Source organism: Solibacillus sp. CAU 1738, assembly GCF_039888725.1.
Taxonomy (GTDB): Bacteria; Bacillota; Bacilli; order Bacillales_A; family Planococcaceae; genus Metasolibacillus.
This window is the reverse complement of record NZ_JBDQQN010000005.1, coordinates 230,687-279,360: the sequence shown is the minus strand read 5'-3', so window position 1 is coordinate 279,360 and position 48,674 is coordinate 230,687. Positions and strand designations below refer to the sequence as shown.

Sequence of the window (48,674 nt, the reverse complement as noted above, 5' to 3'; positions counted from 1 at the left end):
ATCCAAGTGTGTTTGAATCAGGACGCTTTAAAGGTACAAAAAATCATATTACCAAACGTGGCTCAGCTAGGCTTCGCCGTATGCTTTATACAGCTGTTCGCTGCTCTATTCGTGATAGCCGTAAAAAGAAAACAACCGATGAAACCATTGCACGAAATAAAAGATTAAGAGCCTTCAACGATTTGAAACGCGAAGAAGGTAAACCCTACAGAGTAGCTATTATCGCCTGTGCTAATAAGCTCTTACACTGGATTTATGCGATGTTAAAAACAAAAACATCATTCCAAGAAACTCTTCAATAACAATAATTTCAAATAAAACACAAACCTTCCAAATTGAATTCGGAGGGTTATTTGAGTTGTGCATTTTTAGTATAGCATGAGGTGATTTTTAATTTAAAAGATTTTTATTGACAATCTATTAGCTGGTTTTGTTGAATAAAATAACTCACATTTATAAATATCTTAATTATTTTCAAACGACTTTATTGTAAATTAAACAACTTTATTATCCGTATACAAGAGGTGAGATGATTTTAATCAAAAGTTTAAATCTGTGAACAGCCATTCATCGAGAACAAATAAATCGATCTTTTTACATTTGAATCAACTTGCGGAAGCTATCCAATAGAATCTCATTGTTCCCTCATTTATTACATTTACTATATCTTCTATAAGACTAGTCCTATTATCTCTCAACTTACGAATTTCCTTCTAGATTTTTTCTCTCGTTTCACAAACAGCAACGTAAAGATTTGCCTACTCACCACATAATAAACGAGATATAGCGGGATGAATAAATCATCGTGCCATATCCAAAGATCATTCGGATGTGCGTTTTTGGCAAAATCAATATATATGATGATTTCTAGAAAAATTGCAGGTACTAAAAAGAAAATCCAAGGGTTTGTTAGCCATTTGAAATGATATTCCTGTAAAATTGCATCATACAACACTTCTGCAATGCCTAAGAAGAAGGTACTTACCATTAAAAAGAAAATAAAACCGTCTATTGTTACCGAAGAATTATAGTGTGGAAAATACATTTGCGTTAAAAAATGCGAAGTCAAATTTAGCAAAGACGCAACAATAATGACGCTCCAGCCAAAACGTATAAATTTGTAAAAAGGAAACAGTACCTTTTTCATTTCTTTATGAATCTTCGCTTGTTGTCCAAATGAAGTCATTGCTTGTGAAATTGCCTCTTCTTTAGAATAACCTTTAATCATCAATTCATCGATATGGTCGGTTAAATGAGTCATGAACTCCTCTTTTAACTCTTGCTGCTCGTCTTTTGAAATATGCAAACCTGAAACGATATCATCTACGTATTGTTCAACGCGTTTCATATATGACCACCTGCTGTTCTTTCAATAAGCTGAGTAATTTGCTTCCAATCCGCCAGCTTATTTTTTAACTCCGCGTGACCTATTGAAGTAATAGAATAGTACTTACGTCTTTTTCCCGATACTTCATCGCGCCAATAAGACGTCACACATTCTTTCTTCTCTAATCGTTTCAGTGCTGGATACAATGTACCTTCATTCATATGGTAAGCATCGTCACTTAATATACGTAGTTTCTTCGTTATATCATACCCATAGCAATCTTCCTCAACTAATAAAGAAAGTAATAAAATTTCAATGCTCCCCTTCAATAGTTCCTTTTCCATTTCACAATCCCCCCTTATTTACATATTATACCGATGTACATCGTAATACAATGTATAAATGTAAAAAATAGTATATTCACCCCCTTCTTGCAGGATTTTGTCAGCCAAGCTATTACTGGAACTAGAAACGTGTCGCACGAAAAATAGCACGACTTGGACAAGTACTAATCTTATGTTAATATAATAAAATGCTATTATAATGAGTACCTTTAGGCATAATAGTAATTAGAGAATAAAAATGAAAGAGTTGATTGGATATGACATGGACTTTGGCAATTACACTATTGTTTGGAACTATTATTAAATTGTTAATGAGTCCTCCAAATGCAGCTGTAGGATGGTTTTTAAATAAATTTGAACTTCATCAAAAACTTGATTCAAAAAATGTTACTGTAACATTTAACGGAAAGAATTTAGAAGAGGAAGATAAAATTAGATTTACTGACTATTTTAGTGAAGCAATCTTTATTAAAAAAAATTATATATTTCCTGGCAATGAAAAATTATTTCTACATCCAGAGACTAATGTTATTCCATTTGTCATCAACGTAAAAAAAGGCAAAAAAGATGTTAATTTCTTTATATATAGTTCCGATAATTACGTAGATGTAGTCAAGCAGTACAAGGAGAAAGTTATTTCTTATAGTCTTAGCTCTGATTATTTACAAAAATTTATTAAGTCAGCTAATGGATTGAACTAGCAATAGTTGTAATAAAAGAAAAGGTATCATATACAATGGCACTGCCTGTCTTTTTTGAGACAGTGAAAAAAACACCTTATTAAACAGCCAGTTGTCGGTACTGTACCGGCGACTGGCTGTTTATTTTCGTTTGGATGCGTTTATAGTTATTTTAATGAACGTATTCTTCGACGATTTGTATGACTCTTGAATTCGTAGTGCGATAGATTTCATCGAGCTAGAAAGTTTCACACTTTAGCGAGGAGTGAAATGATTCGCTAGGCCCCCCTTTCCTATTTGAATACGTTTTAACCCAAAAATAATAACGCTTGTTATTACTATGGAAACCAAAAAGTATCCCAATACTATTAATCTCCTAACTAAAAATAGCCTTTCCTATATTGAATATATTTCTATGTTATAATTCCTTAAATTACAATATTTTATAAACCCGAACATTTATTAGGAGGTAGTAATTTGGTTATTTTTATGTATATTAACATATTCTTTATGCCTATACCCGCAATCATTTTTTGTTTAAATCTAGTCAGCATTTTAAAGAAAATTAAGAATGACGAAAATACAAGTAAAAATACTTTTTGGCTGACACTATCGTTCGTTCTAATAACTTGGTCCATATCAATAGGAACTTTATTTGGCTTAGCGTGATTGTCAATTACTCTAAAGTAAAGACACGGAAGCTGCTCTTCAGCTACCTGTTTAATCTTGCCTTGCTTCATTCACACCTTAATAAGTTCGTCAAATTTTCCTATAAACTTGCTACTGTAGATGTACGACCATACTTATTTTTAGTAAATTTACCATTTTTCTATTACCGCGCAATCTGCTATGTTATGCTTTGTACAGGGAAATGTTTTATCCATTATTATAGTAAATTGTAAAAATAAGAAGGTATAAAGATGACAAAAACTCAAGATAAAATTTTAATTAGCGTAGGGTCGATATTACTTCTATTTACCCTCACAATGATGTATATGGATTTTATAGTCCCTAAAATTGGACCTATTGGTAGTGGAAAAAGACATTGGACAACATATGCTACCTATACATCTTCTTTATTAGGTGCAATTTGTTTTACTAGCTGCGGGATAATAGGTTGGTTTAAATTGAAAGACAAACAATAATTTTCTTTATTTTTAGTACTAGCTATATATCACAAAGAGCATTTATTAAAAGATATTGGAGGTTAATATAAGTGAAAAAAACAGCTGTTCTATTATATCCTCAATTTAGTGAGTATGAGTTAAGTATTGCCCTATCCATTCTGATGCAAGGTGAGAAGCCAATAATTACTGTAGGTTTAAATAAGCAGCCTATAAAGGGAGAATCTGGTCTAACTTGTATAACTGATACTACTATCGATGAATTAAACATTGATGAAATAGATAGTCTTCTACTAACAGGATGTATGGATATTTTTGCTATAGAAAATGAAAAGAAATTATTAGACTTTTTAAGGAAAGTTGAAAGTAAAGTATCCGTGATTGGAAGTATTTCAAGTTCACCTTATCTACTTGCAAAAGCAGGCATAATAAAAGGGAAAAAATATACTGTTGGAATGACTGAAGAAGTTAGAGATCATTCAGGTGTCTTTGAGAAAAATAACTATTCAGAAGAACTTGTTGTTCAAGATGGGAAGTTAATAACTGCTAGAGGCAGAGGCTTTATAAGATTTGGCGTGTGCTTTGGAAAAGCATTAAACCTGAAATTTGATGAATATTGGTATTTTGAAAAAGGTATTCCAAACGATGTTTTAGTTTAATAGGATAGAACTAACGTTTAAGATTTAATTTCTAATCTGCAAGTCCTTTTACTATGCCCAAATAAATCCCCTATAGCTGCAAATATGGCTATATAGAAATAATTAAACAATATGCTTTCCTACCATCCTAGTTTCACTGTGGGATATAAAAAGAAGGCAAATCAAAAGTATGATTTGCCTCCAAAAAAATTTATATCTCACTAGAACTTTCTACACCATTAATCGAAAAACTTGCTGTAATTGTTGCATTTAACGAATGAGCAACAGAGCAATATTTATCTTTGGATAGTTTAACGGCTCTTGCAACTTTTTCTTCCGGTAAAGAGCCTTCCAAAGAATAGTGAATGTGAATATTTGTAAATCGTTTAGGCTCTTCTTCTGCACGGTCACCTTTCACTTCCATTTGAAAAGAAGTCGGCTCTAAACGCATTTTTTTCAAAATCGAAATAATATCTATTCCAGTACATCCTGCAGTAGCAAATAGAAGAAGTTCCATAGGTCTTGCTCCTGTATTTTGCCCCCCAATTGCTTCTGAAGCATCCATAATAATTTCATGTCCTGATGCTGAAGTTCCTGAAAAAGCCATGTTTCCTGACCATTTTAAAATTGTTTCCATCTTTTTAACGCCCTCTTTCATCTTAGTCATCTAATAAGTTTACTCTTCTGTAATAATAGCACGATTTTTATTAGAAACCCATTTGTCTAATATAGCAGCATTTGCTGTATTTCCTAACACATTCAATAATGTTCTAAAACCATCAGTAAGACGGTCAACACCTGCAACCAATGCAATTCCCTCAAGTGGTAAACCTGCTGCCGCTAATACGGTTGACATCATAATAATACTTGCACCGGGAACTCCTGCTGTACTGAATGAAACAATCATCGTACTTATCATAATTGTGAAAATAAGTGTTGGAGTTAATTGAATGTCAAATAGCTGTGCGACGAATAATGCATTAAATCCTTGTAAAATTGAAGCACCGTCTCGTTTCAATGCAGTCCCTAATGGAATAGCAAATCCAGCAATTTCTTTTTTCATCTTAAATGCTCCAACTGCATTTTCAATCGCTACAGGTAACGCTGCATTCGAACTTGCTGTCCCAAATGCAATACCAAACGTTGGAAGGAAGCTTCTCCAATAACGAGCAGGAGAAATTTTTAATACAGCTAATATCATTGTATAAATAAGAATCATGACAGCAATTGCTAAAATAAGACCGATAATATATAAAATTAACTTTTGTACGATATCAAAGCCTTGTGTAGCAATAACTGAGCTAATTAAAGCAAACACCCCAATTGGAGAAAGTCTTAGGATTAGTAATGTAATCTTTTCGATTATGTGATGGAAGCTTTCGATAAACGATAAGAATGGTGCAGCTTTATCTCCTGCAAGGCGCATACCAATAATGATTAATATTGCTGTAAAAATAATTTGTAATAAGTTACCTGTTGCAAAGGCTTCAAATGGGTTTGTTGGCACAATGGAAATAAGCCAATCAAGAATACTTTGACTGTTAGTAACTTCCTGTGCAGTTAAATCACCGACATTGCCAACAGCTGTTCCAGGTTTTAATAGGGCAGCCGTTGTAATCCCAATCAGAAGAGAAACAAAAGTTGTCACTATGTATAAAACCATAATCCTCCACGTAAGTTGACCAACTTTATCTGCACTTTTAATACTTGAAAATCCGATAATTAATGATGTAAAGACTATCGGAACAACTACAAATTGAATTGCTCTTAAGAAGATCTTTCCAATAGGTGATAGCACATATTTATCAAGTTCAGGTGTAATACTTGGGAAAAATGCATTTAAAACGAAACCAAAAAAGATCCCAAGTATTAAACTGACAGTAATTTTTGTTGATAATTTCATTAAAAAAATCCTCCAATAACACAATTCATATAAGACTACTAGGTTTACTTGAAAACTTATCATAATCAAATACGTTAAAACTGTCAATGTAATTTTCAGTAGTCAGATAATACTGACAAGCAGCTATAAAATACAGCAAAAAATCCTCTATTAAATGAGCAGTTTTATAGCATAAATAGAAAAAACCTCAATATTTTATATTATCCCCTTTTGCTATCAATAAAATAATCGATGTTCCGCGATTTATTTTATTGATAGCATATATTATTTCGAAAGGTAAAAAATTATCCCAATATTACCCGAAATTTGATAAACTATACAAGGTAAAATTTACTAGGAGGAAAAAACTATGTATCAATTGATTTTATTTTTACACATATTAGGCGTATTATTTATGTTCGCAGCAGTTGGTGCTACCTTAATAGGCATGTTCGGTATGCTTCATTCAAAAGACAATAAGACGCTGAAAATTTGGGCTTCTTTAACGGTTAAAATGGATGAATTTCTCCCGTTCAGCGTAATTCTTATCCTACTACCGGGTTTATACCTTGTCTTTTCTACATGGGGATGGAATATCGCTTGGGTGAACGTTTCACTAGTAGCATTAATATTGATGTCACTTGCAGGACCTATTATTAATTTACGCCGTTTTAAAGGCATTCTTAAAGCTGTAATTGATGAATCAGGAGAAACACCTTCAACACATTTGTTAGCGAAAGTGCGGGACCAAGTTCTATGGAATTCTATTTCTATAATGACAATGGAAGTATTAGGAATTATTTATCTTATGACAATTAAACCACCACTTATAGAATCCCTTGTTACAATGGTTGTTTGCTTTGTTTTAGGCATTATTTTCTCTAAGATTGCTTTAAGTATTGGAAGCGAAAAAAATAAGATGTCACACTCTTTATAACAACAAATCACAAGCAAAAGCTTGTGATTTTTATTTTTAATACTTGGAATTATAAGTGAACGCTATTTTACAGGTTTATTTTCATTGTTAGTTTTATGATGTTGCACAAGTTAGAGTAGGATACGCTAGGTTCGATATGCATGATCGAAATGTTGGAGATTTAAATAATATCAAGAAGGTTTATAGGAATTATTCTTTAAACATCCAAGTTATTGCCTCAATAATAATATCTGGTCTATCGAGATGTATAGAATGACTTGCTTCTTGCGCTATTATCAATTTACTATTTTGTGAAAGATTAACTTGGCTCATAATTAGCACTTGCCACTTTTCTTCATATAGCCTTAACTCCGACTCGGGTAACCCCTCCTCAGTTCCTAACCTAATTGCATATTCTTTATCTCTACCAATTACAACTAATGGTACATCAGGAAACTCTCCTAAGTTTTTTATTAAATCAGCGTCTTTCTTCCAGCAGCTAATTTCAGAATGCATTGATTCGTACAAGCAAGGTTTAGTTTGGAAACTTAATAAACGTTGTTGTACATCATATGGGAGTTGTTTTTGCTTTATAGAAAGAGTAGGATTAATAATTTCTCTTAATTGTTCCTCGTTCATTTGAGAATAGGATTTACACTTTTCCATCCAAATTTCATCGGTTGTTCCTTCATTTAAAACTGGTGTATCCAATTCATCTAAAATTTTCAAATCTACAGAGGTTGAATCTACTAATACTAACCCTGCTACCTTTTCAGGATGCATTTTCACAAAATGTTGGGCACATAAACCCCCATATGAATGACCAACTAACAATACAGGTTCAACAATCCCAAGTAGACTAATTAACTCATTTATGTCATTTACGACCGCCTGTGTATTGCGGACTTCATTTCGAATTTCACTCTCGCCTAGCCCAGGTCTATGAAAAGTTATTACACGATTAAATTTACATAATATCTCTATCACATTGTGCCACTCATCAAATGAGCATCCCATCCCTGTAAGGATAATAATTGGTATACCATTCCTCCCCTTTTGTAGAATCTCAAGTTTGTTATGATTTATTGTTAGGAATTCTTTAATATTACCCACCCCTTGAAATACTTTTTCAACAAAACTCTTGCTTTAGTTGTAGTACATTTCTTCACAGTTAAAGCAACATTAACATAAATATCCAACAAAAATTATCCTACTCAAGTTGGTTAATTAATGGTTCATAAAAAAGCACTTAGACAATAAAAAAAGCCCCAAACCCTTATATAATAAAGATTTGGAGTATATTTTTCTGTTACATATTATGAACTAATTTTCTTCCTTGCTAAGGCTCTATCACCTAAAAAAATGCTATAGCCTACAATCATTTAGCTTTAAAATTTATAGAATTCCTAATGACAACTTCTTATTAGTTATTTTATACCATTAGCCAAACATCATAAAATGCTTCTATTTGTATTTTTGGTTACTATACTTTATAAACAAGCCTCTAATGCAATTTGCATCATTTTATCGAATGATGTTTGTCTTGCTTCAGCACTGATTTGTTCATGAGTTATTAAAGAATCTGAAATAGTTAGTATACACGCAGCATTTTTTTCTAATATTTTTGCATTATGAAACAATGCAAAGCTTTCCATTTCTACACATAAACAATTATGCTCATTATAAAAATCAACATGATTTGGAACGTGACTTTCGTGATAAAATACATCACTCGAATGAATTCTTCCCTTAACTATAGGCATATTAATACGATTAGCAGCCTCTTCAATTTTTTCATTTAATAACTCACTTGGATACTGAATATCGGCTTCTACACCTGCTTGAACCTTTGCATAAGTTGATTCACTCCAGGCACTATCGACTAGAACAACATCATGAATGTTCAGTTTATCAGTATACGCTCCTGCACTACCAACACGTATAATATTTTCTACATCATAAAATTTAAATAATTCGTATGAATAAATCCCTATACTTGGCATTCCCATTCCAGAACCCATCACGGATATTTGTTTTCCCTTATAAGTCCCTGTATATCCAAACATGTTACGTACTGTATTAAACTGAGTTATATTTTCTAAATATGTTTCTGCAATATATTTTGCACGCAGAGGATCTCCTGGCATTAAAACTGTTTTCGCAATTTCTCCAACTTTTGCAGTATTGTGCGCTGTTGTCATTTAATATCTCTCCATTTCTAATTCATTGAATCAATTTCACAATTCATTTTATCATTAATAGATAAGAACATAAAAAATGTAATAAATACGATAATTCGCATAGTTACGCTACAGGTGGACGGCAAGCATCGAACCAATTCTCTCTCTACACTCAGTTCAGGTTCTCGGTCTGCTTCAGCCTAGCGCTATACTTAAATGGTCGTCATTCTTTTAAAAAAATATTGATGAAATTGCCGACTCTATTATAAATGTTTTTACTTCTCTAGAACAAAAACTTTTTTTGAGTAATGATCAAAGTTATTAATGAAGTAGATGCTTATTTTATGATGAGTATCGTAAATAATTATGCTTATGTTTACAAAATATACACTCGTAATTCCACTCCAAAAGAAAACTATAAAAAGAGCCTAAACTTCACTAAAATAGTTTAAGCTCTCCAAACATTATTTACTTTACTGTATACTCTCCGTTACTCTTCTCACATTTTCCAAAATAATTTTGCTTTTCGGTATGCTTGGAATATCGTTTAAGTCAAAACTTAAATCTTGTTCAGGTATGTCATATTGCATTTTATTGACTAAGTAATCCAAACTTACCTTCATTATTTCAATCGTCATTTGTTCACCCGCGCAGCGATGTCCTAAGAAATAGTCGCCTCCACCTTGTGGAATAAAGCTAAACGGACTACCTTTCCAGCTCGCAAAGCGTTCAGGATAAAATGCATCAGGTTTTTCCCACAACACTGGATCATGATTCGTCCCATATATATCGAGTAAAGTCATCGTCCCTTCTTTAAATTCATAGGCATTCCATGTGAAATCTTTTTTTACAGTCGCCATAACAAATGGGAAGAACGGATAAAAGCGTCTTACTTCTTGTACGAACATTTGTGGGTAATCAGGATAATTCTTCAATTTTTCTTTTTCTTTCGGAAATTGGTGCAAAGCGAGTAGTGTAAAGTTCGCATAAACTGCAATGGCTACAATCGGACGAAGTAAATTAATAATCTCAACAGCTATCGTATCTTCATCTAATAAGTTGCCATCTGAATCTTTATAAAATGCAAATTGGTGTAGCACCGAATTTTTTTGAAACTTGATTTTTTCGTCACGTATATCTCGAATAAGCTGTTTCATATTTTTTTCCACTTGATTTCGATGACTTCTCCCGATCCAATGTGAAATCCCAAAAATAGTGGGTGTTTCAAACATTGCGGCTAATTCTTCCGTTAATTTTTTTGTATCTTGTTCATGTAGCGGATTGCCAATCCACTGAAATGCCACTTTACATAGTAGTTCCTTCATTTCATTGTAAAATACGATTTGATCCTTTTGACTCCATTGATCAATGGCTTGCTCCCATTTTAGTTTAACGATGTCTACTATGCGGGCAACTTCCTCTTTTGTCATGACGGACATTAGCATTTCTTTCCGATGACGATGAGCAGCCCCATCTAATGTTTGGACACTATTTTCACCAAAAAGCGTTTGGACAACGCGGTTTGGCGCAGCACCATTACGTTGAAATTTATCTGTATCATAGAAAAGTTTAGCCGCTTCTTCTCCAATCATACAAATTGCTTTTTTCCCTAAAATCCGCGTCTCAAAAACATTCGCATGTAATTTTCTCTGTCTATTTACAATAAACTTATATCCTTCTTTTAAAAGGCTAATGCTATGATCAATACCTTCTTCACGTGGCATTTGATTTTCCATTATTGTCACCTCTTTACTTAGTCTACCTTCTATTATTTCTAAATGGAATTCAGTTTATGCCGTATCTCATAAAATTCTGTAGTTGATATTTCCTATCTTTTTGCGGCTGTATTACCATAGCTCTTTTTAGTTATATTATTTATGAAAAGATAAACAGAAAGCCCCACTTCATTATTGAAGTGGGGCTTCATTGATTTATGAATAGAATGAATCTGCCTACCTTTTTGAAGACATAATTTATCACAAGTGTCGTATTAAAATACTTTTTGTTTTCAATTAATATCGGAATTTTCCTTTACTATGGTTTGGCGATAATACCCTTTCCAAGTGGACAGATAAGGGTTTTGTCCCAACCTCATTTATTTAATATCTGATTGATGTAAGCAATTAAGCGCTTTTTTCAATGTTATTTCTTGCTTTTTTCTTGAATACATTTGCTCTAAGCCATGGAAGCACCCAACGATCTCCACCGATGCGCCCTGCATTTGCACCAGCAACTAGAATGATAAACTGAATTAAAATAAATGTTGGGTTTGTCGAAACAGTTCCACCTAGGAAGAACATGAAATTCATAAATAATCCGAAGAATGCCGCAGTAGTAGTTAAAGTGCCTAATAGAAGACCTAAACCTATTAATAACTCACCCCAAGGAACTAATACATTAAAAAGTTCAGCATTAGGTAGAGCAAAATGTTCAATGAAATAATTATATGCCGGATAAATAGGACCGTCTGCTCCCATTACTGGATTAGCGACAATGTTCGCCAGATAACCAGTTGCGTCGAATCCTCCAGTGATTTTGCCTATCGCAACAGTAACCCACTGATATCCGATATATAGTCTTAAAAATAGAAGTAAATATGAAGCGTATACATTAGTACGTAACCAATTCATCATGAAAATTCCTCCTTATTTTATTTACTAGTTTCACGAATTTGTGACGCTACAAAACGTAGTATAATAAAATACCCACGAAAAAACTATATAAAAATACTATTTAACATTTTTTATTCACATTTAATATGACATTTCCAAAACATTTTATCAATACGTTTGCTGTTATTATTTCTACATAAAACTGTTAAAATCTCTTAAATACATATTATCGATTATTTTCAAAACCGCTCTTATTATAAAAAAATTCCGCCACTTCGGGAATTTCAACGATTTATTATAATCCCAGAATAATGATTCACTGATAGCACACCGACATTCCAGGATTTCTCCAGTAAATTTTTAGTTCCCTCCATAAAATTAAACTTTAGGTGTTCATTTGTTAACGCTGTTTTCGTAAGATTATTTGTTAAAGTGGATTTTGTAAAAACTGGTATAATAAACGAAAGAGGATTGTGAGGTTTATGGAATTTGGTTTTTGGTTGGTCATTATCTTTGCATTATTTTATGAACCTATAATGCACTTCTAATCGCAGGTGTGCTATTACAATACATAGTTTTGATTATTATAAGTTGCGAATCACATTTAATGAAAACAAGCGGTATACTAGAAGGTACCGGTTCAGTAGAATAGATTTCTCCTACTAATTGGCAAGCAACTTATACTGGTCTTACTAATTTACTTAGGAGTTATTTCAGAAAATAAAGGGGTCAATCATGAAAAAATTTTATGTTGCATCAAGCTTTCAAAATATAGAAGCAGTCAGATTTGTTAGCGAACATTTAAAAAACAAAGGCTATGTTCAAACTTATGATTGGACAAAAAATAAAAGAGCATCCCACATTAAAGAGTTAAAAGCAATTGGGCAAGCAGAGAAAAAATCTGTAATCGAAGCAGATTTTTTAATAGTGTTACTTCCAGCAGGTAAAGGAAGTCATATTGAATTAGGTATTGCATTAGGGCTAGGAAAAAAGATATTCCTTTACTGTCTAAACAATGAGGTAATTAACTTTGAAACCACAAGTACATTCTATCATTTATCAGAAGTTGAGATAGTTATTGGAACTATTGACGAGTTATTAAACAAAGTGACAAACAGTATAAATTAAAAGCAATGGAGAACTAACTCCATTGCTTTTAAAATGAAATAATATAGGTTAGGCTACTTTATTTTATAAATAGTTGCATCATGAAATTGCTCTAGCTTTCTTGACACTTACTCATTCTCTAAATCCGCAAAATCTCCCGAATATCTTCTTCCGTTAATGCACCAGAAGCCTTTTCATCAAACTCAATAATATCCGCAATTAAATTCCGCTTTTTTTCTTGTAGCTCGTTCATTTTTTCTTCAATCGTTCCTCGTGCGATAAGCTTAATAACCTGGACGGTGTTTTTCTGACCCATTCGATATGCACGATCAGCTGCTTGTTCCTCAACTGCTGGGTTCCACCATAAATCGTATAAAATGACGGTGTCTGCTCCTGTTAAATTCAGGCCTGTTCCCCCTGCTTTTAATGAAATCAGAAATACATCTTGCTCTCCCTCATTAAATCGATTGCACAGTTCGACACGTTGCTCTGAAGGGGTTTGACCATCCAAATAAAAATACTCTTGACCGCGCTTCGTCATTTCTCTCCCTATAAGCTCAAGCATTTTCGTGAATTGAGAGAAAATCAGTACCCTTCTACCAGAAAGTCTAGATTCCTCTAATATTTGTAGTAGCTGCTCAAATTTAGCTGAGCTACCTTTATAGCCGTCCACAAATAATGACGGATGGCAGCAAATTTGGCGCAATCTCGTTAAACCGGCTAAAATACGAATGCGATTTTTCCTGAACGTTTCCTTGTCTAGGTGCTTTAATGTATCGACTCGAAGCTTAGCTAATAATGCGGCATACAGTTGCTTTTGTTCAGGCAATAGCTCTGATATTTCTAGCATTTCGTTTTTCCCTGGCAGCTCCTTCAGTACATTTTCTTTCATCCGACGGAGTAAAAACGGTCGAACCCTCCGCGCAATCTCTTTCCTAGTTAAATTACTATATTCCTCTAACCCTTGAAATAGCTGAGGGAAAATTACATGATAGATTGACCAAAGCTCTTCCTGATTATTCTCGATCGGAGTACCTGTTAATCCAAAACGATGATTTGCCTTTATTCTTTTTACTGCTCGTGCTGTTTGGGTTAAAGGATTTTTAAACGCTTGCGCCTCATCAAAGAACACTGCATGAAACTGTTGTTTCTCATACCATGACAGATCACGGCGAAGTAGTGGATAGGATGTAATGACGACATCAATATGCCCCAAATCTCGTAGTAGCTCTGTTCTTGCTGTATGATCCCCATCAATAACAATCGCTTGAAGCTCCGGTGCAAATTTCATCATTTCGTGTAACCAGTTATACGTTAAAGAAGACGGACACACAATTAGTACTGGCTGTTTACAAGCACGTATGTTTTCAAGCTCTGACACAATGAATGCAATACTTTGGACTGTTTTGCCAAGTCCCATATCATCCGCTAATACACCACCGAATCCGTAGCTAGCCAGTTGCTTCATCCATTTATATCCTTGCTGTTGATAGTCCCTTAAAACACTTTCTAAACTTTCAGGAATGTCAAAATCCAATGTTTCAGGATGAAGTAATTGATTAAGAAACTGCTGAAATGATTCGGCTGGGGTAAACACATCACTCTCACCTATTAACTCCAAAAATTTCAGACTTTCTAATATTGGCATAGTCAGAGTGCTCTCGTAGTGATCATCTTGTACTGGTCCTGCTAGTAAAAACCGACGAATTTCTTCCATTTCCTTCGTTTCAAGAGATAGTAAAGTGTCATTCGGTAGTCGGTAATATTTTTGCTTGATTTCAAGCGCTTTTAAAATTCCCTTCACTTGGTTGTTGGAAATACCGTCCATTTCGAATTTGAATTCTAACCAATTTGTTCGTTCTTTTCTCACCTTAACAACAATTTTAGGAAACACACTTTTTTTGATAAGTCGGTTACGAACAGCTGTTGTCGCATAAATTTGAGTAAGGGATTGCAACTTCGGGAGAACATGATTTAAAAACTCATATTCCAACTCTTCATTTTGCATATAATAGCCGCCCTCAGTTGTCGTAAAACCGCTCTCCTCCATGATTGTGAGAATTTCTTGTTCCTTTTTAAAATCCCTTATAATCATCGGATCTACTTGATTTCCAGTATCTTCCAGTGGTTGAATAATCACATGTTCATAATGAAATTCAAGCCCTGCTAACAATCTATTTTTTAGGCGATCTAAGTAAAGCTTCGCAACTAAAGGCGTTTTCATCATTTCCTCTGTTAACTGCTTCGACAAATTGACTTGCCCTATTTTCTTTAAACGAGGGACGACTTTGTTTAGAAAAGTTTTCAATTGCTCACTTGGAATTGTCACTTCATTTGTATTTGGAGCTACGAGCATTTGCTGAAGTTCATTAAGTCGATCACTGTCTTGGTGATCTAATATGAATAAGGAATTATCACTTAAAACAACCTGATACGCACTAAAAAGTTGAATTTGCTCAAATCCATTAATTGTTAAACGATATTCGCTATCAATTTCATCAACTGTAAATTGTAATGGAGGTGCACCTTCTACAATACGTATAGGCTGAGCCTTTATTTGAATTTGTTTTACAAACACATCTGTTTGTGTGAGAAAAGGCATGAGCCCACCCCATGCAGAAGGTGGTATTAATAATATTTCTTGGCTATCAATATCGTTTGGTAATGACTCTAAAAAAGCTAGCTCATCACGCGTGACTCGGATTAGTTGATGCAGCACTGTGTCTATTTCGCTATTAAAGCAATGTTCATTTGGATGATAGGTCAATGTAGGTGATATAGTGTAAGGCTGTCCAAACTGTACATGTTGTAGAAAATCTCGAATAGATGAAATTTTCGTTTGTCCTACACACAGTTCAACACCAAATAAATATTGCCCTTCCCCAATCGAACAAGGTATAAGTATAAACTGTACATCAAGTACTTGTCTTTGTTCAAAATGTAGCTGATGACGGCTTTTTCGTATTGGACTATCCTGGAAAAGTGTCATGATGCTTTCTGATAGTTGTTGCTCAGAAGATGGATGAGAAAGATTATTCCGCTGTCGCTTCCTTTCATCTATAGCAAGCAAAACAGCTGCAACATGCTGGCAGCTCTTACTAAAGTTTAGTAGTGTAGAACAGCTACAAGACGGTTGAATTCGCCCATTCTCATCCTTTTCAATTGTGACACGAAAATCCTCTGCTCCATTCACTGTAGCTGTACATCGATCTGCGCTATATTCCTGAATCGTTACTTTATTTGAACGTAAATAAGCGTCCCCTCTTTTGAAGGAGACGGACCCACACATGTCTTTTATGATTTTTTGGTTGATTTTAATATCCATGTAACCCGCTCCTTCCATTAATCGTTATAATGTTGACATTAATAATTATTCTAACATTTATCGTAAAGTCACTCAAAACATTCATAAAGTGAATCTTCAATCAGTGGGGGTTTTCTAATGTAAATGTGATTGCATTATTTAAGATAAGAAATGATATGTAGTTTATATAATTACTTTTCCGTCTTAGTATGAAACAAATAAAAAGAGGCACCCTATAAATATAGGATGCCTCGAATTTAACGAATGTAAGTTTAATTCCTAAGAATTAAAGTTTAGTTACGTTAGCAGCTTGTGGTCCGCGGTTGCCATCTACAACTTCGAACTCAACTTTTTGACCTTCGTCAAGAGTTTTAAAACCTTCGCCTTGGATAGCTGAGAAGTGTACGAATACGTCGTTTTCGCCTTCTACTTCGATGAATCCGAAGCCTTTTTCTGAGTTAAACCATTTTACTGTACCTTGTTTCATTTAAGAAAACCTCCAAAAAATAAAGTGAACAATATGGAATTGATTACCGCAATAAAAAATTCACATATTACAAAAAGTACCGACAACTACACCGATCACTCTTTGTAATATGTGAATCCATTGTATCCGGTCAAGCAATTTAATTGTTAACCTAAGTATACCATCATTTTACACTATGTCAAACTATTTAATTAATTATTTTTTATAATTTTCTCTTATTTCTGCCAATTGAAGGTGACACAATTCAATTTATGTTTTTTTCAAGAATGATGCCATGAAAAATTTGTGCGTCATCATCACATGCTTCACAATATTCACATTCAGATTTAGACCAAAAAGCAATATACTTTCCCTTTTTTATTTCTTCATGCTCGTATTTTTCTCTAAACTGTGTAATTACATTTTGAAGACCCGTTTCGTAATCTTCCTCTGTATCGAAAATATAGGTCTCTTCAATCTTCTCTTCCCACCCTTCAAATTGCCACCAAGGTTCATAGTCAGCTTTCATATAAATAATTTTATACACTACAGACACTCCTTTCCTAAAAAAATTATGTATATATCATTTTAATTATTATGCTTACTCGTGTCTATTATTAACTTACTCCCTATGATAAAATAGTTTCCAGTTACATCTAATTAGGAGGATCAGACATGTTTTCATTAATTAAACCGAAAGCAGATTTACAAGATTTATTTGCCAGGGGAACAGACTTAAAAAATGCTACTGGCCGTTTTGCAGAAACGCTGGCTTTTAACCATTTTAATCAACATGACCAAAATAACTTAAAAGAAGTTTATGAACGCATCCAAAACATTAGACCTACAATGAATGAAATATTCGTAAAATATTTACAAGAAATTGCACCAAACGGCAAAAATCCCATTACCGATAAACAAATTGCAAATTATTTAGAACAATTTTTCCTAGGCAAACGCGATGATACTTATGTCGATGAAACAATTAAATTTTTCAACTTATTGCGTGAAAATCAGTTCGAACCAGGTAAAACAATCATAGTATTCAATCAGTTTTCTTTCTATTTAACGACACATATTTTGCATAATTTCGCTTTAAAACCGTTTAAAGCATTTGATTATATGAAATCTGTATCTGCTGCAGTTAATATTGACCAAGAGCTATTAGTAGAAGTAATGACTGAGCGTATGCTTGAAAACGTTGTAGAAGAGATTTCTACCTTAATGGATGCAAATGCTCGAATAATGTATATGAAAGATCTAATTATGAGCTTAGATTATCAGGCAGAAGAAATATCGACTTCAACTGCAGCAGCAGAAGAATTAGCAGCTTCTATCACAGAAATTGCCCGCTCATCAAGTCGAATTGCAGAAAAGACAAACGAATCTGTTACATATGCTGCACAAGGTAAAAATTCAATCGAGCACGCACTTCAAGAAATATTTACAACTGAGGAAACATTCACTTCTATTGTGCAGAGCTTTACTGAATTACAAAAACATATTGATGATATCGAAAATGTCGTCACTTTAATTAATCAAATTGCTGATCAAACGAATTTACTTGCCCTGAATGCATCAATAGAGGCTGCACGTGCCGGTGAACATGGTAAAGGATTTGCTGTTGTTGCACAAGAAGTTCGGAAGCTAGCTGAAGGTACAGTTTCTGCTTTAGGAGAAGTTTCAAATAATGTTCACTCATTAAAATCTTATTCAAATACAGTAGCAAAATCAATTACTGAAACGACAACGATAATAAAAGACGCTACAGATGAAGCAAAACAATCTTTACCATTACTAAATTCCATAGTAGAAACGATTGAAAGCATTAATTTAGATGTAACAAATACAGCAGCCGTATCTGAACAACAAGCTGCTGCCATCGATGAAGTATCTTCTCGAATGGTACAAATTTCAACCTTGCAAGACGACATTCGTGAATATGGTGCAAATACATCCCGTGATATTCACCATTTAGGACAAGAAATTAACCGTTTCCGTAATGATGTTATTGCAAAAAATAACATACAGTTGTCGAGTATCGCTCTATTACAATTATCAAAAGCAGACCATATATTATGGAAATGGCGTGTATATAATATGTTCCTTGGCTTAGAGCAATTACAACCTAATGACGTATCATCACATACAGAATGCCGACTCGGTAAATGGTACTTCGCAGAAAAAACTATTGCACGATTCGGTACGCATCCATCATACCTTGAGCTAGATCGCAATCACGAACAAGTTCACACTTCTGCAAAATATGCTGTTGAAGCGTATAATAGAGGTGATATTCCTACAGCTGAAAAACATTTAAAAGATATTGAAGCTGCTTCTGAACAAGTACTACGCTATATTAATGATTTAGTACAAGAAATTGCAAACGAACGTGTTATGAAATAAATCATATAGACAAAGCTACCTTTTGTGGTTTTGTCTATCTTACTAAGGAGGTCATTATGAAACGCGCACATATTTTGTTTTTTGGAGATGTTGCAGGTACTGGCTATCGCTTTTTTATAAAACAAAAGGCAATTGAATTAGGCTTAAAAGGTTACTGCGAACTCAACACAGAAAATAAAATCGAAGTTGAAATCGAAGGTAAGACAGCTGCTGTAGATGAATTTATTCACTTCGTACAAAAAGGCGTTAGTTTACAGGCAGACTATAACGGTTTTACAGTTGAAATATTTGATGATTTAAAAGGATATACCGTTATGAAGTCAGATATCGTCTAGCTGACTTCTTTTTTTGATTGTTTTCGAAAATGGTGTACGATGTAGTTGAAACCTTTTTCATTTTAGACCGTATACATTAGTAACTATAAAGGAGGTACGAAATATGCTTGGTACAATAAATTTTATTAGTAGACATGCGTTTAACTTTGCTATTAGTTTTGCAGTGCTTGTTATTACAGTGATTAACTTCGATTTAGGCATTGTTTTCGTGCCGTTATTAGCAATCGGAAGCTATTATATAAGTAATAAAGGCATATTAATGTTTCAAAGAATAAAGAAGAGTAAGGAATTAGGCTTCACACGTTCTGAGTATAAACATATTGAGCGTCAATTAAAAATGGCAAAAGACAATATGAACCAACTAACACAGCAATATGTACGTGTGCGTTCGATTCGTTCATTTAAATTACTAAATGAAATAAGCAAAATTTCAAGACGCATCATTAATCTTGTGCAGGCAAATCCGCGCAAGTTTTATGCAGTGGAAGATTTCTTTTATGCTCACCTTCCTTCTGCTGTACAGTTAACGGATAAGTATACATTACTAACTAAGGAACAAGTAAAAGGAACTGAAATCCACTTAGCGTTAGAAGAAACGCGAAAAACATTAAAGGACTTGTATGGCACAATGGAAGATGATTTAAAACTTGCACTTGCTTCTGATATTGAAAACTTAAAAATTGAGCTTGATTTTGCAAAGCTTGAAAATGATAAAATGAAAGAACGTATAGTTGGTGGTGACAAATAATGCAACAACAAAACCCGTTTGAAGCATTCAAAAATACAGGAAGTACAGTTGCTAAGGTGGCAGAGGAAGAGTTCAATAACGCTTTAACAAATCATGTAGCTAGCCCCCTCTTCGCCTCTCTTAGCGAGTTCGACAAAAGCCGTGCTCTTACATTGGCAAGAGAGCTTAAAATAAACACTTATGAAAACGTCCTTTCTTTCGGTTTATCTGCACAACAGGCACTTCGTGATTTTACAGCAAATATGTCAGTACATGCCGAAAGGAAAGATCATAGTAAAGTAGGCGAAGTATTATCACAGCTTGTTTCATACTTAGAACAAATTGATCCAGATGCACTTCTTGAACATAATAAAGGCTTTTTAGGCAAGCTTTTTTCACGTCCAAAACAATCAACTCAAGAAGTGATGTCTCATTATAAAAAACTAAGCAAACAAATAGATCGCCTAGCAATACAATTAGAGCATGCTCAAATGGGTTTATTACGTGATTTTAAGCTGTTAGAGGAATTATATAACTTAAATGAACAGTATTTTCACGAAGTAAACATTTATATCGCAGCGGGTGAATTAAAGCTTGCCGATGAAACGTCAAAGTTAACACCTGCACAGCCAGACTCGTTTTTAAGTTATCAGCAAGCGAACGATGAAAAAATGGCTATTGAATGGTTAGATCGTCGCTTATATGATTTGCAAATTTCTAGAGAGATTGCCATTCAAGCTGCACCACAAATCCGTTTAATGCAACAAACAAACCAGTTATTAATTGACAAAATACAAGCATCAGTGATGACAACTATTCCAATGTGGCAAACTCAAATTGCAACATTACTAACAATGAACCAACAGCGCCGTTTAATCGAAGCACAAGAAAAGCTGACACGTGCATCTGATGAACTAGCTCGTAAAAACGGTCGCATGCTTGATATGAAAGTCAAACAAACAGGTATAACACATGCAGATATTGATAAATTTAAACAAACACAACTACAGCTTATTCAAGATATTGAGGAAACACTTCGTGTACATGCAAAAGCAAATGATACATTAGAAAAAATATAAAAAAGCATGGCGGATATAATTTCCGCCATGCTTTATTTCATCTTATTGCTCGAAGTAATCTTTGTAGTATCCGCCAACTTTGCCAGTATTGTCGATAACAAAAATAAACTCCTCTGTTTCATTTTTCACTTCGTATTCATTTCCTACTGTTAATACGTTTGATACTAAATACTTAGATGCATTAGTATGCACACATTTTACAGTTCGAATAGTCGGTGCATCTTTCCATTGTAAATGTAACATTAATTTTAACCTCACTTTTATAAGCTATACGCTCTCATCTTTTTATATTTTATACGATTTTTTTAAGTAATGGTAGTCCTACGTTATATTGAACAAAATATATTGCACTTTTTGCTGTTTGTATGACATAGATTATAATGCTAAAATAAGTTTAGAGGTGATCAAATGTCTTACATCCCAACTTGGTTTTGGGCTATTGCAATAGCCTTCGCCATTATTTTTGTTATTGTTTCTGAATGGAATTCTCGACGTTAATAATAAATCTTAAAGTAAAACTCATTTACATAGTTAAATTTTTATCGATACTAACTTGGCCAGCACATTGCTAACAGAGTTTCTTGCGTTATTTATCTCAAAGTACGTTTCAAAAACTCTTTTGTTCGTTCATGTTTTGGATTTACAAGCACATGTTCTGGCTGCCCTTCTTCTACAATAACTCCTTGATCCATAAACACAATACGATCTGCTACCTCACGTGCAAACTCCATCTCATGTGTGACGATGAGCATCGTATTCCCTTGTTCTGCAAGCAATCGTATGACTTTTAACACTTCCCCTACCATTTCTGGATCGAGCGCTGATGTCGGTTCGTCAAATAGCATAACATCCGGATCCATCGCAAGAGCTCGGGCAATTGCGACACGTTGCTTTTGTCCACCTGACAATTGACGTGGCTTGGCGTTTTTATATTGTGCCATACCAACTACTTCTAAAAATTTCATAGCTTTATCCGTTGACTCTTGCTTGTTACGCTTTAATACTTTTTGTTGACCAACAACACAGTTATTTAGAACATCCAAATTATTAAATAAATTAAATTGTTGAAAAACCATACCTAAATGTGTTCGGTATTTTTCGATATTATGCTTCTTATCTAAAATATTTTCACCTTTATAAATAATATTGCCTCCACTAGGCTTTTCAAGTAAATTAATGCAGCGTAAAAGTGTTGACTTACCTGAACCAGAAGAACCAATTAAGCATACTACTTCACCTTTTTTAACATTGAAATTCACGTCGCGTAATACTTCATGGGAACCAAATGATTTTCTTAAGTTTTGAATTTCGATTACGTTTGTCATATTTTTTGTTCCCCTCTGCCTCTTATATTAACAGCCATATTATATGCATCAGGTCCATCTAGCTTTTTCTCCATTAAACGTAATATACGCGTTGTTGTAAATGTCATAATTAAATAAATGACGCAAGCAATGAAGAAACTTTCTGCAAACTTAAAATTCGCTCCTGCAACAGATTTTGTTTGATAATATAGCTCGGTTACACTAATGACGTTTAGTACGGCGGTATCTTTAATATTCATAACTAATTGGTTACCTGTAGCTGGCAATATATTTCGACCTACTTGCGGTAAGACAACATAAAACATAGTTTGAAAATGGCTCATACCAATTGCTTGTGCTGCCTCGTATTGCCCTTTGTCAATCGATATAATACCGCCTCGAACTATTTCAGCCATATACGCCCCTGTGTTTAAGCCAACAACAACTAAAGCTGCTAAAAATCTATCTAATTCTAAGCCATATGAAGCTAATCCATAGAAAACTACCATCGCCTGAACAATCATTGGTGTCCCACGGAATACTTCTACATAGCACGTCAAGATGAAGTTAAATACTTTTAAAAAGACACTTTTTAATGATTTCTTTCGTACTGGAGTTGTATGCATATTACCGATAAAAAAACCAATAACAGTACCAAGAATTGTACTAATAATGGCAATTGCAAGGGTTATATAGGCGCCACGTAAAAACATCGGCCAGTTATTTTCAAGTATCGATATTATCGTTTCAAAACTCATAATAACTCCCCCTAGGGCTGTCCAGAAAGTAGCAGCTTATAGAACAGCTCTTTATTTCTGCATTATTTTTTCGCTATAAAATGTTCACATCAAAATATTCGAGCCATTAGAGTAAAGGAGGCGTCTCAAATCTTTTTTGACGCCTCCTTGCAATTTAAACTATTCGATCTTACATTGTATTATTTTTATTCGTTAGATGCAGGTTGCTGAGATATTGCATCTTTCATTAACTTTTGACGATCATCCTCTGAAATGCTTTTTAATATTTCGTTCATTTTATCTGTTAACTCGTATTGTTTACGTACACCAATCGCTATTGCTGTATCTTCTGGCTCCGTTTTAAATCCATCTTTAAGTTCCGAATAAGTGAATTTCTTGTTTGCTGCTGCTGCTGAAATCGCTTCTGGCCGTTCTGCTACATAGCCATCAATTACACCTGTTTCTACGGCAACACGCATTGCTGGGAAGTTATCCATAGCAGATTGCTTTTTAACTTCTGGAATCTGATCGATTACGTCATAATTTGTTGTATTTAACTGAGCAGTAATTTTGGCACCTTTATAATCTGCTAACGTTTTAGCTTTTTCAAACTTTCCACCTTTTTTCATGACGATTACGAAATCAGATGTATAGTAATTTTCAGTGAAATCAATTGACAGTTTACGCTTTTCAGTCGGACTCATACCTGCAATGATCGCATCTACAACACCTGATTGAAGAGCTGGTACAAGGCCATCCCATTCAATTTTCACTACTTCAAGTTCCATTCCTAAACCATTCGCAATTTTTTTTGCGATTTGCACGTCGTAACCACCAGCGTATTCCGGTGTACCGCTAATTTTCACAGCACCGTTTGAATCATCTTGTTGAGTCCAATTGAATGGTGCATACCCTGCTTCCATCCCTACTTTTAATACAGCTTTTTCTACTCCACCATTCGAAGAAGTAGAACCTTGTTCACCAGTACCACAAGCTGCAAGTGCTAGCGTCGTTAGCAAAACTCCTAATAGTAGTAAAAGTTTTCTGCTCATGTTAACATTCCCCCTTTTATTTCTATTTTTATTTTCCTCTGGATAAAAAAAGCGACCTAAAGATATTTAGGCCGCTTACAGCGTAATAAAATGCAATTGCTCTTAATTGCCTTACTACGATAGTTCAACTTAGTAGTAGATAAAACGTTACTTTAAATAATTTTGTAATAGTTTAATATTTTGGCGACATACTTTCCTCTAGCTCACAATGTTTTTGCACTTGACTCCAGGAGTGTCTCTATTTCACAAAAATTGAGGTGTATTGTGAATTAATAAAAGATTACAACAATAATAACAGACTGTCAATATTCAATTTTCAGAATTTTCTAATTTACCATATTTAAAAACCCTCTAGCGCAAAATCACGATAGCGCAGAAAAAGTGTATTTATTCTATATTGTATGACAAAAATTCGCTTTCTAACTAAACAATGATTTAGCCATTCTGTTGAATTAATTGTCAAGGCAATCACGCTAGCGCACGAGACGCACAAGCCAGTTGTACTGTCTTATACAACTCGTTTTTGCGCTTTATGCAAGGCGCGATTGATAAAGAATTTCCCTTCTGAACCTATTGATTTAGAACCTTTATACATCAACAATTTTATTTAACAAAGCTATTATAGAGGAGAGGGATTTTGCGACACTTTGTCTTGTTTGGAGAAGCGTCCGCTCGACTCCTGCGGGATAGAGGAGAAATTTAGACCCCGCAGGAGCTATAGAGGAACGCAGCCTAAGTACGCCACATCCTTGTGGCAATGGCTTCGTGACCAACACCGTGTTGCCCCGAGGAGGCTAAATCCTACGCCCGCAGAAAGCGAGCGGTAAGCTTCGGAAAACAACTGGGGACCTACATTAAAAGAAAAAGAGATATTCGGTGACTAATCCCGAATATCTCTAAACGTAAAACTATTTGGTGTTTTCATTGCCCTCCAAATTCAATAGAGGGTTATATAGTATCATTAATTAAGAATTTAATAATAAATCTTCTGGATTTTCGATAAATTCTTTTACTGTTTTTAAGAAACCAACTGAATCTTTACCATCGATAATACGGTGGTCATATGATAATGCTACGTACATCATTGGGCGGATTTGAACTTCACCATTAACAGCTACTGGGCGGTTAACGATTGAGTGCATGCCTAAAATACCAGCTTGTGTACCGTTCATAATAGGTGTTGACATTAATGAACCAAATACACCACCGTTTGTAATAGTGAATGATCCACCAGCCATGTCGTTTAAGCCTAATTTTTTGTCACGTGCTTTACCAGCTAACTCAGCGATATTTTTCTCAATTTCTGCAAAGTTTTTGCTGTTAGCGTCACGTACTACTGGTACTACTAAACCTTCTTCAGTTGATACAGCAATACCGATATCATAGAAGTTGTTTAAATGAATTTCATCGCCAACGATTTGTGCGTTAACGTATGGATATTTTTTAAGTGCTGCAACAACAGCTTTTGTGAAGAATGACATGAAACCTAATTTGATGTCGTTATCTTTCACGAATTGATCTTGTTTACGTTTACGTAATGCCATGATGTTTGTCATGTCGATTTCGTTGAATGTTGTTAACATAGCAGTAGATTGCTTAACTTCTAATAGACGTTTTGCAATTGTTTGACGACGACGAGACATTTTTTCGATCGTTACACGGTCAGTTTCAGCTGCTGGCATGAAAATAACTGGACCATTTGAAGTTGCAACTTGAGCTGGTGCTGATGCAACAGGAGCTGTACCATGAGCTGCTACGTCTTGTACACGTACGCGACCTTGTGGATCTACTGGAGAAACCGCAGCCAAGTCAATACCTTTTTCACGAGCTAATTTGCGAGCTGCAGGGCTTGCTACTACGCGCTCACCTGAAGTTTCTTCAACAACCGGAGCTGCCGCTACTGGAGCTGCTTTTGGCGCCTCTTGAACTGGTGCAGGTGCTGCTACTTCAACTGGTGCTGCTGGAGCTGCTGGTGCGCCTTCTCCTGCTTCAACTACTGCGATAACTTGACCAACAAGAACAGTGTCGCCTTCTGCTGCTAAAACTTGTGTTAATACGCCTGCTTCTTCTGAAATGATTTCAGCGTTTACTTTATCTGTTTCTAATTCAACGATGAATTCGCCTTTTTCTACGCGATCTCCAACTTTTTTCACCCACTGGGCAATTGTACCTTCAGTAATTGATTCTGCTAATTCAGGGACTTTAATTTCAGCCACTTTCATTTCCTCCTTTAGATAGTGCTTGATGCACATAGGGCTACCCTTTAGGCAAGTAGCCCTGATTTTTCAGTAATAGTTAAGTTAATACATTATTTTACTTTTACAATTTCAGCAACTGCTTCGGCAATTAGTGCTGCTTGTGCAGCTTTATGAGAATCAGCATCCCCTTCTGAAGTTGAACTCATTGCAGGACGTCCTACATAACGTAGTTTTTTACCTTCAGAAATCTCTAATAATTGTTCTAATGCAAAATTCCAAGTACCTTGGTTTTTAGGCTCTTCTTGTACCCAAGCAACTTCTTTTGCATTAGGATATTTAGCGATAATTTTAGCGATTTGAGCAGCTGGGAATGGATAAAGCTGTTCTACACGTACGATATGTAGGTGATCGAACCCTTCACCATCTTTTACGCGATCAGCTAAATCTATCATTACTTTACCAGTACCTAGTAAAATACGTTCTACCTTTTCCGCTTTCGAACCTAAGCCTGGTTGCTCAATTACTTCTTGGAATGAACCATTTGCTAATTGCTCAGCGCTTGCTGCTGCAAGTGGGTGACGTAGTAATGATTTAGGTGATACGACAACAAGTGGACGCACACCTTCCGAATTTAGCATTGCAGCTTGACGACGTAATAAGTGGTAGTAGTTACCTGCATTAGAGCAGTTTGCTACGAACCAGTTATTTTCAGCCGACATTTGTAAATATCGCTCCATACGGCTTGAAGAGTGCTCTGGGCCTTGCCCTTCATAACCGTGTGGCAATAGAATTACGAATCCTGATTTTTGACCCCATTTAGAACGTGCGCCTGAAATGAAGTTATCAAACATTACTTGTGCCATATTTGCGAAGTCACCGAATTGAGCTTCCCAAACTGTTAATACGTTACCATTTTCTAAGTTATAACCATATTCAAACCCTACAACACCCGCTTCTGTTAAAGGAGAATTGTGTACTGTGAATGATGCGTTAGCACCTGAAATATGGTGAAGTGGCGTAAATACATTGCCGTTGTTTTTATCGTGCAATACTAAGTGACGTTGTGAGAATGTACCACGCTGTGCATCTTGACCTGTAAAACGAACTGGTGTGCCATCTTGAATAATTGTTGCATAAGCTAATGTTTCAGCATGACCCCAGTCAATTTTTTCAGAAGCAAATGCATCACGGCGTTTTTCTAAAATTTTACCAAGTTTATTTTGTGGCTCGAAACCTTCTTCAAATACTAAAAGGTCTTCGTTAATTTTTTCTAAACGATCAGCACTTACTGTAGTATCAATTTGTGGGAATTCCACTTTTAATTCTTCTGGCATTTCAAGTTGTGTATGTTCATCTTTTTCAGCCATAGCTTTTACATGGTCATAAGCGGCTTGCATTTCTGCATAAATTCTTGCATCTAGAGCCGCAACTTCATCGCTTGTAATAACGCCAGCTGCAACTAATTCTGCACCGTATAAAGTGCGTACTGTGTCATGTTTTGCAACAAGTTTATATGTTTCTGGGTTTGTTACTGTTGGATCATCTGTTTCATTATGACCATGACGACGGTAACCGATTAAGTCTACTACTATATCTTTTCCAAATTTTTGACGGTAGCTAGCTGCAAAACGACCAACTTGAGCTACTGCTTCTGGGCTATCTGCATTGACATGTATTACTGGTACTTCATATCCTTTTGCAGGGTCTGATGAATACACAGATGAACGTGAATCAAATAACTCAGTTGTAAATCCGATCATATTGTTGGCAATGATATGAATTGTTCCGCCTGTAGAGAACCCTTCTGTTTTTGCATAGTTTAAAACTTCTGTTACAATCCCTTGACCTGGGAATGCAGCATCACCATGAACAAGAATACCTAGCCCTTTTGCAGGGTTGTGAATTGCTTGACCTGGAATAGACGTATCATCTTGTGTTGCACGTGTAGAACCTAATACAACTGGGTTACCAACTTCTAAGTGAGATGGGTTGTATGCAAGTTTTACATTCATACCAGACTCTCTATTAAAAGAAGCACCCATATGGTATTTAACATCACCTGTCCAACCTTTTGTAATTTCTAGACGGCCATGTTCTGGCATAAATAACTCATTAGAAACGTGTGCAAAGTCAGAGAACATCATGTCGTAAGGTTTGTTTAATACGTGTGTTAGCACATTTAAACGACCACGGTGCGCCATTCCGATACGTACATTTTCTACATTTTTTGCTTCTGCCGTTTTTAGAATTTCATCGAATAATATGATTTGTGTATCGAGACCTTCACCAGAGAAACGTTTTTGACCAACGAATGTTTTATGAATGAATTTTTCAAAGTTTTCAACACGTGTTAATCGCTCTAAAAGTTCTTTTTTCTCATCTGTAGAAAGAGCTTGCTTTAAAGATCCAGATTCAATTTGCGCTTGAATCCAATCGCGCTCTTCTGTTACTACAACATGACCGTATTCAATTCCAACTTTATTTGTATATACAGACTTTAAATAATCAATTGCATCTTTACCATTTTTCACGCCTGCTGGTACATCTTTGAAGAATACAGTTGCAGGAATATTTACTAAATCTACTTGATTTAAGTTGAATGCGCTTTCTTCAAACTGAGCCGTATTAAGCTTACGATTTTTCAGTGGATAAATATCTGCTGCTAAATGACCTTGCATACGAATAGAGTCTGCTAGTTTAACAGCTGCTAATACTTTTTTGTAGTCGCCTCCTTGACTAGCTGTGCCTCCCGATACAGCTACTTCACCTTCAACTACTACTGGCGCTCCGAATTGTTGGAATAATTCAACTAACTCCGCCTCTATTTCTTCAGGAGATTGCAGGAATAAGTCGTATTGCTCCATCACATAACCTAAGTTAGGGCCAGAGAATGCTGACCATGGGGAACCTGCAGGTAATACATTGTTCGACATGAAAAATAACCTCCAAATTTTGCCTAATGGCAGTTCCATAAATTTAAATGAAAACTTATATATTATTTTACCATTCTTCAAAGGACCAAGATACTTGATTGTTTTGCGTTGAAGAACGTTTTTTCCATCTCAATCTTACTACTCTTCACAAAAAATACAACTATTTTTAGAAAAATAAGCAAATTTTTTAGAGAACTGTAGTAAAACGTAGACAAATCGTAATATTTTAAGGATTTTTCTTTGGAATTGTTAGCAAAAATGAAGTCCCTTTTTCTAAATGGCTATTTACATTTATGTCAACTCCATATTTGTCTGCAAGCATTTTCGATATACTAAGACCTAGCCCTGTACCTCCTCCATTTTGCTGACGAGATTCATCTACTCGGTAAAAACGATCGAATATTAATGGCAAATGCTGTTCAGCTATTCCAATGCCATTATCACTAATCTCTACATAAACGTATTTTTCTCTCATGATTGATTTGACTGAAATTTCAGGCAACCGATTATTATACCGAATTCCATTTTCTATTATATTCCGTATTATTTGTGCAAGTGCCTCTGGAGATACATTTACATTGCTTAATTGACCTTCAACAAAGTGAGTTATTTTTGCATTTGGATACACAGTAATTAATTCATTTATTACTTGGTCTAATACTTGTTCCAAATTTGCTTCAGCATTCATCACTTGTTCGCGACGAGCGAGCTGCAGTAGCTCTTCAATCATTTTTTTCATCCGCCTTACTTCTATTAGCGAAATATCAATCGACTCTGATAATATTACTGGATCATCTTTCCCCCACCGAGCGAGTAAAGATAAATGCCCTTCAACTGCTTGTATCGGCGTACGCAGCTCATGGGAAGCGTCGGCAACGAATTGCTGTTGCTTAGTAAACGATATTTCAAGTTCCTCCAACATCGCATTGTACATTGTAAGAACATCACCAATTTCATCATCTGCTTGATAAGTAAATTGTTCACGTTCCTCTAATCCCTTATCACGAATTGTACGCATTGAATCTCGCAGTTGCTGTAGGGGGCGAATTAACCTATTTGCTAATACGTAACTAATTGAGGCAGACAATAATAAAGCACCTACCCCCATAATGAGCATCGTAGTCAACACATATTGCATCATTTTTTGAAATGTAGTTAAAGGATGTATAAGTTGCATATACCCCTGAAATGGACCAATTTGAACGATTCGCTCAATTATATACGCTTTAGTGCCTCCTACTTTTTGTTCCGAAATCTTTGTTGATAATAGCTCATCATATGTCGCATTTGTATTAGCAGCAGGTGATGCATCGTTAATTCGAATTAGCTCTACCCCATCCAAATTTAATATTCGAACAGTTTGCTCTTGATTTACAATTGCTTTCATTAATCCTGTATTATGTTGTAACTGCTGTATCGTAACATTTACACCTAGTGTGTTAAAAAATGTAGTTATATCATCCGCCGTGCGTAGTGCATTTTTTTCCTCATTATTTATTAGCCATGTATGAAGCGCTAAATATAGTACAATACATATCGCTGCATAGCTTACAAAAATAGTAACACCCGACGTTAGCATCCATTTTTTCTTAAGTGATAAATTTCTAATAATTTGTTTTCTATTCATCCCCGCATCACGTACCCAACGCCGCGCACTGTCTCAATATATGGTGCTTGAGAAGTTTGCAATTTTGTTCGAAGATGGCGAATATATACATCGACTACATTTGTCTCCACTTCAGAATCAAACCCCCAAACAGTTTCCAAAATATGTTCTCGTGTACAAACTTTATTTTGATGTTCAACTAGTAATTTAAGTAAGTCAAATTCCGTTTTCGTTAAATCTAATTTATTATTTTCAAATAGTACTTCGTATGCTTCTAAGTTAATTTCTAATTCACGACATATTAATCTATTCTCATTTCCCACAGTCGCCTTTACTCTTCGTAACACTGAACGAATACGTGCAAGCAACTCTTCTATAGCAAATGGCTTTACTATATAATCATCTGCCCCCGCATCTAATCCTGCTACACGATCCATAACCGCATCGCGTGCTGTTAATAAAATTATAGGTACATCCGAGTGTTGACGAATTCGCCTACACACTTCTATTCCATTCAGTTGCGGCAACATCACATCAAGTAAAATACAATCAAACGTTTCTTGTAATGCTTTGTCAAGCCCTTCCCTTCCATCATACACACAAGTTACAGCGAATTGTTCATGCTTCAATTCGAGCTCTATAAAGCGCGATATATTTTTTTCATCTTCTATTAGTAATATTTTTCTATCCATCTTAACACCAAATCCCTTTTTTATTTAATACAGATGGCCAGCCATGTATAAGCAGGCTAAAATAGCTTCAAAAAAAGTCCTAAAAGGTTTAGATTTGCCTTTCGGGACTTTTTACATCTACAAAATATAGGCATTTCACTTGTTACTTTACTCTGTTTGTGCAGTTTCGTAAATTTTAAAACTATTTTTTGATATTGATTTTGTTTCTAATAGCGCTTGATCTGCACTATCTAATAAATCATCTAATGTCGTCGCATGGTCAGGGTAATAACTTATACCTATAGTCGAAGTTGGGCAAAAAGTGTGACCATTTATTATACAACCTTTTTTCAAGTTCGCTTTAATACGCTCAATAATTTCCATAATTAATGCATCTCGCACAACTTCTTGACGAGATAAATCCGTTAAAATAACGGCAAATTCATCACCGCCTAATCGAACGGCCAAATCTGTCCCACGAATACTTTCTGCGATTGTTTGAGCAGAATACTTAATGATTTCATCACCTATATCATGGCCGAATTGGTCATTGACACTTTTGAAATCATCACCATCAATATAAAGGACAGCAAAAGATGTAAAATTTGCTTTTGCACTCTCCACTATATGAGGAAATTCTTGTTCTAAATAACGGCGGTTCGGTAATAGAGTTAAGCTATCATGATATGCCATAAAACGAAGAGTGCTCTCTAATTTTTTGCGCTCTGTTATTTCACGGGATACCATAATTAATTGTGTTTGATCTCTTGTATCACCATTAACAATTTTATAGCTCCCCTCTGTCCAAATTACTTCTCCACTGTTAGTTTTTAACGCCAGCTCTATAGTTGTTTCATTAAGTTCACAATTGTTTTTACATAATTCTTTATTCCATACTTCAACGCTTTCCTGTGCTAAAATCGTTGTATAATTTCGACCAACGAGCTCACTTTCCTTGTAGTTAAGCTTTCGTACATAGGAAGGTGATACATATTGAATAATCCCCTCTTCATTCGTTATTGTAATAAAATCATTCGTATTTTCTGTAATCATACGGAAAGTTCTTTCAATATTTCGCAAATCAATCATTAATCGTTTTTTTTCCGATACGTTGAAATTTATTGAAAGATAGCGATCGATGACTCTCTTTTCATTTGTCAACGGGATAATTGTCGTATCTACCCAGTAATTTACTCCTTGCTTCGTCCGATTGCATATTTCTCCGCGCCAAACTTCGCCTTGTCGAATCGTCCCCCATAAATTCACAAAAAATTCTTTCGGATGGTACCTGGAATTGACGATATTATGTGTTTGTCCGATTAATTCCTCTCTTGTGAAGCCTGTACGTTCGATAAATCGTTCGTTAACTTCAATAATGACGCCATCTGTATTTGTATAGGACACTTCTGCTGCGGAATCGATTGCTTTTTGGAATATTTCTAATCCATGGGATGTTACACGCAATTCTTGCTGTTGCTCAATGTATTTCGTAATATCTTGCAAAATTAGAAATACAGCAACAACCTCTCCCTCATTTGTTAATGGGGAAAATGTCGCCGTAAAGCTATGTTTTTTTCCATTCTTATCAACAAACGGGATTACTTTTGATGTAAAATTATCACCCTTTTGCGCCTCCGCTAAATAACCTTCAAGTGTATGTGCGAAATTCGGTTCAATAAAAGGTAAATTTAAAAAAGGCTGCCAGCGAACCTCTTCAATATTAATATTAAAATCCTTTAAAAATCTAGGATTCGCTTCGATGAGTTTTAAATCATTGGAAATTAATACAGTAGATAAAAAAGTATTAAAGAAGACAGAACGCATAAATAAATACTTGTCCTGTATGTCTCTATCAAAAGCAATTTCTTTTGTAATTGCTAAAATATATGTCGCACCATCCCTTATAACGGGATACACATTCGATTCATATTTTCTTACTTCATTTGTGAAATACGTATAATCTTGAAAAGCCTGTTGTTCCTTCGTTTCACTAGCGAGATGATAGTAATTTAATATGGTTTTAGCTAAGTGATTTGGCATCATCTCATTAACACTTTTTCCAATTGGACTATTATCAAACAATTGCAATGCCGAAAAATTTGTATATACATATTCAAAGTCAGAATTACTCTTTTTCATAAAAAACACAAAATCTTTACTATTTTCAAATAAAATATCTAACTGTACCTCTGTGAGAAATGATTGTGTCATTTTTGGCACCTACCTCAATATCCATCTACATAATAAATTGTGCAGTATGTTCTTTTACAAATTTTATACATTTTTCATATTGTATCGATTCTGTCGTTTGTTCGCAAATAATCCATTGATATTTTTCCTCATTTAATTGAAGTAGACAATATTCAGTAATAGTTGCGTTACCAGTAAGTAAAAATTCGTAATTGTTGCCATCATTGTTTACGGTGCATTTTACAAAACCACCTGGATTATATACTATAATCTCTTCACTTGTTACAAGGGCGGTCATTTTTGCTACAAGTGCAGCGGCCGTCATTGCCGTACCACACGCGTTCGTAAACCCAACTCCTCGCTCATATGTCCTTACATAAATACTATTCGACTGAACAGGATACATATAGCTTACGTTTACCCCATCATGACAAATCGGGTTTTTTTTATTTAAATATTGAGCAAGTTGACACTGATGTGTATCACTCTGAATATAATGTTTTGTCACTGCCCCAATCAAATGAGCATTCGGTACAGAAACAGCAGTGAAACGAATTACAGGTGAAAAATCATCCATTATTTCATTAATCACTTGCTTCTTTCCTCTTTAATTCATCGGTAAAGATTCAAGCATAAACGACACAGGTGAGATTTCTACTGAATACGTTGGCAATTCCTCAAATATTGGTTGATCTTTTTTTACACGTAAGTTTGCTTTCATTGTTTCTATTATTGCTTCTGTTTTATTGAACTTTTCACAAATGTATCGCGCAACACAGCGAAGCCCATTCCCGCACATTGAAGCCTCCGAACCATCTGCATTAATTACTCGCATTTTTGCATCTGCAATTTGAGAGGGAGCTACAAGTAATAGCCCATCTGCGCCGTCATTATTGTCTTAATAGCATAGCCATTGTGCTAAACGGATCCAATCATGCAATTTTTCATCTACTGTTTCTACTAAATAAAATAAATTGCCCGACCCATGCACTTTTAACAATTTGATTTCCATATGCTTTGCTCCCCCAATTAGTTGATATTTTAGTATGTAGACAAGATTTTTTTCGCATTACGATTTGCATAAAGTGTGAGGAACATGCCGAAGTTTACAGCTACGAACGGTACATGCAACCCAAGCACGTCTAGCATTATAAACAAGATCTACAGTAATCTTTAACATAGCTTTTTTAAAGGATTTGAATAATCATTCAAAGAACTTTATTATACACTATTCTGGTTTTTCGGAATTGATAGATATTTAATAGAAAAATTTGTTTTTTTCGTTCAAAATTATTGCGGAAAGTGCATACAATGTTATATGATACTTTCACAAAACTATTTCGACATTGTTATTTCATTTGTAAGATAGCGGATAGCTAATGGACTACTGCTCCGTAGTTTGACGTCTAGTTTAAGTTGAATTCAAATTCGAAATGCACGCCTTGTGACCAATATATTAATTCTTTCCTTCAAAGGAGGCGTTTCGCATGCTAAAACATCGAGATTTAAATGAAACAGCTGAGCTATATCAGTTATTAAGTCACCCTTCTGTTTTCCCTTTTGTTCGTCAGAAAGCGCATTCTGCTGAGGAATACTTATTTATGACAAAACAACTAATCGAAGAAGAGCAAGCGGGTAAAGCAATTTCTAGAACGATAACTGATGATTGGGGCCAACCGATTGGCACAATAAGTATTTTTGATATAGAAAATGGGGCTGGATTCCTTGGTACTTGGATAGGTCAACCATTTCAAGGAATGGGTTATAACCAAAAGGCGAAATTTTTATTTTTACAAGAGTTATTTTTTGAACATGACTTCAATACAGTATTTTTACGTATTCGTCAGCAAAATGAACGCTCTAAAGCGGCTGCACTAAAATTACCATATGTAGTTTGTGCAAAAGACTCACATCCCGCGCTATACGAGGAAATTAATCGCGGAGAGGCGAAATTCGATTTATTTAAAATTCCTAAAGATTTATTCTATCTTGTGACAGCAAATATGACAACAGACGAGGAACATCAAGCAATGTAAAAATAACGCGACTACACAAGTTTACTGTGTGTTCGCGTTATTTTTATTTTTCATATTGTGTTATTAGTTTCACCATTTCTTTTGGCGTTTTCGGACGTTCAGCATCAATCATCGCATCAATCATTACATCTTCATGCTCAATTAAATCTTGAATTGCTTTCATAAACGATTGCTTCGTCAAAGATTCTTCCTCTAACACTTCGGCAAAGCCTTGTTTTTTAAATAGCTTGGCATTTAATATTTGGTCTCCACGACTTTTAGACGCTGATAGAGGAATTAGCAACATCGGCTTTTGCAATGCTAAAAATTCAAAAATCGAATTTGAACCGGCACGGGACACAATATAATTTGCTGCGTGCAATAAGTCAGGTAGCTCTGTTGTAACATATTCAAATTGTTTGTAGCCTTGTAGCGATGTTAGTGATGTATCCAAATTGCCTTTACCGCATAAATGAATAACGTTATATTTCGGTAATAGTTCCGGCAAATTTTTTCGTAGTGCATCATTCAATACAACAGATCCTAAACTACCGCCCATTACTAAAATAATTTTTTTCTCACTACTAAATCCACAATGTACTAGTCCCTTATAACGAGAACCTTCAAATAATTGTTGACGAATAATTGAACCCGTGCAAGTCGCCTTGTCACTAGGTAAATGCTGCATTGTTTCTTTAAATACCGTAAATATATGTGAGGCAAATGGTAATGCTAATTTATTTGCTAAACCTGGGGTAACATCAGATTCATGAACGACGACAGGAATATTCGCTAATTTCGCTGCCATAACGACCGGTACTGACACGAAACCACCTTTTGAAAAAATAACTGTCGGCTTTACTTTTCGAAGTATCGCAAACGCTTGACCGATTCCGACGACAACCCGAAACGGATCTGTAAAGTTCTTAAGCGAGAAATAACGACGTAGCTTCCCACTTTTAATACTATGATAAGGTACATCAGGAAAAGCATTTGTGATTAATTCCTTCTCTATACCATTATGGGAGCCTATATAATGAACATTATAGCCTTCCTCCAATAAAGAAGGTATGATGGCTTCATTGAGCGACACATGGCCCGCGGTTCCTCCACCTGTTAATATGATTGATTTATTCACAGTAATTCTCCTATCCCTAAAAAACAATCCTTAGTTGGATGTATCTCTTTTTCTATTGTATGCCCTTTATTGACAGCGCATGCTTTAACGTTTCAGTCTGTAAGTTTGAGAAATCTATTAGGTCCTTCTATACTATTTTTACCTTTACTCTTTGCAGGCATTTCAGCACTGTATACCGTCAATTGTAGCACAAAATATCATTACACAAAAATTATATTAAATAAAAAAGTCATATCGCGAGAAATTTTGTGTTTTATAGGTTATTTTCCATACACGAAATAGAGTTTTGCGAAGTTATGAAATGGTCAGACCATTATCAACGATGCTAACTAAGATGACTACCTACTTCTTTTATAGCGCAATTTGTACAAATACCTAAACAAATATAAAGAACCCGAAAACTTTAACGAAAAGACTCATCTCACAATGCTGAGACGAGTCTTTAAGTAATCTATGAAATTAATGATTTTAGATGTTTCTTTAAAAGATAGTTATTATTATAGTTAACTGTCTGATTTACATTATTTTTTAATAAACTGTTGCGTCCAAATATTTCCTTCTTTAACATAGCCTACTCCAATATGAGTGAAGTTTGGATTTAAAATATTTTCACGGTGACCTTGTGATGCCATCCAAGCCGCTACAACTTCTTCAGCTGTACGCTGCCCTTTTGCAATATTTTCAGCTGCCGCGCTATATGAAATGCCTAAAGCATTTAAACGATCGAAAGGACTTCCAAACGTTGGACTAGTATGTGAAAAATAGTTATTGTTTTTCATATCTTGAGATTTTTCACGAGCTGCGGCCATTAAACGTGAATCCATTTGTAATGGTGCTAATCCTGCTTTTGCACGTTCTTTATTCGTTAACTCAACTACTGCTGCTTCGATTTGATCTACATCCGATTGCCCTACGTTCGATTGATTATCATCAGTCGAAGGAGCTTGTTCAGTCGGTGGAGTAGGTCTTACCGGCGGTTGAACTTCAGGTTTTTCAATTTCTTCTTTATCTTGTTCTACTGGCGGTTTTGAAGGTTCTTCTTTATCTTGTTCTACCGGTGGTTTTGAAGGCTCTTCTTTATCTTGCTCTACTGGTGGTTTTGAAGGCTCTTCTTTATCTTGTTCTACCGGTGGTTTTGAAGGCTCTTCTTTGTCTAGCTGTATTAGTTGATCTATTAACTGTTTAATAGATTCTTTATCTTTAATTGTTATATTTAGATCCGATTGCTTTAAATACTCGAACCAGTTAAAGTCAACCTTTTGCATAATCGCTTTTTGAAGTAAGTCTGTACTTTGAGCCTTCTCCATTGTGTCTTTATTTACTGCAGCATCCGCTGTAGGTACCTGTGTTGCTAAAAGTACTACTGTACAAAATGTCATTAAACTTTTTTTCATTTTATACATCTCCTTTCGCAAATAATCGTACATGATAATTTCATAAAAAAATGGACTATATATTGGTAGTGTCTCCATTTCCAATAGATAGCCCATTATATTTATGTTTCATAAACTCATATTTTAGCGAATATTTCCTTCATCGGTAGTTGTTACTTTGCATAATGTGTTGACAGTTTCAAAAGAGTATTCTAATGAGAAATTAATCGACACCTATCACTTTCACATTGCGGATATTTTCTCCTATTAACACGAGCCTTGGTTCCATTTTAATATATTCAGGTAGCCACTGTACCATTCCATAAGCGTATTGGAAGAGCATTGGGTTACGTACACCTTCAATCGGTACATACCCTTTCATGCGATACACTGTATCCGGTAAGGAACGAACCCAATCTTCAAAATCACTTTCTGTAAAACTCGTTGTAAATTCAACTAAGCGCGACCCTAAGTTAAAGCTTTCCCCTAATTTTGCGCTTACAATATCCTCCTTAGCTACACGTGATGTTGATTGCATTCCTTCAAGTAGCTTTATTGGCACACGTCCATTTGTTGTTTGTAAAATAAATGCATTGGGATTAAAGCCTTGTAGTTCGTAGACAACTTGTGCCTGTTCAGATTCTGTTAATAAATCCGTTTTATTGGCAAGTAACAAGTGCGCATGGCGAATTTGCTCCATAAATAAGGAGCGCACTTGCGGAGTTAATGTCGCCCGGTCTAGCCATAGTTTGCTATCGGCTACTGTAACAATGCCTTTAATATTCAATTTATCTGCAAATAACGGTGAGTATACCGCATCTAGCGCCTCGACCGGATGAGCAGCACCTGTTGTTTCTATAATAAGAACGTCAAATTCGCTATCTAATAGAAGCGATTGAATTTGGGCTTCCGTTTTCTCCGCCCCTGTACAGCAAATACAACCTTCTAGCATTTCCTTTAATGGAACATCGGATTGTACTGCTTGTGAATCAAATGGTAACTTACCAAGCTCGTTCATAATAACAGCTGGTTTTAAACCTGCTTCTTTCAACTGGCGAATCACATCTGTTAACATCGACGTCTTGCCACTACCTAAAAACCCACTAAATAAATATACATCTTTCATAAATTACACATCCTCGTAAAAAAGGGCTGACCAAAGTTGGCCGCCCTTTTTATTAGTTATTTATACTTTTAAATTTGCATTTTGGTTTTTCAGTTATTCTTCACCTAGCAATAATTGCTTTGCTTTTGCCAATTGCGGATCATCTTTCAACACTTTTTCACGTAATGAATCCATTAACGCATACGTAGTTTCTCCTGTTAAAACACCCGTTTCTTCAAGCTCACGGTCTGCTTGGAATTGCTTTACTGCAGCCTCTGTGTCCTCATCAAAAATCGTATCGACTTCTCCAACTTCATAACCTAATGCTACTAACATCTGTTCTGCAGCATTAACTAAATTCGAATTTGAATCAATAGTTAATTTTTGTTTAGGATCTATATATGGAAGTGATGCATAATCTGGAACATCTACTTCTACATCTGGTTTAATACCTTTTTCATTAATCCAGTTGCCGTTTGGTGTTAACCATTTGCTTGTTGTAAATTTAATATTTGAACCATCTGGTAAATCCGTTACTGTTTGTACTGTACCTTTACCGAAAGATGTTTTACCAACGATAGTCGCACCTGCTGATTCACTTAATGCACCTGCTAAAATTTCAGAGGCAGAAGCACTTCCTTCATCTATTAAAACGGTAATCGGTAAATCGTATTTTTTACCACCACTTGCAAACATTGCTTCTGGTTCACCTGTACGTCCTTGGACAAGTAAAACTGGTTTACCTTCTTCAATAAATAAACTAGATATATCAAGGGCTGCCTTTAAATAGCCTCCTGGATTTTGACGGACATCCAGGACAATGCCTTTCATGCCTTGTTTTTCATAATCAGCTAATATTTTTTCTAGCTCTTTATATGTTTGCAAAGAAAACGATGTAATTTGAATATGTGCAATTTTATCATCGCCCATTTCACCGTAAACTGTTTCAATTGGAATTTCATCACGAACGATTTTCATTTCGATTAATTCATCTGATCCATCACGTTGAATTGTTAAAGTTACAGTACTTCCTTTTTCCCCGCGAATTAAAAGTACCGCTTCTGAAGCGCTTAAGCCTTTAATACTTTCGCCATCAACAGATAAAATCATATCTTTCGGTAATAATCCTGCTTTTTCAGCTGGCGAATTTTTTATTGGCGATACTACCATTATGTAGCCATTTCGCTCTTGAATTTCGGCACCAATGCCTTGGAAGCTTGAAGATAATCCTTCATTAAAGTGTGCGGCTTCGTCTTTGTTCATATAGTCCGAATAAGGATCTTCTAATGCTTCAAACATTCCGTTAATTGCACCATAAACTACTTTTTCTTCATCTATTTCGACATAGTAGTTTTCTTTTAATTCATCAAATGCTTCATATAGTTTTTTAAACTCTGCTCGTTCCACAGGTACTTTTACTTCTACAACCTTTTTTTCACCAAATGTTAATGCAAAAATTGTTAACCCTGCTGTACACAGAATCGTTAAGAACATTAACATAATGAACGGAAACGGCTTAATTCGTATAAACTTGCCAGCCGGTTTTACAGGTTGCTCTTGTTGTTCATTTAGTTCTGTCTGTTCTTCATCACGTTTTTGTTCATCCATTCATTTCACCACTCTCATTTTTCCACTTTCTAAAGTCACACTATATCCATATTAACAGTTTGAATGCACTTCGAAAAGCAAAGACTTAATTTTTTTTTAGGTTTCATGAAATATTTAAATGTATGCGCGTTCTTCGCCTTCTAGAAAAAAAATAAGTCCCCCTCTAATTTAGTAGATACAGGGACTTAATTTTATAGTTGCTATTGACTGCTTAGTGGTTTACAGCGGCTTTCGAGAATTTACCAGCGACTTAGACACCTATCAGCCATTTCTTCGATCAAACACACCAATAACTTCACTAGTTTGCAAAATATTAACAAACGCTTTGTCATCGGTTTCTTTTATCATGCTTTTCACTTCGGCAAGTTGATAGCGCGTAATCACTGTAATTAATACCTCTCTGCCCTCACCCGAGTATGCACCCTTAGCATCGATTATCGTTATTCCACGATAAAGTTTTGCTAATAGGTTATTTTTCATTTCCTCACCTTTACTTGTTATGATCATAAGCGTCAATTTAATATGGCTAGTATGAATTGTATCCACTACTTTTCCTGTGGCATAAATCGACACCAATGTAAGTAAAGCAGCGTCCCAGCTAAAAACAAAGCCCGAAATCGCTACAACAATACCGTTCAGAGCAGATAATAATACACCTAATGGAAAATCTCGTTTACGACTTAGCAACATCGCTACAATATCAAAGCCTCCAGTAGAACCCGCTGCTTTAAAAATCATCCCTGCTCCAACCCCTATAATCACTCCCCCAAATAAAGAAGCGAGAATAGGCTCTTGCGTCGCTTTATACACAGGGATAACATATAAGCTTATTGATAATACGACAACTGAAAGAATCGTATATCCAATGAAACGTTTTCCAAGTTTCATATACCCTATAATCAGTAATGGTAAATTTAATAAAAAATTCAAAACTCCTGTATTGACTGGTGTTACAATTCCTAGCATCATAGCAATTCCACTTAATCCGCCGCTTAATATTTCATGTGGTATTAATAAGAAGTTATAAGCAAAACCAATCAAAATTGATGCCAGTATAATGATGATTATATTGCGCATTATCGCTCTCCTACCATTCTAAATAAATAAAATTTTAATAATCCTTCTATTAAGAATACCCATCTTCAGTGAAGGAAAAACCTTAAATACTCCTATAAGTATGAAAATTCAGTGTAGTAATACCTTCTTTCTTCTCTCGGATAATTTTACAATGAATGATGACAGAAGTCGTAAAAAGGCCCGGTCATTTAACGATTTTAGAAATTATTTCTTCATTAGTCAACAAAGAGTTAAAGTATAAATTCTAAAATATTTGAATCATCACTAATACCCGCTCGAATTTTTTAATAAATGTCGCATGGATAATCCTATACCAAGTTGACCTGAAGCAGCTTAACCCCCCTCTCAGAATGCACCCAACTGCTCCTGTCGCTAGACTTTCTTCGCACATAAATTTGGAATAGCAATTAACCTCAAGTTACTGTAATTATGAATCTTTACTAGTAAGCTTTATTAAAGTGCATTAAAAATGCAATTAAGCAGATATCCAACATCCCCATTCTTCTTGCCTATATGTCTTCTAATATGTACTAATATGTACACACTGTGCATTTACTAATAATATTGATTAATCCAAATTAGAAAGGAGATGTTATTAATGAAAAAACTAATTTTGTGCATCGTATTTGTATTATCGATGTTTAGTTTTAACAATTTTGCCGAAGCACATAGCAATAATCTAAATAAATCTGATATCCATGCTTTAGTAATCGACAATGTACTGACAGTAAAGTTCAAAGTTGAATTAAACGCAAAAACTGTCCATGCAAAAAACTTCATCGTTTCAGATTCTAAAGGCAAAAAAGTAAATAGCTTAAAGATTTCACTGTCAGACAATAAGAAAGAAGTTACGATTAGTAATTTTAAAAGCAATTCTAAAGGAAATTATTTCAATTTAACTATTTCGAAAAATTTGGAATCTGCCAAAGGTGATAATTTTAAAAATGATCTAAAGTTGAAATTCACAACAGAAAAAGGTGATATAGACGTTTCTAACGTTACATCAGCATTTAATGCCTATGTTACAGATTTAGAAAATCAATTACAGCAAAAAAACAATACAATAGCTGCACTCCAGGAAAGAATTCGACAATTAGAGCAGCAAACATCTACAACACCAAGTACTCCCTCATCTTCAGCTTTATCAAAAACGATAGATGATGTGACAATCCAAATCGACAAAGTTCTACAAGATTCAGACTCATTAAAAATTTATATTACTTACATTAATAATTCTGATGAAGAAGCTATGACTGGCGATAGTTTGAGTAAAATTGTAGCAAACGGCAAACAATTTAGTTACAATGACGACTTCAATTTTGTACGTTGGTATAACAAAGACGTTCCTCACGCAGCTGACTATATTGAAGATGGCGTAACAGAAAGATCAGTTATCTTCTTCCCAACTACTAGTGCAACTAAAATCAATATTGTACTAAATGCAAACTTCGAGCAATATCGTTTCAATGATGTAATCATTCAAAAGTAGTTTTTAAAAGTCACTCACTAGAGTGGCTTTTTTATGTAAAAATCATGGAAATAGCCTTTCTCATTAAAACTATCACACATCAATCTATTAGCTTAATTGTAAATATAATTTGCATCAAGTCCTTTTGTTAGGCATTCATACGTTCATTGCAACGATTAAATAGCATTTGTAATTGATTCCTCTCCAATCAATCCTCTGCTCCTAAGCTACGTATTAATAAAGTTTATACATTACCTATTTTACATTAGCTATCATATTACTATGCTATAATTTATCAATGGACAGAATTTTCAGTTATTCAATAAAGGCCCCGATTGGAGATGGTGAAATGTTAGATAAAATCAAAGCAGCATTTTATGCTAACATTATTTTTGATTCTAGTTGTATTTGAATTTTTAAAACGATACTATGAGCTTGATTTTGGTATTATCAAAAATCCGTACACCCTCCCAACTGTCCCCCTCTAGTTTTTCTATTTTTTGTAATTTAGCAATCCGAAATAAATAATTTACATTTTTTATACTGTATATTCTTTACTTCATGTTATAGGTCCCATTACTCAACCATAACAGGCTAGTTAAATCCTAAGAGCTTGCTATGATTGTTAAAGTACGTTAATTGGTTTGGTCCTTAACGTTGCAAATTTTATGTTATGATTCTTCTAAATAAAATTTCCGATAACTCAAAATGATATTAAATTTGGAGGTCGATTTTATGAACATATTTTTGGGTGTAATTTCATTAGTATTTGGCGGATTTTTTTACAGTATAGAGATTTATAATGTTAACATAGGATGGAATATACTTTTAGATTCCATAGCAGGAGTTCTTTTAGTCCTTTCGTAAAAACAGCAAACTCTCATTACGATTATTCTTGAATAGCCGCTTCTAATGCCACGTGGATCATATCTTTGAACTTTGTTTGACGTTCTTCTGGAGTAGTCGCTTCACCAGTTAAAATGTGGTCAGATACAGTAATAAGAATACAAATTCAATTGTGTCTTTTACTTTCATCATTTTTAACAGCTCTCCTTATCCCTATACCAATTATTGTACCAGTTAGACCGCCTATGCTTAAAGCAGCAAAATTCCCCCAGTCCACTTCTCCGTTTTTCCATAAACTCACAATAAATACACCTATAAGCAACCCAATAACCCAACCTAACCAAGATTTCAAAAAACTTTTAATGGTCATCCCTCCATTAGACTAAACTGCTTCTTTAGTTTAAAATAACGGCTGCATTATTTGAATAATATAGCAAATCCAGAAGCAAACTTTTTGAGAATAGCCTACTCATTCAGTCACAATCTTATGTAACAAAAATCATCAAAACTATTAATCTTTAATTTCAAATTCAGCCCCGAGAACAAATTTACCTCCATTTACATTGAAGACTTTAATAATTCGATACTTGCCTTCTATCAATTGATAGTCCAAATGTTCAAGAGGAACTGACTGAACATAATCCGAATTAGCTACTATCCCTAAGGCAATGTCTGCGAATGCGAGATTTTCTCTATACGGAATTTGATACCAGTTTCCATTTATTAATTTTTCTATATAGAGAGGTACTCCAAAACCAAAAGCTGTTGTGCCAGTATTCTCTATTTTAAAAATTAATTCATTCACTTCCGTTGAATATTCTATTTTATCGGTAGTTACTTCGATTTTTGTTTGTTGATCATATAATTTGTTCGGTAATTCTCCATACTCAGATTTCCTGACTAAAGATTCATCTCCTGAATCTGTCACTTTGTTTGAACAAGCAGAAAAAAGCATTGTTATTCCTATAAAGAGAACAAGGATATTCCTTAACCTCATTATCTCAGCCTCCCATAAGATTATTAAAGGAATAACCATTTTTCCCCTTTTACTAAAATGCCCCGTTAGCTCAATAAGAAATGAGCTGTCTAAGCAACTCAATAAACTTCTAGTAAAGCACCTTTAGTTGAAATATGATAAATTTTTTCTACTGATTTTACTTATTTCACTTCATTTAATGTCTTAATAAATCCAGTAAATTTATCTATTATAAAATTTACTGATGGGCGAAAAATACATGATAAATATATCTACCAATCTTCCAATGAACATACCAACCATAATACTGTGCATTTTGTTTATGTAATAACATCGTAATTTCTATATTCCCTATTAAGTCTCTGTATTTCGCCAATATTTTCTCCCTCTTTATTTGAGAGATTTTCAATCATTTCTTCTAGGCCTAACCAAAACTCCTGAAAAGCGGTTTTACTTTCTGAAGTCTCTTACTTTTTCCACCTCATTTATAATACAAGAAACAAGTGATACTAAGAACCCAATAAAAGAAAGTCCAAGACCAAACGATGTTGTACCACTTGATGTTAATATAAGAGCTATTCCAAGTAACGATATTGAAATACCTAATAGTGATAAACGCATATTTTTATCTCCTCCCAATAACAAACAACTGAAACTTCTTATCATTCTATGTTTCACAAACCTGCTTCTTTAGTTGAACAAGAAAATAGAGCCGTTTAAGCAGCTCAACGGTCTTCAAGTAACACCACCGTTCGTATTAGTAAAAAGAACTCCTTTTTAACAACGGAATACTTGGATATATTTAGTAATCAGGTGAATTTGTAAATAATTTAATTAATCCTTCTCTTTTCCACACAAATTATTGTACGATTTAAAAAAGGAGTGTTGGCGATATGAAAGCAGTACATTACTCTTATCTTCGAAATAACCTAAAAAGCTACTTGGATCGTGTAACGAATGATTACGAAACATTAATTATCACACATAAAAATGGTAAAAATGTTGTAATGATACCCCTTGATCAATACAACAATTTAATGGAGAACATCCACTTAATGAGTAGTGACTTAAACAGAGCAGCCCTTCAAAAATCAATTCAACAATTGGAGCAAGGGTTTACTGTAATTAAGCCATTGTTAAATATTGAGGACTTACAATGAAAGTCCAACGAGCGGTATTATCGCTCATTAAATCTTTAATAGCATGGAAGGATAATGAGTAACTATCAAGTTCATAACCCTAATATCTTTACTAAAGTCTCCATATATCACTTTACTCACAATATCACCCCTTTTGCACATAGTTCGAGATATGATTACAAATACCTTCCAAAGTGTTCAAATTAATAATTTGGTACTATTTCTAGACAAATAAAAAACCTGCCTTCCACAGAATAACGATTGTGGAGGACAGGCTAGTTTTTATTTCATTTGAGCATACAGTTCCAACGTACAACGATAACTCAGGGGTTACAAAATACTACCTCCTGCTTTTTCGATTTCTGAAACGATATTTCTAAGTATTTTAAAATAATTTTGTTTAGTCCAATCAAATGCCTCTTCGTTGGCAAAGCCTTGTTCAGTTAGTATTGAATTGAACCTTATTAAATCCAATTTCATTTCTTCTAAGGTTTCTGGTGAAATCTCGGAATTAGTAATAAAAGAATAATTAAATAAGTAGTTACCTAACTTCAAAAGCATTTTAGAATCATCTTTGTTTATTGTTTTACTCGTTACACCTATGTTGAGCGCATGCATAGTGCCCAAACCTGTATCTTCTAATTGTTTCGAAAGGAAGGCTAAATCAGACCAATTTTCGTTTTCTTGTTTAGAGATGGTTTCGTGTAATTCAAATAACTGATCAATTGAGTTTGTTTTAAGCGTCCGATCGGTTACATAGTTCATATGAATAACAGACTTTATAACAATTAAAATTAGGACAATATTTAAAAATATTGAAACTAAAATTAATATTTTATGTTTTTTATTCAATACTATCCCTCATTCCTAAATTGCAAGACTTTTTAGGGTTATTCTAATATTAATCCAAAAATTCTTCAATAGGGGGCATATTGAGCTCAATCTTTGTGCGAAGGCTACAAAACCCAAACGAGCAAAAACAAAGCGTATAAATTATTATACAGAGTCACAAATACAACAACTGCTCTCAATCATTCCTAATCTTCATATCAAACATCAGCTACAAATCAAAATTGCTATGTATTGTGGTTTGCGCATGGGTGAAATTGCTGGACTGTGAACAAAAAATACCCAACCAGCTCTAGTTTATCTAGTCGCTCATTGAGTATTTTATGATGTTAAATTTTAAGTTTGGATACTTCGAAATTTATTCCAGTTCCCAATCCTTTGCTAGACTTAGTCTTGAATAGCCGCTTCTAAAGCTACGTGGATCATATCTTTGAACGTTGTTTGACGTTCTTCTGAAGTAGTCGCTTCACCAGTTAAGATATGGTCAGAAACAGTTAAAATAGACAATGCTTGACGGCCGTATTTAGCTGCTAATGTATAAAGTGCTGCCGTTTCCATTTCTACAGCTAATACACCGTAGCGCGCTAATTTTTCGTTTTGGTTTTCTTCTGAGTAGAACATATCTGCAGTCATAACATTACCTACTTGTAAACTTAATCCTGCCTCTTTACCTGCGTTATAAGCATTTAATAGTAAGTCAAAGTTTCCTGTTGGAGCAAAAGAAATACCATTGAAAATGATGTCAGTCATTTTTGAATCTGTAGAAGCTGCTTGTGCAATAATTACGTCACGCACTTTTACGTCTTTTTGAATCGCACCGCATGTACCAACGCGGATTAATTTTTGAACTCCATACTCTTCCATTAACTCATTCACATAAATTGAAATAGATGGTACACCCATACCTGTTCCTTGTACAGATACACGTTTACCTTTGTATGTACCTGTAAATCCAAACATGTTACGTACTTCATTGTAGCAAGTTACGTCTTCTAAAAATGTTTCAGCGATATATTTTGCGCGTAATGGATCTCCTGGTAATAATACGATGTCGGCAATTTCGCCTTGTTTTGCACTAATGTGAATGCTCATAGTAAAGTCCCTCATTTCAGTTATTTTCACTTCAAATCATACTTGTTTTGTTATGTTTATGCAATCGTTAGACGTCTTGCATCAAATTGTTTAAATAATACATCTATTTAATATTTTATAATAAATCAAAGTTTTACAAATTATATTTCTCTACATATAATTCCCATAGT

At 34.7% G+C, this 48,674-nt stretch carries 46 protein-coding genes and 3 pseudogenes (1 of these 49 cut by a window edge); 13 read left to right on the top strand and 36 right to left on the bottom strand.

Annotation, left to right across the window (positions count from 1 at the left end):
- Positions 1–302 (top strand): transposase (locus AAFN87_RS15865; protein ID WP_347792040.1); only part of this gene is annotated, 302 nt, incomplete at its 5' end.
- A gap of 392 nt (positions 303–694) precedes the next feature.
- On the opposite strand, the gene AAFN87_RS15860 is transcribed toward AAFN87_RS15865, so the two are convergent.
- Positions 695–1,348 (bottom strand): permease prefix domain 1-containing protein, encoded by a 654-nt coding sequence (locus AAFN87_RS15860; protein WP_347792039.1) that lies wholly within the window; start codon positions 1,346–1,348, stop codon positions 695–697.
- Entirely contained in the window at positions 1,345–1,671 is a 327-nt protein-coding gene (locus tag AAFN87_RS15855; RefSeq protein ID WP_347792038.1) for a PadR family transcriptional regulator, read from the bottom strand. Before AAFN87_RS15855 ends, AAFN87_RS15860 begins: the two co-directional genes overlap by 4 nt.
- Positions 1,672–1,928: 257 nt before the next feature.
- Here AAFN87_RS15855 and AAFN87_RS15850 point away from each other — a divergent pair, with 257 nt between their 5' ends.
- Positions 1,929–2,372 (top strand): YfmQ family protein, encoded by a 444-nt coding sequence (locus AAFN87_RS15850; protein WP_347792037.1) that lies wholly within the window; start codon positions 1,929–1,931, stop codon positions 2,370–2,372.
- Positions 2,373–2,451: 79 nt separating this feature from the next.
- On the opposite strand, the pseudogene AAFN87_RS15845 reads toward AAFN87_RS15850, so the two are convergent.
- Positions 2,452–2,649, bottom strand: a pseudogene (locus tag AAFN87_RS15845) (IS3 family transposase); the annotation flags it as partial.
- Positions 2,650–3,271: 622 nt separating this feature from the next.
- On the opposite strand from AAFN87_RS15845, the gene AAFN87_RS15840 reads away from it, so the two are divergent.
- Both AAFN87_RS15840 and AAFN87_RS15835 read left to right on the top strand, forming a co-directional pair.
- Positions 3,272–3,496: a hypothetical protein gene (locus AAFN87_RS15840; protein WP_347792036.1), complete on the top strand. Its 225-nt coding sequence runs from the start codon at positions 3,272–3,274 to the stop codon at positions 3,494–3,496.
- A 71-nt stretch (positions 3,497–3,567) separates the two neighbouring features.
- Positions 3,568–4,134 (top strand): DJ-1/PfpI family protein, encoded by a 567-nt coding sequence (locus AAFN87_RS15835; RefSeq protein ID WP_347792035.1) that lies wholly within the window; start codon positions 3,568–3,570, stop codon positions 4,132–4,134.
- Between the two features lie 190 nt (positions 4,135–4,324).
- On the opposite strand, the gene AAFN87_RS15830 is transcribed toward AAFN87_RS15835, so the two are convergent.
- Positions 4,325–4,750: an OsmC family protein gene (locus AAFN87_RS15830; protein WP_347792034.1), complete on the bottom strand. Its 426-nt coding sequence runs from the start codon at positions 4,748–4,750 to the stop codon at positions 4,325–4,327.
- Between the two features lie 39 nt (positions 4,751–4,789).
- Positions 4,790–6,016, bottom strand: a complete 1,227-nt coding sequence (locus AAFN87_RS15825) for a dicarboxylate/amino acid:cation symporter (RefSeq protein ID WP_347792033.1) — start codon at positions 6,014–6,016, stop codon at positions 4,790–4,792.
- A gap of 349 nt (positions 6,017–6,365) precedes the next feature.
- On the opposite strand from AAFN87_RS15825, the gene AAFN87_RS15820 reads away from it, so the two are divergent.
- A complete protein-coding gene (locus AAFN87_RS15820; RefSeq protein WP_347792032.1) occupies positions 6,366–6,932 on the top strand; it encodes a DUF2269 family protein in 567 nt (188 codons plus the stop codon).
- Positions 6,933–7,121: 189 nt separating this feature from the next.
- On the opposite strand, the gene AAFN87_RS15815 is transcribed toward AAFN87_RS15820, so the two are convergent.
- The 4 genes from AAFN87_RS15815 to AAFN87_RS15800 all read right to left on the bottom strand — a co-directional run bounded on the left by AAFN87_RS15815 (position 7,122) and on the right by AAFN87_RS15800 (position 11,724).
- Positions 7,122–8,024, bottom strand: coding sequence for an alpha/beta fold hydrolase (locus AAFN87_RS15815; RefSeq protein WP_347792031.1), 903 nt, complete (start codon positions 8,022–8,024; stop codon positions 7,122–7,124).
- A 377-nt stretch (positions 8,025–8,401) separates the two neighbouring features.
- The gene (deoD, locus tag AAFN87_RS15810; RefSeq protein WP_347792030.1) at positions 8,402–9,112 is read right to left on the bottom strand and encodes a purine-nucleoside phosphorylase; all 711 of its coding nucleotides are present in this window, start codon (positions 9,110–9,112) and stop codon (positions 8,402–8,404) included.
- Positions 9,113–9,564: 452 nt separating this feature from the next.
- Positions 9,565–10,827, bottom strand: coding sequence for a CYP152 family fatty-acid peroxygenase CypC (gene cypC / locus AAFN87_RS15805; protein WP_347792029.1), 1,263 nt, complete (start codon positions 10,825–10,827; stop codon positions 9,565–9,567).
- A gap of 387 nt (positions 10,828–11,214) precedes the next feature.
- Positions 11,215–11,724, bottom strand: a complete 510-nt coding sequence (locus tag AAFN87_RS15800; protein WP_347792028.1) for a DoxX family membrane protein — start codon at positions 11,722–11,724, stop codon at positions 11,215–11,217.
- Between the two features lie 714 nt (positions 11,725–12,438).
- Between AAFN87_RS15800 and AAFN87_RS15795 the strand changes: the two genes are divergently transcribed.
- Positions 12,439–12,831, top strand: coding sequence for a nucleoside 2-deoxyribosyltransferase (locus tag AAFN87_RS15795; protein ID WP_347792027.1), 393 nt, complete (start codon positions 12,439–12,441; stop codon positions 12,829–12,831).
- Positions 12,832–12,949: 118 nt separating this feature from the next.
- On the opposite strand, the gene AAFN87_RS15790 is transcribed toward AAFN87_RS15795, so the two are convergent.
- The 3 genes from AAFN87_RS15790 to AAFN87_RS15780 all read right to left on the bottom strand — a co-directional run bounded on the left by AAFN87_RS15790 (position 12,950) and on the right by AAFN87_RS15780 (position 17,127).
- Positions 12,950–16,135: an SNF2 helicase associated domain-containing protein gene (locus AAFN87_RS15790; protein WP_347792026.1), complete on the bottom strand. Its 3,186-nt coding sequence runs from the start codon at positions 16,133–16,135 to the stop codon at positions 12,950–12,952.
- Between the two features lie 265 nt (positions 16,136–16,400).
- A complete protein-coding gene (locus AAFN87_RS15785; RefSeq protein WP_004230088.1) occupies positions 16,401–16,601 on the bottom strand; it encodes a cold-shock protein in 201 nt (66 codons plus the stop codon).
- A 244-nt stretch (positions 16,602–16,845) separates the two neighbouring features.
- On the bottom strand, positions 16,846–17,127 hold the full coding sequence (locus tag AAFN87_RS15780; RefSeq protein WP_347792025.1) for a DUF1033 family protein: 282 nt from the start codon (positions 17,125–17,127) through the stop codon (positions 16,846–16,848).
- A 128-nt stretch (positions 17,128–17,255) separates the two neighbouring features.
- Between AAFN87_RS15780 and AAFN87_RS15775 the strand changes: the two genes are divergently transcribed.
- The 4 genes from AAFN87_RS15775 (at position 17,256) to AAFN87_RS15760 (ending at position 21,127) form a co-directional block, all read left to right on the top strand.
- The gene (locus tag AAFN87_RS15775) at positions 17,256–18,986 is read left to right on the top strand and encodes a methyl-accepting chemotaxis protein (RefSeq protein WP_347792024.1); all 1,731 of its coding nucleotides are present in this window, start codon (positions 17,256–17,258) and stop codon (positions 18,984–18,986) included.
- A 56-nt stretch (positions 18,987–19,042) separates the two neighbouring features.
- The gene (locus AAFN87_RS15770; protein ID WP_347792023.1) at positions 19,043–19,321 is read left to right on the top strand and encodes an acylphosphatase; all 279 of its coding nucleotides are present in this window, start codon (positions 19,043–19,045) and stop codon (positions 19,319–19,321) included.
- A gap of 103 nt (positions 19,322–19,424) precedes the next feature.
- Positions 19,425–20,069: a 5-bromo-4-chloroindolyl phosphate hydrolysis family protein gene (locus tag AAFN87_RS15765; protein WP_347792022.1), complete on the top strand. Its 645-nt coding sequence runs from the start codon at positions 19,425–19,427 to the stop codon at positions 20,067–20,069.
- On the top strand, positions 20,069–21,127 hold the full coding sequence (locus AAFN87_RS15760) for a toxic anion resistance protein (RefSeq protein ID WP_347792021.1): 1,059 nt from the start codon (positions 20,069–20,071) through the stop codon (positions 21,125–21,127). The genes AAFN87_RS15765 and AAFN87_RS15760 overlap by 1 nt, the downstream gene beginning before the upstream one ends.
- A gap of 42 nt (positions 21,128–21,169) precedes the next feature.
- On the opposite strand, the gene AAFN87_RS15755 is transcribed toward AAFN87_RS15760, so the two are convergent.
- The 11 genes and pseudogenes from AAFN87_RS15755 to AAFN87_RS15705 form a co-directional block, all read right to left on the bottom strand.
- The gene (locus tag AAFN87_RS15755; protein ID WP_347792020.1) at positions 21,170–21,370 is read right to left on the bottom strand and encodes a DUF6501 family protein; all 201 of its coding nucleotides are present in this window, start codon (positions 21,368–21,370) and stop codon (positions 21,170–21,172) included.
- Between the two features lie 347 nt (positions 21,371–21,717).
- Positions 21,718–22,452 (bottom strand): amino acid ABC transporter ATP-binding protein, encoded by a 735-nt coding sequence (locus AAFN87_RS15750; RefSeq protein ID WP_347792019.1) that lies wholly within the window; start codon positions 22,450–22,452, stop codon positions 21,718–21,720.
- Positions 22,449–23,189 (bottom strand): amino acid ABC transporter permease, encoded by a 741-nt coding sequence (locus tag AAFN87_RS15745; RefSeq protein WP_347792018.1) that lies wholly within the window; start codon positions 23,187–23,189, stop codon positions 22,449–22,451. Before AAFN87_RS15745 ends, AAFN87_RS15750 begins: the two co-directional genes overlap by 4 nt.
- A gap of 185 nt (positions 23,190–23,374) precedes the next feature.
- Entirely contained in the window at positions 23,375–24,220 is an 846-nt protein-coding gene (locus AAFN87_RS15740; RefSeq protein WP_347792016.1) for a transporter substrate-binding domain-containing protein, read from the bottom strand.
- A 965-nt stretch (positions 24,221–25,185) separates the two neighbouring features.
- Positions 25,186–26,436 (bottom strand): 2-oxoglutarate dehydrogenase complex dihydrolipoyllysine-residue succinyltransferase, encoded by a 1,251-nt coding sequence (gene odhB / locus AAFN87_RS15735; RefSeq protein WP_347792015.1) that lies wholly within the window; start codon positions 26,434–26,436, stop codon positions 25,186–25,188.
- Positions 26,437–26,528: 92 nt separating this feature from the next.
- Positions 26,529–29,351, bottom strand: coding sequence for a 2-oxoglutarate dehydrogenase E1 component (locus AAFN87_RS15730; RefSeq protein ID WP_347792014.1), 2,823 nt, complete (start codon positions 29,349–29,351; stop codon positions 26,529–26,531).
- A 226-nt stretch (positions 29,352–29,577) separates the two neighbouring features.
- Positions 29,578–30,978 carry a HAMP domain-containing sensor histidine kinase gene (locus AAFN87_RS15725; protein ID WP_347792013.1) on the bottom strand — a complete coding sequence of 467 codons (1,401 nt, stop codon included), beginning with the start codon at positions 30,976–30,978 and terminating at the stop codon, positions 29,578–29,580.
- On the bottom strand, positions 30,975–31,649 hold the full coding sequence (locus tag AAFN87_RS15720) for a response regulator transcription factor (RefSeq protein WP_347792012.1): 675 nt from the start codon (positions 31,647–31,649) through the stop codon (positions 30,975–30,977). Before AAFN87_RS15720 ends, AAFN87_RS15725 begins: the two co-directional genes overlap by 4 nt.
- Positions 31,650–31,796: 147 nt before the next feature.
- Entirely contained in the window at positions 31,797–33,839 is a 2,043-nt protein-coding gene (locus tag AAFN87_RS15715; protein WP_347792011.1) for a sensor domain-containing diguanylate cyclase, read from the bottom strand.
- A 25-nt stretch (positions 33,840–33,864) separates the two neighbouring features.
- Positions 33,865–34,410 (bottom strand): diaminopimelate epimerase, encoded by a 546-nt coding sequence (locus AAFN87_RS15710; RefSeq protein ID WP_347792010.1) that lies wholly within the window; start codon positions 34,408–34,410, stop codon positions 33,865–33,867.
- A gap of 15 nt (positions 34,411–34,425) precedes the next feature.
- Positions 34,426–34,692, bottom strand: a pseudogene (locus AAFN87_RS15705) (diaminopimelate epimerase); the annotation flags it as partial.
- Between the two features lie 613 nt (positions 34,693–35,305).
- On the opposite strand from AAFN87_RS15705, the gene AAFN87_RS15700 reads away from it, so the two are divergent.
- Positions 35,306–35,854 (top strand): GNAT family N-acetyltransferase, encoded by a 549-nt coding sequence (locus AAFN87_RS15700; RefSeq protein ID WP_347792009.1) that lies wholly within the window; start codon positions 35,306–35,308, stop codon positions 35,852–35,854.
- 43 nt (positions 35,855–35,897) lie between these two features.
- On the opposite strand, the gene AAFN87_RS15695 is transcribed toward AAFN87_RS15700, so the two are convergent.
- The 5 genes from AAFN87_RS15695 to AAFN87_RS15675 form a co-directional block, all read right to left on the bottom strand.
- Positions 35,898–36,971, bottom strand: coding sequence for an undecaprenyldiphospho-muramoylpentapeptide beta-N-acetylglucosaminyltransferase (locus tag AAFN87_RS15695; RefSeq protein ID WP_347792008.1), 1,074 nt, complete (start codon positions 36,969–36,971; stop codon positions 35,898–35,900).
- A gap of 521 nt (positions 36,972–37,492) precedes the next feature.
- Positions 37,493–38,365, bottom strand: coding sequence for a CAP domain-containing protein (locus AAFN87_RS15690; RefSeq protein ID WP_347792007.1), 873 nt, complete (start codon positions 38,363–38,365; stop codon positions 37,493–37,495).
- 202 nt (positions 38,366–38,567) lie between these two features.
- Entirely contained in the window at positions 38,568–39,470 is a 903-nt protein-coding gene (locus tag AAFN87_RS15685) for a CobW family GTP-binding protein (RefSeq protein ID WP_347792006.1), read from the bottom strand.
- A 93-nt stretch (positions 39,471–39,563) separates the two neighbouring features.
- Positions 39,564–41,057 carry a lmo1851 family serine protease gene (locus AAFN87_RS15680; protein ID WP_347792005.1) on the bottom strand — a complete coding sequence of 498 codons (1,494 nt, stop codon included), beginning with the start codon at positions 41,055–41,057 and terminating at the stop codon, positions 39,564–39,566.
- Positions 41,058–41,318: 261 nt separating this feature from the next.
- Complete coding sequence (locus AAFN87_RS15675; RefSeq protein ID WP_347792004.1) at positions 41,319–42,134, bottom strand: YitT family protein; 816 nt, start codon at positions 42,132–42,134, stop codon at positions 41,319–41,321.
- Between the two features lie 598 nt (positions 42,135–42,732).
- Between AAFN87_RS15675 and AAFN87_RS15670 the strand changes: the two genes are divergently transcribed.
- Positions 42,733–43,623 carry a hypothetical protein gene (locus tag AAFN87_RS15670; protein ID WP_347792003.1) on the top strand — a complete coding sequence of 297 codons (891 nt, stop codon included), beginning with the start codon at positions 42,733–42,735 and terminating at the stop codon, positions 43,621–43,623.
- 868 nt (positions 43,624–44,491) lie between these two features.
- Here the strand turns inward: AAFN87_RS15670 and AAFN87_RS15665 are convergent.
- From AAFN87_RS15665 to AAFN87_RS15645, 5 genes and pseudogenes are all read right to left on the bottom strand, one after another.
- A pseudogene (locus AAFN87_RS15665) lies at positions 44,492–44,605 on the bottom strand (purine-nucleoside phosphorylase); the annotation flags it as partial.
- Positions 44,606–44,614: 9 nt separating this feature from the next.
- A complete protein-coding gene (locus AAFN87_RS15660) occupies positions 44,615–44,818 on the bottom strand; it encodes a hypothetical protein (protein ID WP_347792002.1) in 204 nt (67 codons plus the stop codon).
- 141 nt (positions 44,819–44,959) lie between these two features.
- Entirely contained in the window at positions 44,960–45,445 is a 486-nt protein-coding gene (locus AAFN87_RS15655) for an immunoglobulin-like domain-containing protein (RefSeq protein ID WP_347792001.1), read from the bottom strand.
- Positions 45,446–45,662: 217 nt separating this feature from the next.
- The gene (locus AAFN87_RS15650; protein WP_347792000.1) at positions 45,663–45,800 is read right to left on the bottom strand and encodes a hypothetical protein; all 138 of its coding nucleotides are present in this window, start codon (positions 45,798–45,800) and stop codon (positions 45,663–45,665) included.
- A 74-nt stretch (positions 45,801–45,874) separates the two neighbouring features.
- Complete coding sequence (locus tag AAFN87_RS15645) at positions 45,875–46,045, bottom strand: hypothetical protein (RefSeq protein ID WP_347791999.1); 171 nt, start codon at positions 46,043–46,045, stop codon at positions 45,875–45,877.
- A gap of 272 nt (positions 46,046–46,317) precedes the next feature.
- Between AAFN87_RS15645 and AAFN87_RS15640 the strand changes: the two genes are divergently transcribed.
- Positions 46,318–46,584, top strand: a complete 267-nt coding sequence (locus AAFN87_RS15640) for a type II toxin-antitoxin system Phd/YefM family antitoxin (RefSeq protein WP_347791998.1) — start codon at positions 46,318–46,320, stop codon at positions 46,582–46,584.
- Between the two features lie 309 nt (positions 46,585–46,893).
- On the opposite strand, the gene AAFN87_RS15635 is transcribed toward AAFN87_RS15640, so the two are convergent.
- The 3 genes from AAFN87_RS15635 to AAFN87_RS15625 all read right to left on the bottom strand — a co-directional run.
- Complete coding sequence (locus tag AAFN87_RS15635; protein WP_347791997.1) at positions 46,894–47,415, bottom strand: hypothetical protein; 522 nt, start codon at positions 47,413–47,415, stop codon at positions 46,894–46,896.
- Positions 47,416–47,799: 384 nt separating this feature from the next.
- Positions 47,800–48,504, bottom strand: a complete 705-nt coding sequence (gene deoD, locus AAFN87_RS15630) for a purine-nucleoside phosphorylase (RefSeq protein ID WP_347791996.1) — start codon at positions 48,502–48,504, stop codon at positions 47,800–47,802.
- 133 nt (positions 48,505–48,637) lie between these two features.
- On the bottom strand, positions 48,638–48,674 hold the end of the coding sequence (locus tag AAFN87_RS15625) for a YozE family protein (protein ID WP_347791995.1). Its footprint extends 188 nt past the window's final position; the window shows 37 of its 225 coding nt (coding positions 189–225); its start codon lies beyond the right edge, outside the window; its stop codon occupies positions 48,638–48,640.

What these genes read in the sequence shown, in the direction of transcription:
- AAFN87_RS15770 (WP_347792023.1), top strand. Translation starts at nt 19,043, where the DNA reads ATGAAACGCGCACATATTTTGTTTTTTGGAGATGTTGCAGGTACTGGC.
- AAFN87_RS15760 (WP_347792021.1), top strand. Translation starts at nt 20,069, where the DNA reads ATGCAACAACAAAACCCGTTTGAAGCATTCAAAAATACAGGAAGTACA.
- AAFN87_RS15830 (WP_347792034.1), bottom strand. Translation starts at nt 4,750, where the DNA reads ATGGAAACAATTTTAAAATGGTCAGGAAACATGGCTTTTTCAGGAACT.
- AAFN87_RS15700 (WP_347792009.1), top strand. Translation starts at nt 35,306, where the DNA reads ATGCTAAAACATCGAGATTTAAATGAAACAGCTGAGCTATATCAGTTA.
- cypC (WP_347792029.1), bottom strand. Translation starts at nt 10,827, where the DNA reads ATGGAAAATCAAATGCCACGTGAAGAAGGTATTGATCATAGCATTAGC.
- AAFN87_RS15725 (WP_347792013.1), bottom strand. Translation starts at nt 30,978, where the DNA reads ATGAATAGAAAACAAATTATTAGAAATTTATCACTTAAGAAAAAATGG.
- AAFN87_RS15745 (WP_347792018.1), bottom strand. Translation starts at nt 23,189, where the DNA reads ATGAGTTTTGAAACGATAATATCGATACTTGAAAATAACTGGCCGATG.
- AAFN87_RS15750 (WP_347792019.1), bottom strand. Translation starts at nt 22,452, where the DNA reads ATGACAAACGTAATCGAAATTCAAAACTTAAGAAAATCATTTGGTTCC.
- AAFN87_RS15765 (WP_347792022.1), top strand. Translation starts at nt 19,425, where the DNA reads ATGCTTGGTACAATAAATTTTATTAGTAGACATGCGTTTAACTTTGCT.
- AAFN87_RS15860 (WP_347792039.1), bottom strand. Translation starts at nt 1,348, where the DNA reads ATGAAACGCGTTGAACAATACGTAGATGATATCGTTTCAGGTTTGCAT.
- AAFN87_RS15660 (WP_347792002.1), bottom strand. Translation starts at nt 44,818, where the DNA reads ATGACCATTAAAAGTTTTTTGAAATCTTGGTTAGGTTGGGTTATTGGG.
- AAFN87_RS15715 (WP_347792011.1), bottom strand. Translation starts at nt 33,839, where the DNA reads ATGACACAATCATTTCTCACAGAGGTACAGTTAGATATTTTATTTGAA.
- AAFN87_RS15850 (WP_347792037.1), top strand. Translation starts at nt 1,929, where the DNA reads ATGACATGGACTTTGGCAATTACACTATTGTTTGGAACTATTATTAAA.
- AAFN87_RS15840 (WP_347792036.1), top strand. Translation starts at nt 3,272, where the DNA reads ATGACAAAAACTCAAGATAAAATTTTAATTAGCGTAGGGTCGATATTA.
- AAFN87_RS15680 (WP_347792005.1), bottom strand. Translation starts at nt 41,057, where the DNA reads ATGGATGAACAAAAACGTGATGAAGAACAGACAGAACTAAATGAACAA.
- AAFN87_RS15855 (WP_347792038.1), bottom strand. Translation starts at nt 1,671, where the DNA reads ATGGAAAAGGAACTATTGAAGGGGAGCATTGAAATTTTATTACTTTCT.
- AAFN87_RS15785 (WP_004230088.1), bottom strand. Translation starts at nt 16,601, where the DNA reads ATGAAACAAGGTACAGTAAAATGGTTTAACTCAGAAAAAGGCTTCGGA.
- deoD (WP_347791996.1), bottom strand. Translation starts at nt 48,504, where the DNA reads ATGAGCATTCACATTAGTGCAAAACAAGGCGAAATTGCCGACATCGTA.
- AAFN87_RS15685 (WP_347792006.1), bottom strand. Translation starts at nt 39,470, where the DNA reads ATGAAAGATGTATATTTATTTAGTGGGTTTTTAGGTAGTGGCAAGACG.
- AAFN87_RS15640 (WP_347791998.1), top strand. Translation starts at nt 46,318, where the DNA reads ATGAAAGCAGTACATTACTCTTATCTTCGAAATAACCTAAAAAGCTAC.
- AAFN87_RS15645 (WP_347791999.1), bottom strand. Translation starts at nt 46,045, where the DNA reads ATGCGTTTATCACTATTAGGTATTTCAATATCGTTACTTGGAATAGCT.
- AAFN87_RS15755 (WP_347792020.1), bottom strand. Translation starts at nt 21,370, where the DNA reads ATGTTACATTTACAATGGAAAGATGCACCGACTATTCGAACTGTAAAA.
- AAFN87_RS15775 (WP_347792024.1), top strand. Translation starts at nt 17,256, where the DNA reads ATGTTTTCATTAATTAAACCGAAAGCAGATTTACAAGATTTATTTGCC.
- AAFN87_RS15825 (WP_347792033.1), bottom strand. Translation starts at nt 6,016, where the DNA reads ATGAAATTATCAACAAAAATTACTGTCAGTTTAATACTTGGGATCTTT.
- AAFN87_RS15820 (WP_347792032.1), top strand. Translation starts at nt 6,366, where the DNA reads ATGTATCAATTGATTTTATTTTTACACATATTAGGCGTATTATTTATG.
- AAFN87_RS15655 (WP_347792001.1), bottom strand. Translation starts at nt 45,445, where the DNA reads ATGAGGTTAAGGAATATCCTTGTTCTCTTTATAGGAATAACAATGCTT.
- AAFN87_RS15740 (WP_347792016.1), bottom strand. Translation starts at nt 24,220, where the DNA reads ATGAGCAGAAAACTTTTACTACTATTAGGAGTTTTGCTAACGACGCTA.
- AAFN87_RS15790 (WP_347792026.1), bottom strand. Translation starts at nt 16,135, where the DNA reads ATGGATATTAAAATCAACCAAAAAATCATAAAAGACATGTGTGGGTCC.
- AAFN87_RS15690 (WP_347792007.1), bottom strand. Translation starts at nt 38,365, where the DNA reads ATGAAAAAAAGTTTAATGACATTTTGTACAGTAGTACTTTTAGCAACA.
- deoD (WP_347792030.1), bottom strand. Translation starts at nt 9,112, where the DNA reads ATGACAACAGCGCACAATACTGCAAAAGTTGGAGAAATTGCGAAAACA.
- AAFN87_RS15730 (WP_347792014.1), bottom strand. Translation starts at nt 29,351, where the DNA reads ATGTCGAACAATGTATTACCTGCAGGTTCCCCATGGTCAGCATTCTCT.
- AAFN87_RS15800 (WP_347792028.1), bottom strand. Translation starts at nt 11,724, where the DNA reads ATGATGAATTGGTTACGTACTAATGTATACGCTTCATATTTACTTCTA.
- AAFN87_RS15675 (WP_347792004.1), bottom strand. Translation starts at nt 42,134, where the DNA reads ATGCGCAATATAATCATCATTATACTGGCATCAATTTTGATTGGTTTT.
- AAFN87_RS15720 (WP_347792012.1), bottom strand. Translation starts at nt 31,649, where the DNA reads ATGGATAGAAAAATATTACTAATAGAAGATGAAAAAAATATATCGCGC.
- AAFN87_RS15670 (WP_347792003.1), top strand. Translation starts at nt 42,733, where the DNA reads ATGAAAAAACTAATTTTGTGCATCGTATTTGTATTATCGATGTTTAGT.
- AAFN87_RS15795 (WP_347792027.1), top strand. Translation starts at nt 12,439, where the DNA reads ATGAAAAAATTTTATGTTGCATCAAGCTTTCAAAATATAGAAGCAGTC.